The following is a 40,412-nucleotide window of genomic DNA, read 5'->3' on the forward strand; positions in this document are numbered from 1 at the left end:
GACGTACTGGAATTTGTTCGTCTGTTCCGCCGTAAGAACAAACTGCAACGTGAAATCCAGGACGTTGAGAAAAAGATCCGTGACAACCAGAAGCGTGTTCTGCTGCTGGACAACCTGAGCGATTACATCAAGCCAGGTATGAGTGTTGAAGCGATCCAGGGCATCATCGCCAGCATGAAGAGCGACTATGAGGATCGCGTTGATGATTACATCATCAAAAACGCAGAAATTTCTAAAGAACGCCGCGACATTTCTAAAAAGCTGAAAGCGATGGGCGAAATGAAAAACGGCGACGCAAAAGCAGAGTAACAGCCTGTGGCAGTGGGGAACGCCGCGTGTTCCTCACTGCAATTCAACCCCGCCAGTGACCATCTTCAGCAAATGCTGATCGGGCCAGTGTTCCGTCAGTTTTCGTTGTGCGAGTTCCCACTTAATATGGTCAACGTCATGGCGCTGCCTGTCCAGCATCAGTCCGACAACGCTCCCGCTGTGCGCCACATTCAGACCGTATAAATCACATGCTTCCACCAGCGCCAGCAGGGCATCAAAGCCTGGCTTTGGTAACAGTTGTTGGCTGGCGATAGCGCTGAGCGTGGCGGCTTCCCCCATCCGACGAGGGTTTTGCGTTATGCAGGCTTCCTGCACTCTTTCCCATGCCTGCTGCAACATCGCCGCCCCCGCATGCAGACGTTCCAGTCGGGGGATGCGGTGATAATCCGCCGTGCGCAACGTTATTGGACTTTCGAGGACTAAAAGATCAAGCTGTGGCTGCGCTTCACAAGCTATTTGCGTAGAGGCGTCATTGTGATCGAAAAGCGTCAGTTGACGGAAAATGGTGCTGTCGGTGGGTTCAAGCGAAACACACAGATGTGCAAGCGTGGGTTCATCCAGCGTATGCCCCAGATGGTGTGCGGTTGCGACCGCCGTTGCCGCGATATCTGCGGTACTGCTGGCCATCCCTTTGGCGACGGGAATGGTGGAATGCACTGCGATCCGAATCTCCTGGCTCCACTGCGCAGGGTAGCGCCAGTATTCCAGTAGCCGATTGACCATTGCGCGTGAAAGGGGCCGTTCATCCGCAAGGGGAGCGCCCGAGCTTACTTCCACGGTGCTGTACCATTCGACAGGGCAGGAGACCAGTTTCTCACTGCCCAGAATCCAGCCCTGGATAAGTTCTCCGCATGACGCGGGGCATTGCGCAACAGCCACGTTTTCACCTTTCTGGTCAGCAATCCTCGGCGCATAGTGTCACGGCGATTGCGCTATTACCATGATTTTCCGCAAGTTGCAGTCGGGCAAAATCAGGCGGAAACGTCAAATGTGACCTTGTCACTTAACGCAATCCGCATCACATCTTGCGCGATCATAAGCTCTTCATTGGTATTAATGACCGCCACTTTCACCACTGCGTTTTCTGCCTGAATAAACGTAGCGTTGCGCAGGTTTTTTTCCTCATCAATACTCAGCCCCAGGAAATGCAGATTATGGCAGACTGCCGCTCTGGCACGGGCGGAGTTTTCGCCGATTCCACCGGTAAAAATGAGCGCATCCAGACCGCCCATTTGCATGATATAACTGCCGATTGTCGCGCGAATGCGCTCAGCGAATAGCGTAAGCGCAAGCGCCGCCCGGCGATTTCCGCCATCGGCGGCCTGCTCAACGTCGCGGTAATCATGCGAAACGCCGGAAATGCCCAGCAGCCCCGACTCATTGTTTAATAAATAATTAAGCTGCTGGGGCGTTTTCCCTTCACGTTCTGCAATCCAGGGCAGAATGGAGGGATCGATGTCTCCGCTACGGGTTCCCATCATCACGCCTGATTGCGGCGTAAATCCCATTGATGTATTGATGGATTGCCCCCCTTTGATAGCGCAAATGCTGCTGCCATTACCCAGATGGCAGCAAATAACGCGTAAGGCGCTGAGCGGGATGCCCAGTCTTTCAGCTAATGCCGTGCTGACATATTTATGGCTGGTACCGTGAAAACCATAGCGGCGAATACCCAGCTCGGCGTAATAACGCCAGGGCAGAGGGTAAATATAGGCCGACTCGTCCAGCGTCTGATGAAAGGCGGTATCGAATACGGCCACAGAAGGCGTTGAGGGTAACAACTGGCGAAAAATATGAATACCGAGCGCGTTAACCGGGTTATGCAACGGGGCTAGTTCGGCAAGGCGCTCAATTTGAGCGAGCGTTTCATCGGTCACGCGCGCCGAATCCTTAAAGAACTCTCCGCCGTGCGCCACGCGGTGACCCACGCCGTCAATATCCTGTAAGGTATTAATGATGTGGTGACTGAGGAGCTTATCCAGCAGCAGGGTAACGGCTTCGCGGTGATCGGCGATGGGGGCCGTTTCCTGCCATTTTTGCGCGGATGTTTTCATTGTGACTCTGGCGTTCGCCATTCCGATACGTTCGATTAATCCCTGGCAGATCATTTCGCCCTGCGGCATTGCCAGCAACTGGAATTTTAGCGACGAGCTACCGGCGTTAATCGCCATTATTTTGTGAGACATAAGGGTTCCTTAGCACTCAGAAAAACAAACATTTCATCAATCCCGGATTTCATCAGCGCGCTGGTGACAAAAATTTTCTGCGCACCGGCTTGAATCAGCCAGTTCTCCACGCATGAGATACGTGACGAATCCGCCAAATCAGATTTGGTGACGATCCCGATAACGGGTCTGTTCATTGGGCCGGTAAAACCGGGGGAGAAGGGCGACCACGGCGCATCGGCATTAAGAACCAGCGCGATAATGTCGGCTTCACAGGCGCTTGCCAGCAGCGCGCTATACAGACAGCGGTTCTCCAGATATTCGCCTGGCGTATCGATCGTGCCGGGCGACCAGACAATAGCCTGTGTTTTCTGGTAATGAAGCGCTTCGCCGTTCAGACTCTGTGTAAGAGAGGTTTTCCCGCACTGGCTGGGGCCGATTAACATAATGCGTTTCATGGCGTTATGTCCGGGTAATTGGGCAGGCGGTAAAACGCATCATTTCTCCCAATGTTCTGGTCACCTGATTTAACGCATACTCGACGGCTGAGACATCGCCGGTCAGCACGACGGCCCCGGTGAAACGGTCAAGAAAACCAATCTCGACCGCGCCAGATTTGGTGGCGATATCGCAGGCAATAATCGAGGCTTCGCTGGGCGTAATGGTCAGGATCCCAATAGCGGACACCGCATCCGGCAGACCCAGTTTTTTAAAGAGATCTTTACCAGGGTTAGCAATCAGATGCGCCAGCGTTACCTGTTTCCCGGGAACATACTCCTGAATCATGCGTTCCGTTGTCGGTTGCTTTTCCATTATCCCTCCACGATCTGTCGCCACATGGCTTCATGCGGACGGGGGATCACGGCGCGGTAAACCAGCAGTCCTTTTTCGCCTGCGCTTTCACTGGCTACCGTAACGGCGTTGTTGACATCGGAGACATCGCCTGCCACCACCATGTAACATTTTCCGCCAATACCGAACGCCATATGGACACGCACCAGCGTCACGTTGGAGGCTTTAACGGCGCGATCGGCGGCACTGATACAGGCCGCTACGCTCCAGGTTTCCACGATCCCTACGGCCTGACGTTGATCAACGCTGTTCAATCCGCTGACCGCAGGCAGTACGCTGGCATGAATATTCGGCAGCACCAGACTATCCACGAGCATGTCTGCGGCCAGCGATGTACCCGTTTCGATGGCCTGCTGTACCGCACCGACATCGCCGCCCAGCATCAGTAAAAATTTACCCGGACAGATTGTTTTACTGACCAGTAAATTGACGCTGGCGCTTTTCAGCATGGCATCGCCTGCTTCCATTCCTTTAGCGATGCTGGTGAGTTCTAAAATACCTATAGCCTGAGACATGGTTAACCTCTTACAACCGTGATGGCGTGTTCAGTAATGTCGCTGACAATGCCGTCAATACTGGCGTGAACGGGAGCGCCTAACGCGCCAGATGGCATATCGGCGACACACTGTCCACGGACAACGCGTTCACCTTTTTGCACGCAGGGAACGGCGCTGGCGCCAATATGCTGACGCAAGAGCAGCGTCATTTTGTCTGTTGAAGGGGCGACGTCCGTTAACGGCGCGTCGTGATACCAGTCGCTGAGCCCCAGTTTGGTAATCAATCGCTTAACCGGCACCAGCCGATATTTCGCCATTTCATCGGCGGGATTCAGCGGGCCTTCGTAACGAAGGTTTTGCGCCCGTAGCTCACGTTTCAGCATGCGGTTAATGCGCATGGGGGAGATCCCCACCGGGCATGCCACGCTTTCGCAAACGTTGCATTCTGAACACGTCAGCGCGCTAAGCAGGAGTTGCGGTGTCGCGGCCTGTTGATAGTTCACCGCGCGTACCAGCAAATGGGGAGATAATTCATGGCCGATCAAATGCCTGGGGCATAAATCAGTACATAACCGGCATTGCTCGCAAACGGTTCTTGCGACAGACAAAACGGTGCGTTCATCCTGCATTCGCCGCTGAATCAAGGGATGGGTTTTCGGTAACACCAACAGGCCGCCGGTGGTCTTTGTCACCGGTGAATCCAGCGATGTCACCAGGCTTCCCATCATGGGGCCGCCGTTAATCAATCCAGGGTCATCAACGGTGGCGCCGCCTGCAAGCGCTAAGACGTCGCGTAAAGACATACCGACAGGGACGGTGACGGTCAGCGGCCTCGCAACCGCGCCGTTAACGGTAAGAGTGCGGCGCGTTACGGGATACTGTTGTTCTACCGCACGGGCGATATTCAGTACGGTCTGAACATTATTGACCACCACGCCGACGCTCACCGGTAACGCCGCAGGCGGAACGCGTCGGCCTGTCGCCATCCAGATGGTCAGCACTTCGTCCCCGGCCGGGTAGACATCCGGTAAAATATGCAGCCTGATACTGGAAGGTAGCAGGGGGGTTAATGCCTCAATCGCATCGCGGTATTTTTCTTTTAACGCAATAATCCCCTCGCGTGCGCCGGTTGCCTTCATGGCGTACTGCACGCCGCGAATCAGGCGCGCGGGCTGCTGCGCCATTAATTGCTGATCAACCTTGAGCATCGGTTCACATTCAGCAGCATTAACCAAAAAGATCTCAACCTGCGCCTGTAGTTTGATATGGGCGGGGAAACCCGCACCCCCGGCGCCAACCACGCCCGCAGCACGTACTCGATCGCGTATGGTTTGCGCATCATAGCTATCCTGTTCAATGGCGCTGACGGTATTCATGACAACGCCTCAAGAAGTTCCCGGATCGCGCTGGCATCGGCGGTACGCGGGTTGGTTCTTAACGTCACATCAGCCAGCGCCGCCTGAACCATGACCGGGATTCGTTGTGAATACGCCTGTCGTCCCTCTTTAAGCGCCTGGGCGAATGAAGGAATTGCACACTGCGTTTTGAGCTGCTCAATCTGATGAATCAGCGCATTGAGGCATGACGTCTCGTTTGCGCTGGCGGGGCAGAGTTGACAGGCTTTCGCGAGTCTTGCGTATCGTTTTGCCGCCCGAGGATCGTGGGCGTTAAAGCGGATGACCGATGTCAGTAGCAGTGCATTGGCAAGCCCGTGCGGCAGATGAAACTGGCCGCCTAACTGATGGGCAATAGCATGGTTCAGCCCCAGTCCTGCTTGGCTAAACGCCATTCCCGCCAGCGTTGAGGCGTTGTGCATCTTCCCACGGGTAGCCAGACAATCCCCTTTCCTGACCGCAACGGGCAGATACTGAAAGACGATTTGCGCGGCTTTTTCCGCCAGCGCGTCAGTGAAGTCGCTGGCGTGCGGAGACACATATGCTTCAAGCGCGTGCGTCAGGACGTCCATCCCCGTGTTGGCGGTAATATTTGCCGGAACGGTGACAACCAGCGTCGGGTCGAGAATAGCCATATCTGGATACAACGCTTTATTAAATAACGGATATTTAATGCCCTTTTCTGGATCGCTAATGACGCATGCGCTGGTGACTTCGGAACCGGTGCCGCTGGTGGTGGGAATTGCAACACAGGTTTCAATTTCGATGCCGAACTGACGGCTGAACCAGACGATGGCTTTTGCCGCGTCGAGCGCCGATCCCCCGCCAAAGCCGATGACCACATCCGGTCGCAGGGCATGCATTTGCGCAATACCTTGCACTACCGTACCGATGGTAGGGTCCGGGGTGATGTCGCTGAATATGCTGATGCGATTATCCGTTGGAAGGGCGTCGCGCAGCGTATTGATCAGCGGTGATTGCGCCAGAAATCCATCACAGATAATCCAGATATGCCTGTTTGTAAAACGCGTCAGCACATCCAGACTTCCTCTGCCACTGTACAATCGGGTTGGTAGTGAAAACGTATTCATAACGACCTCATTAGCGAATTGAAAAGCCGTTGGTCAGTACGCAGCGACGGGAACGGGCAAATGTGCGTGCCGAGGTTGTCCCTTCGCCGGTCGGGGTGGCGATGGTAAAGGTGGTAAACCCTTCGCCGCCAACGCCGATACCGGCATAGGAAGGGCCGTTTTTCACAAAAATAGAGGTCTGTAAGGTGCGCGCCGCCAGATTCAGGCGAGAGACATTCTGCGAGTGCATAATGGCGGTATGGTGCAGACCTTCTTCAACTTTCAGCGCCAGTGCCAGCGCGCTGTCGAAATTATCGACCTTCACGACGGGTAGCATTGGCATCAACTGTTCGCTGGTTACCCACGGATCGTCGGCACTGACGATACCGATAAGCAAACGCGGCGGTTTTGCGGGAACGGCAATACCGGCGGCTTCCAGCATGGCGGCAGGGCTTTTCCCGACCAGTTTTTTATTCGCGTGACCTTCCGGGAGGCAGACGGCGCGTAATTTATCGATATCCGCAGCGTTTAACAGCAATGCGCCGAAAGCCTGCATTTGCTGGACCAGGCGCTCAGCGACGCTCTCTACGACAATCAGACTTTTTTCTGCGATACAGGGCAGGTTGTAATCGAACGCTGCGCCGTTGATGATATCTTCGGCCGCTTTGACGATATCGGCGGTCTCATCAACGATGCAGGGCGGATTGCCTGCCCCGGCGCCAATGACCTTTTTACCGCTTTTCATTCCCATCGCAACAATGCCGGGGCCGCCAGTAATAGCCAGCACCGCAATATTGGGATGCGCCATCATTTGCTGAGTTGCCTCAAAGGTCGGTTCTGCGACAGTGACGACCAGATTACGGATGCCGCAGCAGCGGAAGGCGATATCTTCGATCATGCCGATCAATTTGAGTGAGACGTTTTTCGCGCCAGGATGCGGGCTGAAATAAACGCTGTTGCCCGCAGCCAGCATACTGATGCTGTTGTTAATAATGGTTTCGGTAGGGTTGGTGCTGGGCGCGACGGAACCAATGACGCCGAACGGTGAATATTCAAACAGCACCATGCCGCCATCGCCGGTGAGGGCCGTGGTTGTCAAATCCTCAATGCCTGGCGTGTTATCCAGCGCGGCTTTGTTTTTAAGGAATTTATCTTCTTTGTTTCCCATCCCCGTTTCCGCTGCGCTCTCCGCCGCCAGCGTGGCAAGATGCGGCGTAAGCTCCTGGCGCAGGGCGCTGATAATGGCGCTGCGCGTTTTGAGCGGACACTGCTGATAACGTAAGAAAGCCTGATGCGCCGCGTCTATCGCTTCGCCGACGGACTGAAAAATACCGTGTCCTTGCGTTTCGGCCTGCGCAGGCGCCAACTGTTCGCTTAAAATATTACGGATGAGGGTTTCCAGTTCAGAAGTATTCATTGATGTGTTCTCACGTTAATTGCCGCAATGGCGGCTTGTGCAATATCCATGTCCTGTTCAACGCTCCCGCCGCTGATGCCAAGACCCCCAATGAGCAGACCATCACGCCATAACGCGAATCCGCCGCCAAAAGTGACGACTTTCCCCTGCATATGGCTTTCCAGACCGTAGAGCGAAGCGCCCGGCTGAACGGCGCAGGCCAGTTCGTGGGTGGCTGTTTTCATGGCGACGGCGGTCCAGGCTTTTTTCGGCGCCAGTTCACTGCTCACCAGCAGAGCGTCCGGCATACGCCAGGTCACGGTTTCGGTGCCGTTGGCATCCACAATGCTGACGACCACAGGAACCTGAAGCGCCTCCGCCCGCGCCACCGCTGAACGAGTTAACTGATGAAGCTCGTGAAAAGAGAGGGCCATAGAGGACTCCTTGACGACAGAGGCCGGGGTTGAGGCCAGGTAGCGCTCAGTGACCTCCCGAATGATGTTGTTCTGATGAGCGTCATGATCTTCGGCGCGCGCCAGCGCATACAAGCAATCAGATAAGCGGTTGATGTAGCGCATCAGGACGTGCCTGACGCTGGCGGTTGCCGACAGCTCGACCAGACGTCTTTCAGCCCGGCGGGCAAGCGTGCGGGCAAAGTGCAGGCGACTCGCGGCTTCGCAACGGCCAGGTAAAATAAAACTGTGTAAAGGCGTAACGCGTCCCATCGCGGTATCAATAGCCGCTTCAAGCGCGGCAATATCTTCCGCGCTGATATAGCGCTGCTCCGGCGACGGCTGCTCGCTTTCGCTGGCGAGTTCGGCGCTAAACCAGAATATCTGCATCTGAATAGATTCGAGCAACGTACGGTGTTGCACGCAGGTTGTGGCGCAAACGCATAAACTCAGCGCTGCATTGAGTTCATCCAGCGTGCCGTAGGTTTCGACGCGTGGATGCGTTTTACTGACCCGTTGGCCGGTAAATAAGGCCGTAGTGCCGGAATCTCCTGTTCGGGTATAAATCGCCATCATCCGCTCCTTAATGAGAAAGCGTGTCTACGATGCCGACAATGGCCAGATCGATGGCCTCGTTCGGGCTGGAAAAAACATGTCTGGCGCTGGAGCCGCTGCTGAGTAAAACCAGTTCACCCACGCCAGCGCCGACGGAATCGACGGCAACCTCATCTCCGGTAATGGGCGGGTCGGGAAGCTCTCCATCGGCACTTACCCGACGTACCAGCAAAAGTTTTTTCCCAACCAGAGAGGGCGATTTTTGCGTGGATACCACCGCGCCTGTGACTCGTGCCAGATGCATGGTTCACTCCTGCTTAATAAGTTGAATATTACGCGCGCTGGCGGCTTCACGGGCCAGAGCGGTGACGACACAGCGACGACGCAGCACCAGTAATTGCCCCGCGAGTAGGGCGACGTCGGCGTAACTCAAAAGAGTGGTCGGATGCAGGCAGATTGTTTGCCCTCGTTCATCGACCAGCCTGATGGGCAGACGCGCCAGCTTTTTCACCGGCAGCGACGGCAACAGGTGATGGTGCAGGGATATCTGTAGACGAATACCTGATGCCAGTGCGTCATGGATTTTCTTCGCTACAGGGTCGTCAGCATCCTGTTCTGCGATATACGTCAGCGAAGGCAGGTCCGCCTGCACAATATGCAGCGCCGCATACTGACAAAACAGCGCGCGGGAATCGGCCTCCCGCAGTTGCGAAATACTGAGCGTGGCTGTGCTTTCCGCCCTATGCTGCAAGCGGGAGATGACCTCCTCAATAATGCGCTGCAACATCTCGCCGTTCATCGCGGTGTAACCAGAGTGGCAAACGTGTCCGGGCTGTCGGCGCCTGCGGCATTGGCTTCGTCTGTGTCGATGTGCATTTCAAGACGCATATTCGCAGAGACGCGAATCGCGACGTTGTCGAAAATCAGCCTGCGCGCATTGCCTTCAATAGCGACAGAAACTTTGTCGCCATGCGCAACGCGAAATATCAACGCATCAAGCGGCGACATATGAATGTGGCGTTGGGCGACAATCACGCCGGATGCGAGATCCAGCTCGGCGAAGGGGCTGACAAGACGAATGCCTGGCGTTCCTTTAAGGTCTCCCGACATGCGCAGCGGCGCAGCGATGCCCAATGTTCTGGCATCGGTGCGGGAAATCTCAACCTGGCTGGTACGGCGAAGGGGGCCGAGCAGGCGCACATTCTTTAGCTGACCTTTAGGGCCAATAAGCGTGACGGTCTGGTCGGCCGCATATTGCCCAGGCTGGAGCAGCGCTTTTTTCTCGCTGATTGGCTGACCAGGGAAAAGCCGGGCATAGTCTTCAGCGCTAAGATGGATATGACGGTTGGAAACACCCAGAGGAATAGGGCGCTCACGCATTTCATCCAGCACTTTGCTGACGGTTGTTTCCAGAAGTTGTTTATCCATTACGCTTTACCTCACTTACCTGAATGCAGGCAGAGTGACCGGGGCTCGCCTTTTTGCCGCTTACAGGCAGGGTCAAGACAGAGATTGCAACTGACCATTCCGGTTTCGGGTTCTGCTTCCGGTACTGACTCTTCTACAACCACGACGTCAGGTTCAGATTCAGGTTCTGTTTCAGGTTCCGGGGCTGGCATGGGCGCGGGCGGAATAACCGTCGCGCGGGAAAGAATCCCCTCCCCAGGCCTGGCGATAACTTTATGGGCGATCAGCCCCTGCTGTTGATCGGCAAAACTGGCACCGGTGATGATGGCGGACTGCACGGAGGCCACATCACCGGTGATTTTGATCACCGTCCAGCCAGAACCGTTGGTTCTCTCAAGCCCCACCAGCGTGATGGAAGCGGCTTTCGCCATGACATCCGCGCAACTGATGGCTAATGCCAGACCACTAACTTCAAGTAATCCCAGTGATTGCTTCACGCTGTGCTCCTTGGTTACGGCCGTTTAGGCTGACTTGGGTAAAATGGCCTCAACGTCGCTGTGCGGACGTGGAATAACGTGGCAAGATTTCACCTCGCCCACGGCGCTTGCTGCGGCGCTTCCCGCATCGACTGCCGCTTTAACCGCGCCAACATCACCGCGAACCATAACGGTGACCAGGCCGGAGCCGATTTTTTCATAGCCCACCAGTTGCACGTTGGCGGACTTCACCATGGCGTCAGCGGCTTCGATAGCGCCGACTAACCCTTTTGTTTCAACCAGTCCCAGTGCGTTGTTCATACTGCGATTCTCCTGTTGCTTAGGTATTCAGATCCCGAAAGGGGATCCCTTTGACTAACCTTGCCGCGTTGTTACCAGCACTTCGCCGGGCATGGCTGTCCTGGTGATACATCAGCGTAAAAAGCGGCGCTGATGCGGGTAAATTCTTGTAATGCACAACCAGCTTTTCTTTGTCGCAGGCTATGCCGACGAGTAGCGGAGACCGACGCGCCGCCTGCCAGGCGCAATGGGTCACGTCACCGTCAGTCTGCGTCTGGATAACAAAGGGGATACCTTCTTCTTCAATACCGAGAAGCACCTCTTTCCAGACCGCGATACCGTCATCGATGGTCGAAATAACGATAGCCGGGGTACTGGCGTTACTGTCCATGCGCGAACTCCTTATGCCAGGAGAGAATCAGCCCGGTCGCGACCGCATTTCTCGGGCCTTCTGTGCCGCGAATGTTTCCGCGACCGGCCACCAGGCGATAGTGCGCCAGCGCATCGGTGACGAGTTGCGGGATCTCGAAATCCAGAGACGATCCGCCAACCAGCACAACAAAAGGAATGTCACGAATGTTGCCGGTCGGGCTGACCTGGCGCAGCGCGCGCAGGGCGTTAGTGACAAAAACCCGTTCTTTGGCGCTGCGGCGAATAGCGCGTACTTTTTCCAGCGCTAAATCGCCGGGTAATGGAACCAGTTCATCAGGCTTCACCACACATACGCGGGCAAATACGGCTGGCGGCAGCGGGGTGGGGAAAAACTGGACGCTGCCATCTTCGTGACGCAGATGAAAAAGGCTTTCCACCTTCGCGAGCGGATACTTTTTAATCTCTTCTGCCAGATAGCGGTCATCCAGACCCAGTTCACGGGCAATAATCATCGTGACCATATCGCCAGCTCCTGCGAGGTGGGTGGCAATGATCTCCCCTTTGGGATTGATGATGGAGGCATCTGTCGAACCTGCGCCCAAATCGAGAATCGCCAGCGGACGCGTGGTGCCGGGAGTCGTCAACGCGCCTAAAATCGCCGCTTCAGCCTCAGCACCGCCAACCTGAACGTCAACACTCAGCTTTTGTTTGATTTCGCGGGCGATCATCGCCATTTGCAGACGGTCGGATTTCACCATTGAGGCGATGCCCACGGCCTGCTCCAGAGAAAATTCGCCTGCCAGCCCGCCGGTAACGCTCACCGGAACGGAAGTATCGACAGCCAGCAAATCCTGAATGAAGATCTCGTTGCTGGGCTTATTGGTCAGTTCCGCCATGGTCTGGCGTACATGTTCCAGCATGCCGCCAATATTGGTGCCGGCTTCGCCGGTCACGTTGTCCAGCTTGCGGCATTCGCCCACCGCTTTCATGATGGCTTCAGCACCGGCGGCAACATCCACACGGAGCGTGCGTCCCTGAGAAAGCAGTTCCAGATTCCCGGCGGGAATGGCGCGTGCTTTGACATCCCCTGATGGCGTTTTCACGACGACGGCGGAGCGATTGCCAATCAGCGCGCGCGCCATAGGGACGATATTTTTAGTTTCTTCGGCATTAAGGCCGAAAACCGTGGCAATACCGTAAGGGTTAGAGAGCGTTTCAATCACTTTCCCTGGTACGGCAACCTCAATAGCGGCCAGCATGCCCAGCGGAATCCGGTCGATATAGAGCACTTCATCGACGATCGGTAAAGGCTGTTCCAGGCGGTTGCTGACCAGGACGCCGTCGTCTTGCTGCAAAATGACGCCGGTGAGTTGATATCCGGCGCGTACGGAGGCGTTAATCATGGTGGCGACATCGGCGAAATCGAACGCCGATGACACGACCAGGATATAAGGCGTATCCGCCGGGCGGGTTAATAACTCTTGCGGCGTAATGGTCACTCCCACACCCAGACCGACCCCGCCTGGGGTTTTAGGGTTATGGCCGATCATTGTGGACTCGGTAATGATGGTTTCCGTGATGGTTTCCATCGCGACATCGCCAATGACCGGTGTGGCTTCGTTGATGCGGATAAGCGAAATATCGCTGACATTGATGCCTGCGTTTTTTGCCGCAAGCGTAAGCGCCTCCTGAATACCAAACACATTTCGTAATGTGCCTTTAATTCCGGTGGTTTCCGCCAGCGCGCTGCCGGTAATGGTCAGCGCGCCGGCCTCATCCAGCCGCGCCAGCGCGACTTCTGTTGATGAGTTGCCAATATCAATGCCAGCTATGTATCGCATCGTATTTCCCTAAAATTAATCGTCACCTTTGAGTTTTTTACGCTCGACGTATAACGTTGCCGCTTCACGCACGAAAGCTGCGCAAATCTTCGCCTGATAGCGATTTTCCAGATCGTCTGCGATAGCCATCAGCTCTTCTTTCGTCGAGCGGTATGGACGCAGAGCGTTGTAGATCTCAAGGATTCGATCGTCCGGTACGGCAGTCAGTTCCGCTGCGCGCTCAAAGTTCATCGCCAGGCGGTCACGTCCGGCATCTCTGGCGATAGCCGCCTGAATGCGCAGCGTATCCGGCGTGATGCGCATATCCTGTGCAGTCACTTTGTCGCTGAGGACGTTTTCCAGCGTGAATTCATCCAGCGTTTTATTGGTGGCGGTTTTTACCCATTCTGGATGTTTATTCGCCAGCGGATAATCCGTCACTTTTGCGGTATGCGTTGATGCGCTTGCTGCGGCCGGAGCAGGTGCGTTGCCCTGCAAGCTGTTCATGCGGCTCAACACGTCCCGAACCATCGATTCAATTGCGTCGGTATTCATGGAGGTATCCTTTGTTAAAGCGCCACGCGCAGTTCCTGCGGGTTTTTGCCCGTCACGACATACTTCGTCTCTTTAATGTGCAGAATGGCGGATTTCGCCTGGTACTTCGGGCGCGCCATTTGGTCATTTAAGGTCGGAACCGGTTGTGGTGACTCACGCTTCGCATAGCGCGCGGCGTTCTTGCCAATCTGACGATACGTTTCCAGCGTCAGCAGCGGCGCCTGAGGGAATAACTCCAGATTGGAGAGCGGCGGCAGCCCTTGCTGATGGATAACGGTAGTGCCTTTTGACTGAATACCGATTGAAATGCCGGAGCCACTGAGGCGGTTGCCTTCAACGGCGACGAACGCCACATCAGAGGATTTAAAGCAGCGGATCACGCGGGCTTTAATGCCTTCTTCTTCAATACCGGCGATCACTTCACGCAGGATATTTTTGTGCGGCAAGCCGACGATATTCACGGTCTGCGACAGGCCAAATGCCGGGCCCACGGCAATGATCACTTCATCCTGCTGCGTACCTTGTCTGGCCTCGCCAATTTCCGTCAGAAAACCGTCGCCTTGCGGCGCTGTGGTTTGCGGCGAAGTTGATGCTGTCGGTGCGCGAAAGGAGACGGGCTTATCGCTGGTTTGCATTTCGGACAGCACGTCTTCGATTATCTGGCGCAGCAGCTTTTCATTAATTTCCATTTTTCACCCCTTAGCCAAGTTCGTTGGGATCGAGTGCGCCAGGGATGTTTTTAATCTCTTCCCAGCGTTCGCCTTGCAGGCGATAACCTGTTGCCGGACCGGCATAATCGTTGACGTCATTCACCGCAGAGAGCACCTGCCCGTCGCCGACGATAATGGCGGAAGTATGCAGATAGTCTCCGGTTAACTTGGCTTTCTGGATGTTGAGCATGTCTTGCGCGACGTCGGTGAAACCGCCTTTTGCAAGGGCTTTCACCACTTCCAGACCGTTACGGTTTTTGTTGATGATCTCTTGCGCGAACTTGATGTCTTCGACGATGTTACGTTCAGGCATATCTTTCGAGCCGTGAGCGTAGGTTGCGGCTTCAACCTCTTCATCGGTAATCGGCGGCAGCCCCATTCCGGCAAACACGGCTTGCAGCGCGCGCGCGGCTTTATTACGGATGGCGATAACGTCTTCTTCGCGAACCGGACGCAGACCACCGTCCACTTTCAGGTCACGCTGGATAACGTTGTAGTCGTCGAAGTCCTCCGCATCTTCGTTTGAACCGGCAAACATGTTGTCGTAGTTCGGTACGGCGGAATAACCCGAGGAGATGAAGTCAGTACCCGGCAGGAACTGCATCAGCAGACGCGCAGTACGACGCATATCGGAGTGGGTGAAGGTCTGGTCGTTACTGGAGGCGCATTCCAGATCCAGCGCGGAGCAGATCAGGTTTTCCGCCAGTACGGCGCGAATGCCTGACGGTACGGCGGAAGGAACGCCGATGCAGCTGACAGAACCGTTCTGTAGACCCTGAACGCCTGCGGCTTTGGTGATATAGATACAGCGGGCTTCCAGATAGAGCATTGATTTGCCTTCAGCATAGCCCATCTGTACTTCGGAACCCGACCCCGAGGTAAAGCGCATTTTCAGGCCGCGAGAGGCATAGGAAGAGGCGAGGAAGCCTTTTGACCAGGGGGTATCGTCGCCATCAGTAAAGACCGGTTCAGTACCATAGACGGAAATGGTTTCGGCGTAGCAGGTGTGGCCCAGCATACCGAGCTTCAGTTCGGTGGCTTCTTCCAGTGAACACTGCGTTAATACGCCTGGGCGACCGACCTGGGAACCCACCAGCAGAGCGATAGCATTGAACGGGGCGTAGCGCGCAACCGCAACCGTTGTCTCTTGCTCATCAAACCCACGCCACGCGCCTTCTGCGGCATCGGCGGCAATCTGAACCGGGTTGTCTTTCACGTTGGTGACATGCGCCTGCTGAGAAGGCGTACGGCGGGCGCGCATTTTTTGCATCGCCATCATCATCTCTACCACGTTCATGTGTGAGACGACTTCAACGATTTTTGCTGGCGTCATCGCCGTGGTGAGCGGAACGATGTCGCTGCGTTTGACGTTTGGATCGCACAGCATATTGGCGAGTTTGACCGAGTCCATCGCCATCACTTCCTCCGCGCGCGCCAGGTTAATACCGTAACGGGCGATAAAGTGGTCGATCAGGTCAAATTCGCTGGCGGCTTTGCCGTCCAGCTCGGTGACCGCGCCGTTAACGATTTTAATCGACGGTTTGGGGTCGTTCGGGCTTTCCATCGCAATGAAGCCTTCTTCGATCCACTCCTTAACGAAGCCGTCCTGATTCACAGGGCGTTTCGCCAGTGCTTCAAATCTTTTCGATCTCATGAATCAGCCTCACGGATATCAGATGTAGGACGGACGATCGTTTTTCGGCGTCGCGCCGAGGGTCGACAGAACGGTTTTGCCGATTTCACGGGCTGAAATAACCGCCTGACGCACCGCGCCGGAATCCCCGGAAATCACCAGAATGGCTTCGTTACTGAAGCTGGTGCCGTGTGCCGGAGAGCTGTAAGCCACGACCTCAACATTGGCGGATTTCAGCGCGGTATCCGCCATCAGCACGCCAACGGAGGCAGGGGCGCCGACAATCACGCCGCAGGCGCGGCCAATTGGCGCGCCAAAGGCTTTTTCAAGCGCATAGCTGGCGCGGGCGGTGTATTGCAGCTCGATATGCCCGGCTTCATTGGCGTATACGTCGCCGAACGTCCGGTCGAGTTCTTTCAGCGCAACTTCAATGCCGCGCTTCACGTCCGAAACATCATTGCCGCCTAAAATAATCAGCGAACCGTGGCCTGCGCCACCTTTGGTATCGCGGGGAAGCTCAATGCTGACCACTTCGGTATTGGTCGCTTTTACTGCTTCATCGGCGGCCATAATGTGCGGGCCTGCGCCAGTTCGCGCGCCAAGGATTCCGATGGAGCGGTAGCGCTTTTCCAGCTTCATCGCTTCCAGTAAGGCACTGTCCACATTTGCGATCACCAGACCGACGGTGTCGCCAATCGCGGTGCCGACAAATTCCGTTAAACTGCAACTTTTCTCTGCCATAGCCGTCTCTCGTATTGGGTGGGTTTCTTCAGGAATGGCCGTTTGTTCTGGCGTTGCCACACGGGCAATTACCTGCGCCATGATCTGTTCCACCAGTTCATTGCTGCTCATTGGCTAATTCCCTTCGGTAAGATTTTTTCTACATCGGTATGAGGGCGTGGAATAACGTGTACGGCTTTCACTTCTCCCACGTTGCGTGCGGCAGCGGCGCCCGCATCGGTTGCCGCTTTTACTGCGCCAACGTCACCGCGAACGATGACCGTTACCAGCCCGGAGCCAATTTTTTCGTAGCCGACTAACATCACATTGGCTGACTTCACCATTGCGTCTGCGGCCTCTATGGCTGCGGTTAAGCCTTTGGTTTCTACCATTCCTAATGCTTCTTGTTGCATAAAGACCTCGCCTGGGTTGTCCCGATGTTGATGACTATAAAAAGAAGCGAGGAAAAAGAATGGCTGACTTTAAAAAGAGAATGAAAAAATAATGGGTGGTCAATAGCACTAAATTGCTGTGATTTTTTATAACTCGTTGAATTTAAAGGTTGACCGTGTTGTTTTTGATATGATTATTTCGTTTTCGCTATTCCATTTTTACATTGTACAGGGTGACAAAATAAATAACTTTTGCTATGCGAAAAATGGAATTGTGATATTTGTTTGAAAACGAATATCTGGTGATCGCAATTTTTTATTATTCCTAATCTGGCATTTTATTCGTTAGAGTACGCTCCATTATTGCCCTGGAGAATAAACAGAGAGCAATATTTTGCTATAGCAACACGATTTTTCGGGGCAGGTTAACGGCAGATTGCCAACAATTTACAGGTGCCGCTTTTTATAGTGATGCTCGTTGTACTCTACTGCCAGTACGGCGTTGTGCTGGTAAAGACACGAACTCTGCTTAGAAGGTGTCATAATGAACGATTCACTAAAAGCACAATGTATTGCCGAGTTTTTGGGCACCGGGCTGTTTTTGTTCTTTGGTATCGGTTGCCTGAGTGCATTAAAGGTTGCGGGTGCGAGTCTGGGGCTATGGGAGATCTGCATCATTTGGGGGCTTGGGATCTCGCTTGCCGTTTATCTCACGGCCGGGATATCGGGCGCGCACCTGAACCCGGCGATTACCATTGCGCTGTGGTTGTTTGCCTGTTTCCCTGGGCGAAAGGTCTTGCCTTATTCCATCGCTCAGGTTGCCGGAGCGTTCGGCGGCGCGCTGTTGGCCTATCTGCTCTACGGTAGCTTATTTACCGAGTTTGAAGCGGCGAACCATATGGTGCGCGGCAGCGTGGAGAGTCTGCAACTTGCCAGTATTTTCAGTACCTACCCGGCAGCCGCGCTGAGCGTATGGCAGGCGGCGCTGGTCGAAGTGGTCATTACCTCGATTCTGATGGGGATGATCATGGCGCTGACCGATGATGGCAATGGGGTTCCTAAAGGGCCGCTGGCGCCTTTGCTTATCGGTATTTTGGTTGCCGTTATCGGGGCGTCTACCGGGCCGCTTACGGGGTTTGCGATGAATCCGGCGCGTGATTTTGGTCCAAAATTATTCGCGTGGTTTGCCGGTTGGGGAGACATTGCCATGACCGGGGGGCGCGATATTCCTTATTTTATTGTGCCGATTATTGCGCCGATTGTCGGAGCTTGCGCCGGAGCTGCGGTTTATCGTTACCTGATTGGTAAAAATTTACCGTGCAATACCTGTAAGCTGGAGGAAAATGGACGTTAACACGACGGGACGTATGTATTTTTGAAACACGTAAAATCATTTCGTGATCTGGTTTCACGAACTGGTCAAAACGTCTCCCACGGATGGGAGACTTTTGTTATTGTCCCTTATACTTTTTTATCACTAATACAGTATGGTGATGATGAAAGGTAAATGTGAAATAAATGTTCTATTTGCAACAATAAATTAACTGAGGGGTTTTATCATGATTTCTGCGAGTGCCCTGAACTCAGAACTCATTAATAAAATCGCACAGGATTTTGCACAAGCCACCAGTCTGGCGGTCGTGGTTGTCAATATTCACGGTGATGAAATTTCTGAGTTATTCAATTTCACGCCTTTTTGTCAGCTAATGCGTCAACATCCTCAACACAGTATTCGTTGCCGTATGAGCGATCGCTGCGGGGGGCTGGAAGCGTCAAAATCAGATCAGCCCTGTATTTATCGTTGCCATGCCGGGCTAACCGATTTCTCCATTCCTTTGGTGATTGCCGGTCATCTGGTGGGGTTTGTGTTATGCGGTCAGGTACGTTTAAGCGATGATGTCGGACTGGTTGATATTCTTAATGTCGATGATCGCTGGCAGGCCGATCCTGAACTGTTGAATGAGTTCCGAAACGTCCCCGAAATGGACTACGCGCGGGTGATAGCCTCTGCGGATCTGCTGAAGCTGATTGTGGAAAATTGCCTTAAAAAACAACTTAATTTTGTTGTTATTAAAGACAATCCGCCGCAAGCGGAACCTGCTCGTTCGCAACGTGGGCCCAATCCCCACGACAGCAAAATGAAGAAAGCGTTACGCTACATTGATGCGCATTTATCGGACGATCTTCGCCTTGAAGATGTCGCTTCTCACGTCTACCTCAGCCCGTACTACTTTAGTAAGTTATTCAAGAAATATCAGGGAATCGGTTTTAATGCCTGGGTAAACCAACAGCGCATGGCCAGCGCCAGAGAGCTGCTTTGTCACAGTGACTGGAGTATCGCCAGCATTGCACGTAATTTAGGCTTTTCTCAAACCAGTTATTTTTGCAAAGTGTTCCGTCAGACCTATCAGATCACGCCACAGGCTTTCCGTCAGCAAATAAATGATAATTCGTCCGCCGAGTCCGCATAAATAGCAATATTTTGCTATTGCCGATTTTTGATATCGTATTGTATGTCAGTCATTATAAAATGAAAAAAACTATAGCAGAGCAATAAATTGTCATAGCGCAACAAAATAATGTTATCTGAAGGATAAACTGAGCCAGTTTTTATTTTTGTGATGAGATACAGTGTCATTATGAATAGGTTTCATTATTCTTTTGCGCAGTGTTTCATTCAAAACAGGCGTCATTACACCATTGCGTTGGCATAATGGCGCGTAACAGGTAATTAAAATTTAATTGTCGTTATGAGCGAGAAAGTGATGCTCATAACATCAGCCGACAGGTTTGGCACATTTGTGTCAGGGAAGGGGGTGAGAATCCCCCGCAGCCCCCGCTGCTGTGATGCTGACGACCCCGTAAGACCACTGATCGCAAGATTGGGAAGGACGGGCGAGGAGGACGCTAAGCCAGAAGACCTGCCTGTCGGTATTTACCAACAACTTCGGTGGGAAGTGGGTTGCTCAGTAGCGTACAGTCGAAAGACTGGGGTAATACGCAGCTAAACAATACCTCTACCACCCTGAACAGGATCAGGGTATGGCGGCAAAGCTTCACGCATTTATTCTCGCAGGGACCGGAAGCGGCTGTGGTAAAACCACCGTCACGCTTGGTCTGCTGAGTCTGCTGAAAAGACGTGGAATGCGTGTTCAGCCATGCAAAGTCGGCCCTGATTATCTCGATACCGGCTGGCATACGGCAGTATGCGGCAGTGCGTCCCGTAACCTCGACAGCTTTATGCTCCCGGAGCCCGTGCTTAACGCGCTGTTTTGTGAACACATGCAGCAGGCGGACGTCGCGGTGATCGAAGGCGTGATGGGACTCTATGACGGCTATGGCACCGACCCGAACTACTGTAGTACGGCGGCGATGGCGAAACAGCTGGGCTGCCCCGTGATTTTGCTGGTGGACGGTAAAGCCGTTTCTACCTCCATTGCCGCAACGGTGATGGGATTTCAGCACTTTGATCCTGACCTCAATATCGCTGGCGTGATTGTTAATCGCGTTAATAGCGAAACTCACTACCAACTCCTGAAAACGGCGATTGAACGCTATTGTTCGCTACCGGTGCTTGGCTATGTTCCCGGAGTGGAAGGCGTGGCGTTGCCGGAGCGTCATCTGGGGCTGATTACCGCGCGTGAGTCCGTCGTTAATCAACAGCCGTGGCAGGATTTTGCCGATACGCTTGAACGAACGCTGGACATTGATGCGCTTCTTTCCCTGAGTCAGCTAACCGCGCTGCCTGCTGGCGAGTGGCCAGCGTTACCCGACCCGCAGGCGGGGAAAGGACTTACCGTTGCCATCGCGGATGACGAAGCGTTTAACTTTTACTATCCCGATAACATCAAACTGCTGGAACGTACTGGCGTAACGATGACGCGTTTCAGTCCACTGCATGACAGCACGCTGCCGGAATGCCAGATGATCTGGCTGGGAGGCGGATACCCCGAGCTACACGCTGCCGCGTTGGCGGCGAACACCCCAATGCTGGCGCAAATGCGCGCCGCCCATCAGCGCGGCGTGGCGATTTACGCAGAGTGCGGCGGGCTGATGTACCTCGGCAGTACCCTGGAGGACGCCAGTGGAGAGATTCATCGGATGGTGGATGTGATTCCGGGGCACAGCAAAATGGGGAAACGGTTGACCCGCTTTGGCTACTGCGAAGCGCAGGCCAGAGAGCAAACGCTGCTGGCGGCGGCAGGCGAAGTGCTGCGTGGACATGAGTTCCACTATTCTGATTTTCTCCCGGAAAACCCGGCGGTGATGGCGTGCCGTAAAGTCCGCGATGGTAAGACATTGCAGGAATGGTCTGGCGGCTGGCAGATGGGAAATACCTTTGCAAGCTACCTTCACGTTCATTTCGCACAACGTCCTGCAATGCTGAACCACTGGCTGGCGGCAGGAAGGGAGGCGCTATGACCGTGCTTGCGTGGTGTATCGCCTGGCTTCTTGATTTCGTTATTGGCGATCCGCAGAACTGGCCGCATCCGGTACGCTGGATTGGCAATTTAATTTCAGCAACTCAACGTGTTGTACGGCGTTACTGCCATAGCGACAGATCGCTGCGCATTGGCGGAGCGGTGATGTGGCTGGTGGTGGTCGGCGTGACGTGGGCGGTTTCCTGGGGCGTGCTGGCGCTGGCGAGCGCGATCCATCCCTGGTTTGGCTGGCTGGTAGAGATCTGGATGATTTTTACCGTGCTGGCTGGCCGCTGTCTTGCGAATGCTGCCCGCGATGTTGAACGCCCGCTGCGGGCGGGCGATTTAGCTGAAAGCCGCGAGAAGCTGTCATGGATTGTCGGACGGGATACCTCACAGTTACAGCCTGAACAGGTTAATCGTGCCGTGGTGGAAACGGTCGCCGAGAACACCGTAGACGGCATCATCGCCCCGCTTTTTTTCCTCTTTTTGGGCGGCGCGCCGCTGGCAATGGCGTACAAAGCCGTAAATACCCTCGATTCAATGGTTGGCTATAAACACGAAAAATATCGCGCCATTGGTATGGTCAGCGCCCGTCTGGATGATATTGCGAACGTTATCCCGGCGCGTCTGAGCTGGCTGCTGCTGAGCATTGCCGCGACGTTGTGTCGTTACGACGGCTATCGCGCCCTGCATATCGGCTGGCGGGATCGCTACAACCACAGCAGTCCTAACTGCGCGTGGTCAGAAGCCTCTGTTGCTGGTGCGCTGGGTATTCGTCTTGGCGGCCCGAATGACTACTTTGGCGAGCGTGTTGAAAAACCCTGGATAGGCGACGCGCAGCGCGGCATTTCAGTAGATGACATTTCCCGAACGATTCGATTGATGTGGGTAGCCTCGACCCTGGCACTGGCGCTGTTTATCGCCGTACGGTGCCTGCTGGTTGGCGCAGCCTGAGGATAACAGACGATGCAATATATTCAGCAGCCCCAGGCGATTGAGGCCAAAAGTTTCGACATCATTGGCGAGATCATTCGCGAGACACGCCCGGAGTATCAGTTTGCCAGCCCGCTTCACGAAGCGATCATCAAGCGAGTGATTCACACCACCGCCGACTTTGACTGGCTGGATATTCTCTGGTTTTCCGATGACGCGCTGGAGCGACTCTGCGCGGCGCTGAGTCGCCCATCCATTATCTATACCGATACCACAATGGCGCTTTCCGGCATCAATAAAACATTGCTGGCGACGTTTGGCGGTGAATGCCGTTGCTATATCAGCGATCCGCGAGTCGTGGCGGAAGCAAAAGCGCAGGGAATTACCCGATCAATGGCGGCGGTGGATATCGCCGTGACGGAAGAGAGTGAAAAGGTGTTTGTGTTCGGCAATGCGCCGACGGCGCTGTTCCGGTTGCTTGAGCATGACGTTGCCGTGAGCGGCGTGGTAGGCGTACCGGTCGGGTTTGTCGGGGCGGCGGAGTCTAAAGATGCGCTGACGAAAAGCGCGTTGCCAGCTATCGCAGCGCTGGGGCGCAAAGGAGGAAGCAACGTCGCCGCCGCGATCGTAAACGCCATGCTCTATTACTTGCAGGGGGCGCGATGAGCGATCAATCCTTCGACGCGCCTGTCTGGCACAACGGCAAAGCGTTGCGAAAAGGGTATACCACCGGATCGTGCGCGACCGCTGCGGCAAAGGTCGCCGCGTTGATGGTGTTACGCCAGCATCTGATTCATCAGGTCTCCATCGTTACGCCGTCCGGGGTGACATTGTGCCTGAACGTCGAGTCGCCGCACATCGAAGGGCGGCAGGCGATTGCCGCGATCCGTAAAGACGGCGGCGATGATGTCGATGCCACGCACGGAATGCTGATTTTTGCCCGCGTAACGCTGAACGATAGCGGCGAGATTACGTTGCAGGGCGGAGAAGGCGTGGGAACCGTGACGCGTAAGGGAATTGGACTGCCGGTGGGCAGCGCGGCGATTAATCGTACTCCGCGCCATACCATTGAGTCTGTAGTACGCGAAGCGATAGGCCCGGCGCGGGGAGCGGATATTGAAATTTTTGCCCCGGAGGGGGAAGAACGGGCGCAGAAAACCTATAACGCGCGCCTCGGTATTCTGGGCGGTATTTCGATCATTGGAACCACCGGCATTGTCACCCCGATGTCGGAGGAGAGCTGGAAACGCTCGCTGTCGCTGGAGCTGGAAATCAAACGCGCCGCCGGTCTGGAACGCGTTGTGCTGGTGCCGGGAAACCACGGCGAGCGTTTTGTGCGCGAACAGATGGGGATCGACACGCAGGTTGTCGTCACCATGAGCAATTTCGTCGGCTACATGATTGAAGAAGCGGTACGTCTGGGATACCGCCATATCGTGTTGATCGGCCATCCCGGTAAGTTGATTAAAATAGCCGCGGGGATTTTCCACACTCACAGCCACATCGCAGATGCCCGCATGGAAACCCTGGTGGCGCATCTGGCGCTGCTTGGCGCGCCGCTTGAGTTACTGACTCGGGTCAGCGACTGCGATACCACCGAAGCGGCAATGGAGCACATTGAAGCATACGGTTTTCAACATATTTACAACCATCTTGCGCAACGCATCTGTATGCGTGTGATGCAGATGCTGCGCTTCACGAAAACGCCACCTACCTGCGACGCCATCATGTTCTCTTTTGATAACCAGATCCTCGGTAGCAATCGCCCGATCGAAGAGATTGTGGAGGAGATGCAATGCTAACGGTAGTGGGCATGGGGCCGGCAGGGCTGCATTTGATGACGCCAGCGGCACGCGAGGCCGTGGCGGATGCCGATGTGTTGGTGGGGGGAAAGCGTCATTTATTGCAGTTTCCTGCGTTCGCTGGCGAACAGTTTGTTCTGGGCGCCAATATTGCGGAATTGCTCAACTGGATTGCCGGGCAGCAGGACAAACGCATCGTGGTGCTGGCGTCCGGCGATCCGCTGTTTTACGGCATCGGGACGCGCATGGTGGCCCATTTTGGCATTGAGCGGGTGCGCATTATTCCCGGTATCAGCGCAGTGCAATATCTGTGCGCGCAATCGGGTATCGATATGAACGATATGTGGCTGACCAGCAGCCACGGTCGCAGCGTCTGTTTTGATGAGCTGGCGCGTCATCGCAAGGTCGCGATGGTGACGGATGCCCGCTGCGGGCCGCGAGAAATTGCGACGCAGTTAATGGCGCGCGACAAGGGGCATCGCTGGATGGTGATAGGCGAAAACCTGGCAATGGAAAACGAGCGGATTCACTGGCTGCGCGTCAGTGAAGTCAATGCCGACTATGACATGAACGCAGTGGTGATCCTTGATGAAAGATGAGCTTTTTCTACGTGGCGAGAACGTGCCTATGACCAAAGAAGCGGTTCGCGCGCTCGCGCTGTCAAAACTTGATTTGCACCGTGCCAGCCATCTGATTGACGTAGGCGCCGGGACCGGGAGTGTGTCGATAGAGGCGGCGTTACAGCACCCTTCGCTGCACGTTACGGCGATTGAACGTAACCCGGCAGCCCTGCGGTTGCTGGATGAAAACCGCCAGCATTTTGCCTGCGGCAATATCGACATTCTGCCGGGTGAAGCGCCGATGACGATGACTGAAAAAGCGGATGCGGTGTTTATGGGCGGGAGCGGCGGCCATCTGACGACGCTGATTGACTGGGCTATGCGGCAATTGCATCCCGGCGGCCGTCTGGTGATGACCTTTATCCTTCAGGAAAACCTGAATACTGCGCTGGAATATCTGACACAGATTGGCATCCATGAGGTGGATTGCCTGCAAGTGCAGGTGTCGTCACTCACTCCCCTCGGCAATGGCCACTATTTCAAACCGAATAATCCTGTTTTTGTTATCGCCTGTCAGAAGGAAGAGAACCATGTCTGAGACATTTGATCCCCGCTGCGTATGGTTTGTCGGCGCAGGTCCGGGCGATCGTGAACTGATCACGCTCAAAGGTTATCGCCTGTTGCAGCAGGCGCAGGTCGTTATTTATGCCGGATCGCTGATTAATACTGAGCTGCTGGACTATTGCCCGCCAGGCGCTGAGTGCCACGACAGCGCCGAACTGCATCTGGAGCAAATTCTGGACCTGATGGAAGCGGGCGTGAAGGCCGGAAAAACGGTCGTACGCCTGCAAACGGGCGATGTGTCGCTGTACGGCTCCGTGCGTGAGCAGGGCGAAGAACTTACCCGGCGCGGCATCGACTGGCAGGTGGTGCCGGGCGTCAGCGCGTTTCTCGGCGCTGCTGCGGAGCTGGGGGTGGAGTATACCGTCCCGGAAGTTTCGCAAAGCCTCATCATTACCCGCCTGGAAGGACGTACTCCGGTGCCGGAACGTGAACAACTGGAGTCCTTCGCCAGCCACCAGACGTCAATGGCGATTTATCTCTCCGTGCAGCGTATTCACCGGGTTGCCGAGCGGCTGATTGAAGGCGGCTATCCGACCACCACGCCGGTGGCGGTTATCTACAAAGCGACCTGGCCGGAAAGCCAGACCGTGCGCGGCACGCTGGCGGATATCGGCGACAAAGTACGTGAGGCGGGTATCCGTAAAACGGCGCTCATTCTGGTCGGGAATTTCCTGGGGGATGAGTATCACTACTCAAAACTCTATGCGGCGGACTTTAGCCATGAATACCGTAAAGCCTGAATCTATAGCCCTGTTTTGTCTGACGCCCGGCGGCGTACAGCTTGCGAAGCGGCTGGCGGCGATGCTGCCGTTAACCTGCTTTACCAGTGAGAAACTGCTGGAAGACGGATTTATGCCCTTCGAAGGCGGATTTGCACAATCGGCCCGCGATGCGTTTGCTAACTATTCGGCGCTGATTTTTATCGGTGCGACCGGCATCGCGGTACGCGTGCTGGCACCGCTGGTAAACGACAAATTCAGCGACCCGGCGGTGGTGGTGATCGACGAACGGGGCCAGCATGTGATCAGCCTGCTCTCTGGTCATGCGGGGGGCGCCAATGCGCTGACCCGCTATCTGGCGGGCATGCTCGGCGCCGATCCGGTTATCACGACGGCGACTGACGTTAACGATATGGCGGCGCTTGATACGCTGGCATTTCAGCTCAATGCCCGGATGACCGATTTCCGCTCGGCGGTAAAAATCGTCAACCAGATGCTGGTCAGCCACCAGCGCGTCGGGCTGTGGTGGGATGAGGAGCTGGCAGACGATGTCAGTCACTGCGATCGACGCGGGTTCATCACCGTGACCGACCTGCATCAACTTCCCGAGCTTGATGCGCTGGTTTGCATCACTTTGCGCAATGAATTGCCAGAAATACCCGTCCGGCACTGGAAACTGGTGCCGCAGCGGGTGGTCGCCGGAATCGGCTGTCGCCGCGACACGCCGTTCCCGCTGCTGGCAGCGCTGTTGGCGCGACAGCTGGAGGCGCAGAAATTTGATCCGCTGGCGTTGAAAGCGATTGGCAGCGTCTCGCTCAAAAAAGATGAGCAGGGATTAATCCAGCTTGCCTCCTGCTGTCGCGTTCCCTTTGAAACCTTTACCGCTGACGCGTTGCGTGAGCATGAACATCGCTTCCCGGCCTCCAGATTTGTGCGGCAAACCGTCGGTGTGGGCAGCGTATCCGGCCCGGCGGCCTGGCTGTTAAGTCACGGAAAACTGTCTGGCGAAACCCTGCGCGAACAGGGCGTCACTATTACTTTGGGAGTTTCACACTGATGTTAAGCGTAATTGGAATTGGCCCTGGCTCGCAGGCAATGATGACGATGGAAGCCGTAGAAGCCTTACAGGCGGCGGAAATTGTCGTTGGCTATAAAACGTACACCCATCTGGTAAAAGCCTTTACCGGCGACAAGCAGGTGATCAAAACCGGAATGTGCAAAGAGATCGAACGCTGTCAGGCGGCGATTGAACTGGCGCAGGCCGGACACAATGTGGCGCTGATCAGCAGCGGCGATGCGGGGATTTATGGCATGGCTGGGCTGGTGCTGGAACTTGTCAGCAAACAGAAGCTGGATGTTGAAGTGCGGCTGATCCCCGGCATGACCGCCAGTATCGCGGCGGCCTCCCTGCTGGGCGCGCCGTTGATGCACGATTTCTGTCATATCAGCCTGAGCGATCTCCTGACGCCGTGGCCGGTCATCGAAAAACGGATTATCGCCGCCGGAGAAGCAGACTTCGTGATCTGTTTCTATAACCCGCGCAGCCGTGGCCGTGAAGGTCATCTGGCGCGTGCTTTTGAACTGCTGTCCGCCAGCAAAAACGCGCAAACGCCGGTTGGCGTGGTGAAGTCGGCCGGGCGTAAAAAGCAGGAAAAATGGCTGACCACGCTCGGCGATATGGATTTTGAGCCTGTCGATATGACCAGCCTGGTGATTGTCGGCAACAAAGCCACTTACGTACAGGATGGTCTGATGATCACGCCGCGAGGTTACGTACTGTGAGTTACGGCGACGTGCTGGTTATGGGCGGCACCAGCGATGCCCGGATGCTGTGTCAGCAACTGGATGCGGCAAAGGTGGCATACACCCTGTCGGTTGCCACGCCGACAGGAAAGCAGCTGGCTGGCGACATTAAAGGTCAGATCCGTTGCGGGCGCCTGGAGCCAGAGGAGATGGTGGCCTGGCTGAAAGCGCACCGCACGCGTTGGGTCATTGATGCGTCGCACCCGTATGCCGAGGTCGTCAGCCGCAACATTATGCACGCCTGTGAAAGTGCGGGGGTGTTGCTGAGCCGCTACCAGCGCCCGGAACAGCTCAGCGAGCTTACGCACCCGCTGTTGCACCATGTCCACACGATTGCTGAGGCCTGCGATGTGGCGCAGCGCTTTGGCGAACGCGTTCTGTTAACGACCGGAAGTAAAGATCTGGCGACCTGGCGAGCCGGGTTGCCGCACAAAAAACTGCTGGCCCGCGTCTTACCTGTTCCTGAGGTCATTCAGCAATGTGCCGACCTGGGATTTGGCGTTGGTGAGATTTTTGCCCTGTGCGGGCCGTTCAGCGCTGAATTTAACGCGGCGTTTTATCGTCAGTGCCAGGCCGATGTCGTGGTGACAAAAGCATCGGGGGCGGAGGGCGGTTATCAGGAAAAAGTTCAACCCTGTCTGGATGCCGGTATCCCCTGCATCGTGATTACCCGCCCGGCAACGCTTGTAACGGGTGATGAGTTACTGGAAAGTCAGGCCGCATTTGCGCAGCGTTTGGCGCGCTGGCTGGCCGCTGCTTAAGGAGTAAGAGATGAAAAAAGCGCTTCTGGTGGTGAGTTTTGGCACCAGCTATCACGACACCTGTGAGAAGAACATTGTGGCCTGCGAACGCGATCTGGCAGCCAGCTGCCCGGATCGCGATCTGTTTCGCGCGTTCACCTCCGGGATGATTATCCGCAAGCTCAAACAGCGTGACGGCATTGAAATCGATACGCCGCTTCAGGCATTGCAGAAGCTTGCTGAACAGGGGTATCAGGATGTGGCGATTCAGTCCCTGCACATTATTAACGGCGACGAATACGAAAAAATTGTGCGTGAAGTTCAGACCCTGCGCCCGTTATTTACCCGTCTTACGCTCGGCGTGCCGCTGTTGAGCAGCCATGCCGATTACGCGCAGCTGATGCAGGCTTTACAGCAGCAGATGCCAACGCTTGGCGCGACGGAGAAAGTGGTGTTTATGGGGCACGGCGCCAGCCACCACGCGTTTGCGGCCTATGCGTGTCTGGACCATATGATGACGGCGCAGCGTTTTCCGGCGCGTGTGGGAGCGGTCGAGAGTTACCCGGAGGTGGATATTCTCATCGGGAGCTTACGTCAGGAAGGCGTAACGGCGGTGCATCTGATGCCGCTGATGCTTGTCGCCGGCGATCATGCCATCAACGATATGGCTTCCGATGAAGAGGACTCCTGGAAAACGCAGTTCAACGCCGCAGGCATCCCGGCGACGCCGTGGCTGAGCGGTCTGGGGGAGAATCCGGCGGTACGCGCCATGTTCGTGGCGCATCTGCAACAGGCGCTGAATACGGCCATGGAGGAAGCGGCATGAGTGGAAAGCTGTATGCGTTAAGCACCGGGCCGGGCGCAGCCGATCTGATCACCGTGCGCGCGGCGCGAATACTTGGCTCGCTCGATATCCTTTACGCTCCGGCAGGGCGCAAAGGCGGCGACAGTCTGGCGCTCTCTATTGTGCGTGAATATCTGGGTGAGCAGACGGAAGTCCGCTGCTGCCACTTTCCAATGAGCGCTGACAGCGCGGAAAAAGAAGCCGTCTGGAATGAGGTAGCCGCAGCGCTGGTTCAGGAAGTGGAGGCGGGTAAACAGGTGGGGTTCATCACCCTCGGCGATGCCATGCTGTTCAGCACCTGGGTCTTTTTACTCCAGCGGATCGGCAACCCGGCGTGGCTGGAAATCGTTCCTGGCGTCACCTCGTTTGCCGCCATTGCCGCCCGCGCAAAAACGCCGCTGGCGATGGAACAACAATCGCTGGCGGTGATCTCCTGCACCGCGGCGGAAGAGACAATTCAGCAGGCGTTAAGGCAGCATGACAGTCTGGTACTGATGAAAGTCTACGGTCGTTTCGCGCGTATTAAAGCATTGCTGCAACAGGAAGGTTTGCTGGAGTGCGCCCTGATGATGGCGGAAGCCACGCTGCCCGGTGAGCAGTGCTGGCGTCACCTGAATGAGGTCAGCGACGAGCAGCCGCTGCCCTATTTTTCGACCATTCTGGTCAACAAACAGTGGGAGTATGCAGAATGAAACTTGAACAACAGCTAAAACAGCTGTCTTTCAGCGGGTTAGCTGCGGCGTTATTGCTGATGGTTGTCCCGGAGCAGGCGTTCGCCATGCATATCATGGAGGGATTCCTGCCGCCGATGTGGGCGTTGGCCTGGTGGGTGCTGTTTTTACCGTGCCTGTGGTACGGACTGGTGCGCCTGCGCCGTATCGTGCAGGAAGATAACAACCAGAAGGTGCTGCTGGCATTGTGCGGGGCGTTTATCTTCGTGCTGTCGGCGCTGAAAATTCCTTCTGTTACAGGCAGTTGCTCGCACCCGACAGGGGTAGGGCTTGCGGTGATTTTATTTGGCCCAGGCGTTGTGGCGATCCTCGGGGCGATTGTGCTGCTGTTTCAGGCGCTGCTGCTGGCGCATGGCGGCCTGACCACGCTGGGTGCGAACGGGATGTCGATGGCGGTTATCGGCCCCGTTGTCGGGTATCTGGTATGGCAAATGGCCTGCCGCGCCGGGCTGCGCCGCGATGTTGGCGTCTTTCTTTGCGCCATGCTGGCGGATCTGGTGACGTACTTCGTGACGTCGGTGCAGCTTGGGGTGGCATTCCCGGACCCGCAGGCTGGGGCAATGGGTTCAGTGATTAAATTTATGGGGATTTTCTGCCTGACGCAGATCCCCATTGCGATCGCGGAGGGGCTGCTGACCGTCATGATTTACGACCAGTTGACCAAACGCCGGTTGATTACCGCACAAGGACATTAAGATGAAAAAGACGCTGATATTGTTAGCTATGGTGATTGCCCTGGTGATCCTGCCGTTTTTTATCGATCATGGCGGTGAGTTCGGTGGCTCTGACGGCGAAGCGGAAAGCCAGATCCAGGTGGTGGCGCCGCACTATGAACCGTGGTTCCAGCCATTGTATGAACCGGCCAGCGGTGAAATTGAAAGTCTGCTGTTTACGCTGCAAGGTTCGCTTGGCGCGGCGGTGATTTTCTATATTCTCGGTTACAGCAAAGGCAGACAGCGCCGTGATGACCGGGCTTGATCGACTCAGCTACCAGAGCCGCTGGCTTCATGTTACGCCGGTGCGTAAGTTTTTGCTCTGGTTGCTGATGATGATTCTGGCCTTTACCCTGCCTCCTTTGGGGCAGGGTATTGAACTGGCGCTCATCGCCGGGCTGAGCTGCTGGCTGCTGCGGATTTCGTTCTGGCGCTGGTGTCGCTGGATGGCGATACCGTTTGGTTTTTTAAGCGTGGGCGTGGTGACGATTTTATTCAGCGTGAGCCGCGATCCTCACTCGTTACTGGCAAGCGTTCCGGTTGGCGATTACTGGCTGGGGGTGACTTCGTCAGGGTTGAATACCGCCAATGAAACCTTCTGGCGCAGCCTGAGCGCACTGGCGGCGACGTTCTGGCTGGTGTTGAATCTGCCGTTTCCGCAACTGATTATTTTGCTTAAGCGCGCGCATGTGCCACGGCTGCTGACCGAGCAGATCCTGCTGACATGGCGCTTTATTTTTATCCTGTTAGATGAAGCGCTGGCCATTCATCGCGCGCAAACGCTGCGTTTTGGCTATCGTAGTTTGCCGAAAGGCTATCGTTCTCTGGCAATGCTGGTGGGTTTGCTGTTTACGCGTGTGCTTATCCGCTATCAGCAAATGACCACCGTGCTTGATATCAAACTGTATCAGGGTGATTTTCACCTGTAAGGATTCGTATGCTTGCCACCTCCGGTCTCTGGTTTCGCTATCAGGATGAGCAGGTGCTCAAGGGGCTAACGCTGGATTTCTCCCCCCATGCGGTTACCGGGCTGGTGGGCGCGAACGGCTGCGGAAAATCGACGCTATTTATGAACCTGAGCGGTTTACTGCGCCCGCAAAAAGGCGAGGTTTTGTGGCAGGGAAAAGCGCTGGATTACAGTAAGCGCGGGCTGCTGGCGCTGCGCCAACAGGTGGCAACCGTTTTTCAGGACCCCGATCAACAAATTTTTTATACCGATATCGACAGCGATATCGCTTTTAGTCTGCGAAATTTAGGCGTGGCTGAGGATGAGATAGCCCGCCGCGTGGACGATGCGTTGACTCTGGTTGATGCGCAGCATTTCCGTCATCAGCCGATCCAGTGTTTAAGTCACGGGCAAAAAAAACGCGTGGCGATTGCGGGCGCGATGGTGTTGCAGGCCCGCTACCTGCTGCTGGATGAACCCACTGCCGGGCTTGATCCTGCCGGGCGCACGCAGATGATCGCGATCATCAAGCGGATTGTGGCACAGGGGAATCATGTGGTTATTTCCAGCCATGATATTGATCTCATTTATGAAGTCAGCGATGCCGTTTACGTGCTGCGCCGTGGCGAGGTACTGGCATACGGTGAGCCGGGGGAGGTGTTTGCACGTACTGAACTGATCGAACAAGCGGGGCTGACGCAACCGTGGCTGGTCAAACTGCATGCGCAACTAGGGTTGCCGCTGTGTAAAACGGAAGAAGAATTTTTTGGGCGTATGCGAGAGAACGCGCTGAAGGAGGCGTCATGACGCAGGCAGTAATGTTGCAGGGAACGGCATCAGATGTAGGTAAAAGCGTGCTGGTGGCGGGGCTGTGCCGCATCTTTTATCAGGATGGCCTGCGCACGGCGCCGTTTAAGTCACAGAATATGGCGCTGAATTCCGGCATCACGCCGGACGGCAAAGAGATGGGACGCGCGCAGATTTTCCAGGCGGAAGCGGCGGGGATTGCGCCGGATGTGCGGATGAATCCGGTCCTGCTAAAACCGACCAGCGATCGGAAAGCGCAGGTGGTGTTGATGGGCAAAGTCGCCACCGATATGGACGCGGTTAGCTACCATGAATATAAGCCGCGTCTGCGTGAGCAGATCCTCACGGTTTACAATAGCCTGGCGCAAGAATATGACGTTCTGGTGCTGGAGGGCGCCGGTAGCCCGGCGGAAATAAACCTGCGTGACCGCGACATCGTCAATATGGGGATGGCGGAAATGGCGCAATGCCCGGTCATTCTGGTGGCGGATATCGATCGCGGCGGCGTTTTTGCCTCTATCTACGGTACGCTGGCGCTGCTGCATGATAGTGAACGCGCCAGAGTGAAAGGGGTGATCATCAATAAGTTTCGCGGCGACGTGACGCTGCTCTACTCCGGCATTGAGCAAATTGAAGCGTTGACCGGCGTGCCGGTTCTGGGCGTGATGCCCTGGCTGGAGGTCGATCTTGAAGATGAGGATGGCGTGGCGCTGCAAAAAGGCAAATACCTGCGTACCGATAAGCGTGATATCGACATTGCCGTTGTTCAGGTGCCGCACATCTCGAATTTCACCGATTTTAACGCGCTGGCGGCGCAGCCGGATGTTCGCGTGCGCTATGTGCGCCATCCTGAAGAACTGGCGGGCGCGGACCTGATAATTCTGCCGGGCAGCAAAAATACGCTTGGCGATCTGGTCTGGCTGCGTGAAAGCGCAATGGCGCATGGCGTGTTGCAGGCGCATCGTCAGGGCGTACCGGTGGCAGGCATCTGTGGCGGCTATCAGATGCTGGGCGACACTATTATTGATGAGGTGGAGTCCGGGCTGGGCACGCTTCCCGGTCTTGGTCTGCTTAATACCGTCACGCACTTCGCGCAGGATAAAACCACCACGCAGGTTGAAGGGCAGATGGCCTCTGCGCTGCCGGGATGGCTGGCGGCGGCGTCTGGCCTGGCGGTGCGCGGGTATGAAATTCATATGGGCGAGACGACACTGAATGCACAATGCCAGCCAGCCATGACGTTACGCAAAGGCGAAAACGCTATCGCTGACGGCGCGGTAACGGACGACGGACTGGTCTTTGGCACCTATCTTCATGGCTTGTTCGACAGCGATGCGTTCACGCGGGCGCTGGTCAATGGCTTGCGCGTGCGTAAGGGGCTGACGCCGCTGGATCACGCCTTCCATTACGCGCAATATAAATCGCAGCAGTTTGATCTGCTGGCGGATGCGATGCGACAACACATCGATATTGAGAAAATTTATACCATCATGCAGCAGCACCGGGAGCCCGTATGATGATTCTGGTGACCGGCGGCGCGCGCAGCGGGAAAAGCCGCCATGCGGAGACGTTAATCGCGGATTCGCCGCAGGTACTGTACATCGCCACGTCGCAGATTTTTGACGAGGAGATGGCGGCGCGAATTCAGCACCATCGGGATGGCAGACCGCCGCACTGGCGGACAGCGGAATGCTGGCGGCATCTTGATGCGCTGATTACGCCAGATAACGCCCCCGAAGAGGCCATTCTGCTGGAGTGTATCACGACCATGGTGACCAATTTATTGTTCGCGATGGGCGGTGATACGGACCCGGACAACTGGGATTACGCGGCGATGGAGCAGGCGATTGAAGACGAAATTCGCACGTTGATCGACGCCTGTCAGCGCTGTCCGGCTCAGGTGGTTCTGGTGACCAATGAGGTGGGTATGGGCATTGTCCCGGAAAATCGTCTGGCGCGACATTTTCGCGACATCGCCGGGCGCGTCAATCAGCGTCTGGCTGCGGCGGCGGATGAGGTCTGGCTGGTGGTATCGGGTATTGGAGTCAAAATTAAATGAGTAAGTTGTTCTGGGCGATGCTCGCTTTTATTTCGCGTTTGCCTGTTCCGACCCGTTGGTCTCAGGGGCTGGATTTTGAGGAGTATTCCCGCGGTATTGTGACATTCCCGCTAATCGGTATGCTGCTGGGCGCGATTGGCGGCCTGGTGTTTGTGGCGCTTCAGTCCTGGTGCGGCATTCCACTGGCGGCCCTGTTTTGCGTTTTGACGCTGGCGCTGCTGACCGGCGGTTTTCACCTCGACGGTCTGGCGGATACCTGTGACGGTATTTTTTCCGCCCGCCGCCGGGAGCGGATGCTGGAAATTATGCGTGACAGCCGCCTGGGCACCCACGGCGGGCTGGCGTTGATTTTTGTCCTGCTGGCGAAAGTGCTGGTGATTAGCGAACTGGCGCTGAGAGGCACGCCGATGCTGGCGGCGCTGGCGATGGCCTGCGCGGCGGGGCGCGGTGTCGCCGTATTGCTGATGTATCGTCATCGCTATGCCCGTGAAGAAGGGCTGGGCAACGTGTTTATCGGCAAAGTTACCGGGCGACAAACCTGCGTTACGCTGGGATTAACCGCTATTCTCGCGGCGATACTCATGCCGGGGATGCGCGGGGTCGCTGCGCTGGTGGTCACTCTGGCGGCAATTTTTATTCTTGGGCAATTATTAAAACGCACGTTGGGTGGGCAAACCGGCGATACGCTGGGTGCGGCGATTGAACTTGGCGAGTTGATCTTCCTGCTGGCTCTGCTGTGAGCCAGCCAACACGATGAGAACCCTTATGCAGACGTTAACCTCTTTACTCCGTGACATTCCCAAACCGGACAGCGACGCAATGGCGCACGCCCGGCAGCACATTGACGGCTTGCTCAAGCCGCCGGGCAGCCTCGGGCGCCTGGAAGCGCTGGCCGTACAGTTAGCGGGGATGCCCGGTCTCAACGGCACTCCGCATGTCGGTAAGAAGGCGATGCTGGTGATGTGCGCCGATCATGGCGTGTGGGATGAAGGGGTTGCGGTCTCGCCGAAAGTTGTCACCGCCATTCAGGCGGCCAACATGACGCAGGGAACAACCGGTGTTTGCGTACTGGCTGCTCAGGCCGGGGCAAAAGTCCATGTGATTGACGTCGGGATTGATGCCGACCCGATCCCCGGCGTGGTGAATATGCGCGTGGCGCGTGGGTGCGGGAATATCGCGACAGGCCCGGCGATGAGCCGCGTTCAGGCCGAAGAACTGCTGCTGGAAGTGATGCGCTACACCCGCGAACTGGCGCAAAGCGGCGTGACGCTGTTTGGCGTTGGCGAACTGGGAATGGCGAATACCACCCCTGCGGCGGCGATTGTGAGTGTACTGACCGGTAGCGATGCCGAAGATGTGGTGGGGATTGGCGCGAATCTTCCGCTCTCCAGAATTGGCAATAAAGTTGAGGTTGTGCGCCGCGCTATTGCGGTGAACCGGCCCGATCCGCGTGATGGCGTTGAGGTGTTGGCGAAGGTGGGCGGTTTTGACCTGGTCGGTATGGCGGGCGTGATGCTGGGCGCCGCATCATGTGGATTGCCGGTTGTGCTGGATGGTTTTCTCTCCTATTCTGCGGCGCTGGCGGCGTGTCAGGTTGCGCCGGAAATTAAACCGTATCTGATTCCGTCGCATTTCTCGGCAGAGAAGGGTGCGCGGATTGCGCTGGAGCACCTGGAGCTGGAGCCGTATCTGCATATGGGAATGCGTCTCGGCGAAGGCAGCGGCGCAGCGCTGGCAATGCCCATCGTTGAAGCCGCCTGCGCAATGTACCGCAACATGGGGCAACTGGCGGCAAGTAATATTGTCCTGCCGGATGGTAAATAAAGATAAGCTGTATCGTTTCCCTTCGGTGGCGCTCATTCGCTGTTAACGTCGGAAAGGCGATAAAAAAGCTATAATTAACCGACATCTGCTGCGATTTGAGGAAAGGGAAATGATGCCTCGTGTGAAATTGTTTTGTTCTTTTATTCTGCTGTTCGCAAGCCAGAGCGCGCTGGCGGTAAGTTATCCACTACCGCCAGAAGGGAGTCGTCTGGTCGGCAACCCGCTGACGATAACCGTCCCGGACAATAATACTCAACCGCTGGAAGCGTTTGCGGCGCAGTATGGACAAGGGCTGAGCAATATGCTCGAAGCGAATCCCGATGTGGATGTCTTTTTGCCGAAGTCCGGTTCGACGTTGGTGGTGCCGCAGCAGCTTATTTTGCCGGATACCGTGCGTGAAGGCATTGTGGTTAACGTGGCGGAAATGCGTCTTTACTACTATCCGAAAGGGGGCGATACCGTTGATGTCCTGCCGATTGGCATTGGCGAGGCGGGGCGAGAAACCCCACGTAACTGGGTGACTGCGGTAGAGCGTAAGCAGGAGGCGCCGAGCTGGACGCCGACGGCAAATACCCGACGTGAATATGCTAAACGAGGCGAAAGTCTGCCCGCGTTTGTCCCCGCCGGGCCGGATAACCCGATGGGGCTGTATGCAATTTATATCGGTAAGCTGTATGCCATTCATGGCACAAATGCGAACTTCGGTATTGGGCTGCGCGTGAGCCAGGGGTGCATCCGGTTGCGTAACGATGATATCAAATACCTGTTTGACAATGTGCCAGTGGGCACTCGCGTGCAGATTATCGATCAACCGCTGAAAACCACCGTCGAAGCGGACGGCAGTCGCTGGATTGAAGTGCATGAGCCGTTATCGCGTAATCGCACTGAATTTGAATCCGACAAAAAAGTACCGCTGCCGATCACGCCGGTGATGCGTACTTTTATGAAGGGCGACGGCGTTGACATTCATCGCGTCAACGAGGCGCTGGAGCGCCGCTCCGGGATGCCGACAAATATCAGCGCGGGTCTGACGGGGTTCTGACGTTTCTCCGCGCAATCTCCAGAAAAGCCTTTACCGCGCCGTTATTGTCGTTCTTTCTGCTGAGCAGCATCAGATTGGCCGATAATTCCGGCGCGTCGAGAGGGCGATAGACCAGGCCGGGAATGGCGATGTGCATCAGCGGCTCAGGCACCAGCGCCAGCCCTTGCCCGGCGGCGGCCAGAGCCAGTACGCTGAGCGTGCTGGAGGTGCAATGGGCGACGTGCGGAACATGACCCAGAATCTCTGTGAGCATCATATAAAGCGGCTCATCCGCACGGTGGGTGTCGTAGAAAATGAGGGGCTCTTCAGCCAGCATATCTACCGTCAAATGGGTTTCACAAGCCAGCGGATGATCGTCGGCGATGGCGACCATCCGGCCCCAGAGGCCTATTTTTTCAGCCGCTAATTCTGGCTGGCGTACGTTATGGTGATCGGGTGTGTAACCAATGTCGAGCTGGCCGCTCAGAATGGCATCCGCTTGTAGCAACGGCGCGATTTCACACACAACCAGTTCCGCATCGGGATAGGCCTGGCGAAAGGCGCGCAGATCTTCTGTCAATTTGCCGCTGAACACCGCGTTGCCAGCAAAGCCGACGCGCACAAGACCCGTTTCTCCGCGCATCGACCGTTGTACTGTCAGACGGGCATGTTCCGCCTGCTCAAGCGTGCGTTGCGCTTCGGTCTGCAACAATTTTCCCGCTTCGGTTAACTCAACTTTCCGGCTGGTACGAATAAACAGCGGGCCGCCTAACTCTTCTTCCAGCGCCTTGATCTGCATGCTCAGCGCGGGAGGAACGATATTGAGTTTTTCGGCGGCGCGGCCAAAGTGTCCTTCTTGTGCAACGGCAAGAAAATAGCGTAAGTGGCGCAGATCCATACGATGGCCTCATCATTCATCTAAACTGAATAATATGTAAGATTTATCTATTGGATTTTAACGTTAATGGCGAGGAAACTGAATCCACTTAACTGGCTGGAGTAAAAATTATGCACAATCACCTGGCGGATCGTCAGCAAATTACCGATCTTCTCACTGGCTGGATGCATCGCGATCTGGGCGAATGGGATCAACTTCGCGGGTTGTTTCACCCGGATGGCACCATTGAGATAACCTGGTTTGAAGGGCTGGCGAGCGATTTTGTTGACGGCTCAATGCGTATGGGGGCTTCTGACATCCGCACCAAACATTTGATTGGCACGCCGGTAGTGACCTTCAATAGCAGCGTCAACCGCGCCATTGTTGAAACCAATGCCATGATCATCGGCGAGAATGTGAAGCTGAATCTGGGGATGGTGACCCATAATCGCTTTTACGATATGGCGGAAAAACGTGATGGCGTGTGGAAACTCTTCAGACGCCAGAGCATTTATGACATGGGGAGTTTTACCTTCCCGCTGGGCGTGGTCGATATTGATCAAAGCGCGGTAGCAAAATACCCGCGAGAATACGCCGCGCTGGCATACCTGCTGGAAAAAAGCGGATTTCCGGTCACGCGTGTATTCGCAACGCGCGGTAGTGCGCTCGAACAGCAGATGAAAACCGAAGGGCAGCGCTGGCTGTCTGAGCCCGTTGTTTAAGCTTCATCAGCGACTGCGATCATCATGATTCTCAAAAGGATAAGAGAGATGCTCACCACTATACCAGGACGAAAATGTATTGCCGTTCTGTTTGCGATGCTAATGTTTCCCGGTGCGGCTTCGGCTGCGCAAACCCTAATCTACAGCGACCATGAACCGCTGGGTGGAATGCGCACTCGTTTTATCAATGACGTATTTTTCCCCGCAATCGAAAAAGAGTCGCATGGTCGCCTGAAGGTAGAGGCGCACTGGGGAGGTGAGCTAAGTGATGGTTATACGGCTCTGGCTCTGGCGGGAAAGGGGGACAAAGCGGATATGGCCGTTGTTGTACCTGAATATGCGGCTAAGGCATTACCATTGCAGCAAATCTTTAAAAGCTTCCCCGTCGGCCCTGCCGGGGAAAAGCAGGTTGCTTTCTTTCGCCGCGTTTATGCGGATATCCCGGATTTTTCGGCAGAACTCAAGAAAGAAAATGTGGTGAATGTTTTCATTGCGACCGGCTATCCGCTGGCTTTTTTTAGCACTACCGCGCTGAGTCATCCTGAAGGGCTTAAGGGGGGAACGTGGCGCTCCGCCAGTTTCTGGCACCAGGGGTTTCTGAAAAATGTCGGCGCTAAAGCCGTGACCATGCCCTGGGGAGATGAAACCTACAAGGCCTTACAAAGCGGAAGTCTCGACGGATTAATGTTGAATGTGGATAGCGGCTATGCGTTAAATGCTCAGCGATTCGCGCCTGATGTGCTGGTTTCGCGGGATCTCTGGCTTGGGCATGTTTACCTGCTGGTGATGAATAAAAACACCTGGGATAACCTTTCCCGCGACGATCGGGCGGCGATTCAACGGGCCGCTGACGTCGCTTATCAATCCCTGGGTTCCGTAATGGATAAAAGTTTCACCACACAAGTCGCCGATCTGGAAAAAAGCGGTGCGACGGTCAGGATTCTGCACTCTGAAGACGTTGCGCAATGGAAAGCCGCCACCCGATACCAGGAGATTCAGTCTGAGTGGGTGAAGGAGCAGGAAAAGAACGGGCTTACCGAGGCGGGAAGGGTGATGAACCAGGTCAGTAGCATTCTGGACGAGATGATGTCTCCGACCCCTTAAGCGAGAAGGCAAAACGTAACGCTCGGGAACGTATTACTACAGTTGCCTGATAAAAGGGCCGAA

The 40,412-nt window shown here is 55.5% G+C and carries 48 protein-coding genes and 1 riboswitch (1 of these 49 running past the window's edge); of the genes, 26 read left to right on the forward strand and 22 right to left on the reverse strand.

Translation table 11 applies throughout. The annotated features are described in order from the left end of the window. Nucleotides 1-309, forward strand: partial view of a DUF496 family protein gene (locus tag OGX80_RS18760; RefSeq protein WP_024130204.1) — the 3' portion only. Its footprint begins 27 nt before the window's first position; only the last 309 of its 336 coding nucleotides appear in the window; the start codon falls outside the window, past its left edge; its stop codon occupies nt 307-309. A 33-nt stretch (nt 310-342) separates the two neighbouring features. Here the strand turns inward: OGX80_RS18760 and OGX80_RS18765 are convergent, their stop codons facing one another. From OGX80_RS18765 to pduA, 21 genes are all read right to left on the reverse strand, one after another. Further along, complete coding sequence (locus tag OGX80_RS18765) at nt 343-1,209, reverse strand: GHMP family kinase ATP-binding protein (RefSeq protein WP_233644096.1); 867 nt, start codon at nt 1,207-1,209, stop codon at nt 343-345. A gap of 92 nt (nt 1,210-1,301) precedes the next feature. Beyond that, complete coding sequence (locus OGX80_RS18770) at nt 1,302-2,516, reverse strand: acetate/propionate family kinase (protein ID WP_115181441.1); 1,215 nt, start codon at nt 2,514-2,516, stop codon at nt 1,302-1,304. Beyond that, on the reverse strand, nt 2,501-2,953 hold the full coding sequence (gene pduV / locus OGX80_RS18775) for a EutP/PduV family microcompartment system protein (protein WP_012131755.1): 453 nt from the start codon (nt 2,951-2,953) through the stop codon (nt 2,501-2,503). Before pduV ends, OGX80_RS18770 begins: the two co-directional genes overlap by 16 nt. A 4-nt stretch (nt 2,954-2,957) precedes the next feature. After that, nucleotides 2,958-3,308 carry a propanediol utilization microcompartment protein PduU gene (gene pduU, locus OGX80_RS18780; RefSeq protein ID WP_047462685.1) on the reverse strand — a complete coding sequence of 117 codons (351 nt, stop codon included), beginning with the start codon at nt 3,306-3,308 and terminating at the stop codon, nt 2,958-2,960. Further along, complete coding sequence (pduT, locus tag OGX80_RS18785; RefSeq protein ID WP_012131757.1) at nt 3,308-3,862, reverse strand: propanediol utilization microcompartment protein PduT; 555 nt, start codon at nt 3,860-3,862, stop codon at nt 3,308-3,310. The genes pduU and pduT overlap by 1 nt, the downstream gene beginning before the upstream one ends. A gap of 2 nt (nt 3,863-3,864) precedes the next feature. Next, nucleotides 3,865-5,220 (reverse strand): 4Fe-4S dicluster domain-containing protein, encoded by a 1,356-nt coding sequence (locus OGX80_RS18790; protein WP_115181442.1) that lies wholly within the window; start codon nt 5,218-5,220, stop codon nt 3,865-3,867. Further along, nucleotides 5,217-6,329, reverse strand: a complete 1,113-nt coding sequence (locus tag OGX80_RS18795) for a 1-propanol dehydrogenase PduQ (RefSeq protein WP_012131759.1) — start codon at nt 6,327-6,329, stop codon at nt 5,217-5,219. Before OGX80_RS18795 ends, OGX80_RS18790 begins: the two co-directional genes overlap by 4 nt. Nucleotides 6,330-6,339: 10 nt before the next feature. Then, nucleotides 6,340-7,725: a CoA-acylating propionaldehyde dehydrogenase PduP gene (pduP, locus tag OGX80_RS18800; RefSeq protein ID WP_012131760.1), complete on the reverse strand. Its 1,386-nt coding sequence runs from the start codon at nt 7,723-7,725 to the stop codon at nt 6,340-6,342. After that, a complete protein-coding gene (gene pduO / locus OGX80_RS18805; protein ID WP_115181443.1) occupies nt 7,722-8,729 on the reverse strand; it encodes a two-domain cob(I)yrinic acid a,c-diamide adenosyltransferase PduO in 1,008 nt (335 codons plus the stop codon). Before pduO ends, pduP begins: the two co-directional genes overlap by 4 nt. 10 nt (nt 8,730-8,739) lie before the next feature. After that, nucleotides 8,740-9,015: a EutN/CcmL family microcompartment protein gene (locus tag OGX80_RS18810; protein ID WP_047462697.1), complete on the reverse strand. Its 276-nt coding sequence runs from the start codon at nt 9,013-9,015 to the stop codon at nt 8,740-8,742. Nucleotides 9,016-9,018: 3 nt separating this feature from the next. Next, the gene (gene pduM / locus OGX80_RS18815; protein ID WP_115181444.1) at nt 9,019-9,510 is read right to left on the reverse strand and encodes a microcompartment protein PduM; all 492 of its coding nucleotides are present in this window, start codon (nt 9,508-9,510) and stop codon (nt 9,019-9,021) included. Then, nucleotides 9,507-10,139, reverse strand: coding sequence for a phosphate propanoyltransferase (locus tag OGX80_RS18820; RefSeq protein ID WP_115181445.1), 633 nt, complete (start codon nt 10,137-10,139; stop codon nt 9,507-9,509). Before OGX80_RS18820 ends, pduM begins: the two co-directional genes overlap by 4 nt. A gap of 11 nt (nt 10,140-10,150) precedes the next feature. Then, complete coding sequence (locus tag OGX80_RS18825) at nt 10,151-10,615, reverse strand: BMC domain-containing protein (protein WP_115181446.1); 465 nt, start codon at nt 10,613-10,615, stop codon at nt 10,151-10,153. Nucleotides 10,616-10,639: 24 nt separating this feature from the next. Then, nucleotides 10,640-10,915, reverse strand: a complete 276-nt coding sequence (gene pduJ, locus OGX80_RS18830; protein ID WP_004853788.1) for a propanediol utilization microcompartment protein PduJ — start codon at nt 10,913-10,915, stop codon at nt 10,640-10,642. 19 nt (nt 10,916-10,934) lie between these two features. Then, nucleotides 10,935-11,285 carry a glycerol dehydratase reactivase beta/small subunit family protein gene (locus OGX80_RS18835; protein ID WP_112001949.1) on the reverse strand — a complete coding sequence of 117 codons (351 nt, stop codon included), beginning with the start codon at nt 11,283-11,285 and terminating at the stop codon, nt 10,935-10,937. Next, nucleotides 11,275-13,107: a diol dehydratase reactivase subunit alpha gene (locus OGX80_RS18840; protein ID WP_012131767.1), complete on the reverse strand. Its 1,833-nt coding sequence runs from the start codon at nt 13,105-13,107 to the stop codon at nt 11,275-11,277. The genes OGX80_RS18835 and OGX80_RS18840 overlap by 11 nt, the downstream gene beginning before the upstream one ends. Nucleotides 13,108-13,122: 15 nt before the next feature. After that, entirely contained in the window at nt 13,123-13,641 is a 519-nt protein-coding gene (gene pduE, locus OGX80_RS18845) for a propanediol dehydratase small subunit PduE (protein ID WP_012131768.1), read from the reverse strand. 14 nt (nt 13,642-13,655) lie between these two features. After that, entirely contained in the window at nt 13,656-14,330 is a 675-nt protein-coding gene (pduD, locus tag OGX80_RS18850) for a propanediol dehydratase medium subunit PduD (RefSeq protein ID WP_047462718.1), read from the reverse strand. Nucleotides 14,331-14,340: 10 nt separating this feature from the next. Then, nucleotides 14,341-16,005, reverse strand: a complete 1,665-nt coding sequence (gene pduC / locus OGX80_RS18855) for a propanediol dehydratase large subunit PduC (protein ID WP_047462720.1) — start codon at nt 16,003-16,005, stop codon at nt 14,341-14,343. An 18-nt stretch (nt 16,006-16,023) separates the two neighbouring features. After that, nucleotides 16,024-16,836, reverse strand: a complete 813-nt coding sequence (gene pduB, locus OGX80_RS18860) for a propanediol utilization microcompartment protein PduB (RefSeq protein WP_012131771.1) — start codon at nt 16,834-16,836, stop codon at nt 16,024-16,026. Further along, nucleotides 16,833-17,117 carry a propanediol utilization microcompartment protein PduA gene (pduA, locus tag OGX80_RS18865; protein ID WP_001183618.1) on the reverse strand — a complete coding sequence of 95 codons (285 nt, stop codon included), beginning with the start codon at nt 17,115-17,117 and terminating at the stop codon, nt 16,833-16,835. The genes pduB and pduA overlap by 4 nt, the downstream gene beginning before the upstream one ends. 523 nt (nt 17,118-17,640) lie before the next feature. On the opposite strand from pduA, the gene pduF reads away from it, so the two are divergent. The 23 genes from pduF to ldtA all read left to right on the forward strand — a co-directional run bounded on the left by pduF (nt 17,641) and on the right by ldtA (nt 37,667). Then, complete coding sequence (pduF, locus tag OGX80_RS18870) at nt 17,641-18,450, forward strand: propanediol diffusion facilitator PduF (RefSeq protein ID WP_012131772.1); 810 nt, start codon at nt 17,641-17,643, stop codon at nt 18,448-18,450. Between the two features lie 205 nt (nt 18,451-18,655). Next, nucleotides 18,656-19,567 (forward strand): transcriptional regulator PocR, encoded by a 912-nt coding sequence (gene pocR / locus OGX80_RS18875; RefSeq protein ID WP_012131773.1) that lies wholly within the window; start codon nt 18,656-18,658, stop codon nt 19,565-19,567. Nucleotides 19,568-19,865: 298 nt separating this feature from the next. Next, a riboswitch (cobalamin riboswitch) is annotated at nt 19,866-20,039 on the forward strand. Between the two features lie 99 nt (nt 20,040-20,138). Continuing rightward, on the forward strand, nt 20,139-21,518 hold the full coding sequence (locus OGX80_RS18880; RefSeq protein ID WP_115181447.1) for a cobyrinic acid a,c-diamide synthase CobB: 1,380 nt from the start codon (nt 20,139-20,141) through the stop codon (nt 21,516-21,518). Continuing rightward, on the forward strand, nt 21,515-22,474 hold the full coding sequence (cbiB, locus tag OGX80_RS18885) for an adenosylcobinamide-phosphate synthase CbiB (RefSeq protein WP_047462732.1): 960 nt from the start codon (nt 21,515-21,517) through the stop codon (nt 22,472-22,474). The genes OGX80_RS18880 and cbiB overlap by 4 nt, the downstream gene beginning before the upstream one ends. Nucleotides 22,475-22,486: 12 nt before the next feature. Then, a complete protein-coding gene (locus OGX80_RS18890) occupies nt 22,487-23,119 on the forward strand; it encodes a cobalt-precorrin-8 methylmutase (RefSeq protein ID WP_012131778.1) in 633 nt (210 codons plus the stop codon). Beyond that, nucleotides 23,116-24,255, forward strand: coding sequence for a cobalt-precorrin-5B (C(1))-methyltransferase CbiD (gene cbiD, locus OGX80_RS18895; RefSeq protein WP_012131779.1), 1,140 nt, complete (start codon nt 23,116-23,118; stop codon nt 24,253-24,255). The genes OGX80_RS18890 and cbiD overlap by 4 nt, the downstream gene beginning before the upstream one ends. Continuing rightward, nucleotides 24,249-24,854 carry a cobalt-precorrin-7 (C(5))-methyltransferase gene (locus tag OGX80_RS18900; protein WP_049011683.1) on the forward strand — a complete coding sequence of 202 codons (606 nt, stop codon included), beginning with the start codon at nt 24,249-24,251 and terminating at the stop codon, nt 24,852-24,854. Before cbiD ends, OGX80_RS18900 begins: the two co-directional genes overlap by 7 nt. Beyond that, nucleotides 24,844-25,413 (forward strand): decarboxylating cobalt-precorrin-6B (C(15))-methyltransferase, encoded by a 570-nt coding sequence (locus OGX80_RS18905; protein WP_047462740.1) that lies wholly within the window; start codon nt 24,844-24,846, stop codon nt 25,411-25,413. The genes OGX80_RS18900 and OGX80_RS18905 overlap by 11 nt, the downstream gene beginning before the upstream one ends. After that, a complete protein-coding gene (locus OGX80_RS18910; RefSeq protein ID WP_012131782.1) occupies nt 25,406-26,179 on the forward strand; it encodes a cobalt-precorrin-4 methyltransferase in 774 nt (257 codons plus the stop codon). The genes OGX80_RS18905 and OGX80_RS18910 overlap by 8 nt, the downstream gene beginning before the upstream one ends. After that, a complete protein-coding gene (gene cbiG, locus OGX80_RS18915; RefSeq protein ID WP_049011682.1) occupies nt 26,160-27,215 on the forward strand; it encodes a cobalt-precorrin 5A hydrolase in 1,056 nt (351 codons plus the stop codon). The genes OGX80_RS18910 and cbiG overlap by 20 nt, the downstream gene beginning before the upstream one ends. After that, nucleotides 27,215-27,940 carry a precorrin-3B C(17)-methyltransferase gene (locus OGX80_RS18920; RefSeq protein WP_012131784.1) on the forward strand — a complete coding sequence of 242 codons (726 nt, stop codon included), beginning with the start codon at nt 27,215-27,217 and terminating at the stop codon, nt 27,938-27,940. The genes cbiG and OGX80_RS18920 overlap by 1 nt, the downstream gene beginning before the upstream one ends. Beyond that, entirely contained in the window at nt 27,937-28,722 is a 786-nt protein-coding gene (locus OGX80_RS18925; RefSeq protein ID WP_115181449.1) for a cobalt-precorrin-6A reductase, read from the forward strand. The genes OGX80_RS18920 and OGX80_RS18925 overlap by 4 nt, the downstream gene beginning before the upstream one ends. Nucleotides 28,723-28,732: 10 nt before the next feature. Further along, nucleotides 28,733-29,527 carry a sirohydrochlorin cobaltochelatase gene (gene cbiK / locus OGX80_RS18930; RefSeq protein ID WP_012131786.1) on the forward strand — a complete coding sequence of 265 codons (795 nt, stop codon included), beginning with the start codon at nt 28,733-28,735 and terminating at the stop codon, nt 29,525-29,527. Continuing rightward, nucleotides 29,524-30,237 carry a cobalt-factor II C(20)-methyltransferase gene (locus OGX80_RS18935; protein ID WP_012131787.1) on the forward strand — a complete coding sequence of 238 codons (714 nt, stop codon included), beginning with the start codon at nt 29,524-29,526 and terminating at the stop codon, nt 30,235-30,237. The genes cbiK and OGX80_RS18935 overlap by 4 nt, the downstream gene beginning before the upstream one ends. Next, a complete protein-coding gene (gene cbiM, locus OGX80_RS18940) occupies nt 30,234-30,971 on the forward strand; it encodes a cobalt ECF transporter S component CbiM (protein ID WP_012131788.1) in 738 nt (245 codons plus the stop codon). Before OGX80_RS18935 ends, cbiM begins: the two co-directional genes overlap by 4 nt. Nucleotide 30,972: 1 nt before the next feature. Then, the gene (locus tag OGX80_RS18945) at nt 30,973-31,254 is read left to right on the forward strand and encodes an energy-coupling factor ABC transporter substrate-binding protein (RefSeq protein ID WP_012131789.1); all 282 of its coding nucleotides are present in this window, start codon (nt 30,973-30,975) and stop codon (nt 31,252-31,254) included. Beyond that, a complete protein-coding gene (locus OGX80_RS18950; RefSeq protein WP_047462753.1) occupies nt 31,241-31,918 on the forward strand; it encodes an energy-coupling factor ABC transporter transmembrane protein in 678 nt (225 codons plus the stop codon). The genes OGX80_RS18945 and OGX80_RS18950 overlap by 14 nt, the downstream gene beginning before the upstream one ends. An 8-nt stretch (nt 31,919-31,926) precedes the next feature. After that, on the forward strand, nt 31,927-32,742 hold the full coding sequence (locus OGX80_RS18955; protein WP_012131791.1) for an energy-coupling factor ABC transporter ATP-binding protein: 816 nt from the start codon (nt 31,927-31,929) through the stop codon (nt 32,740-32,742). Beyond that, nucleotides 32,739-34,259 (forward strand): cobyric acid synthase, encoded by a 1,521-nt coding sequence (locus OGX80_RS18960; RefSeq protein WP_012131792.1) that lies wholly within the window; start codon nt 32,739-32,741, stop codon nt 34,257-34,259. Before OGX80_RS18955 ends, OGX80_RS18960 begins: the two co-directional genes overlap by 4 nt. Further along, nucleotides 34,256-34,801: a bifunctional adenosylcobinamide kinase/adenosylcobinamide-phosphate guanylyltransferase gene (gene cobU, locus OGX80_RS18965; RefSeq protein WP_115181450.1), complete on the forward strand. Its 546-nt coding sequence runs from the start codon at nt 34,256-34,258 to the stop codon at nt 34,799-34,801. Before OGX80_RS18960 ends, cobU begins: the two co-directional genes overlap by 4 nt. Continuing rightward, nucleotides 34,798-35,541 carry an adenosylcobinamide-GDP ribazoletransferase gene (gene cobS, locus OGX80_RS18970; protein WP_058669344.1) on the forward strand — a complete coding sequence of 248 codons (744 nt, stop codon included), beginning with the start codon at nt 34,798-34,800 and terminating at the stop codon, nt 35,539-35,541. The genes cobU and cobS overlap by 4 nt, the downstream gene beginning before the upstream one ends. A gap of 25 nt (nt 35,542-35,566) precedes the next feature. After that, nucleotides 35,567-36,625 carry a nicotinate-nucleotide--dimethylbenzimidazole phosphoribosyltransferase gene (gene cobT / locus OGX80_RS18975; RefSeq protein ID WP_058669343.1) on the forward strand — a complete coding sequence of 353 codons (1,059 nt, stop codon included), beginning with the start codon at nt 35,567-35,569 and terminating at the stop codon, nt 36,623-36,625. 112 nt (nt 36,626-36,737) lie between these two features. Then, on the forward strand, nt 36,738-37,667 hold the full coding sequence (gene ldtA / locus OGX80_RS18980) for a L,D-transpeptidase (protein WP_024130210.1): 930 nt from the start codon (nt 36,738-36,740) through the stop codon (nt 37,665-37,667). On the opposite strand, the gene OGX80_RS18985 is transcribed toward ldtA, so the two are convergent. After that, nucleotides 37,642-38,544 (reverse strand): LysR substrate-binding domain-containing protein, encoded by a 903-nt coding sequence (locus OGX80_RS18985; protein ID WP_049012112.1) that lies wholly within the window; start codon nt 38,542-38,544, stop codon nt 37,642-37,644. The genes ldtA and OGX80_RS18985 overlap by 26 nt on opposite strands. A gap of 110 nt (nt 38,545-38,654) precedes the next feature. On the opposite strand from OGX80_RS18985, the gene OGX80_RS18990 reads away from it, so the two are divergent. Then, nucleotides 38,655-39,245 (forward strand): nuclear transport factor 2 family protein, encoded by a 591-nt coding sequence (locus tag OGX80_RS18990; RefSeq protein ID WP_115181451.1) that lies wholly within the window; start codon nt 38,655-38,657, stop codon nt 39,243-39,245. 48 nt (nt 39,246-39,293) lie between these two features. Then, on the forward strand, nt 39,294-40,349 hold the full coding sequence (dctP, locus tag OGX80_RS18995; RefSeq protein ID WP_181899067.1) for a TRAP transporter substrate-binding protein DctP: 1,056 nt from the start codon (nt 39,294-39,296) through the stop codon (nt 40,347-40,349). Nucleotides 40,350-40,412: the final 63 nt, after the last annotated feature.

This window comes from Citrobacter sp. CK194 (assembly GCF_030333395.1).
Classification (GTDB): Bacteria; Pseudomonadota; Gammaproteobacteria; order Enterobacterales; family Enterobacteriaceae; genus Citrobacter_B; species Citrobacter_B koseri.

What these genes read in the sequence shown, in the direction of transcription:
- OGX80_RS18810 (WP_047462697.1), bottom strand. Translation starts at nt 9,015, where the DNA reads ATGCATCTGGCACGAGTCACAGGCGCGGTGGTATCCACGCAAAAATCG.
- dctP (WP_181899067.1), top strand. Translation starts at nt 39,294, where the DNA reads ATGCTCACCACTATACCAGGACGAAAATGTATTGCCGTTCTGTTTGCG.
- OGX80_RS18990 (WP_115181451.1), top strand. Translation starts at nt 38,655, where the DNA reads ATGCACAATCACCTGGCGGATCGTCAGCAAATTACCGATCTTCTCACT.
- pduB (WP_012131771.1), bottom strand. Translation starts at nt 16,836, where the DNA reads ATGAGCAGCAATGAACTGGTGGAACAGATCATGGCGCAGGTAATTGCC.
- pduM (WP_115181444.1), bottom strand. Translation starts at nt 9,510, where the DNA reads ATGAACGGCGAGATGTTGCAGCGCATTATTGAGGAGGTCATCTCCCGC.
- OGX80_RS18880 (WP_115181447.1), top strand. Translation starts at nt 20,139, where the DNA reads ATGGCGGCAAAGCTTCACGCATTTATTCTCGCAGGGACCGGAAGCGGC.
- cobS (WP_058669344.1), top strand. Translation starts at nt 34,798, where the DNA reads ATGAGTAAGTTGTTCTGGGCGATGCTCGCTTTTATTTCGCGTTTGCCT.
- OGX80_RS18840 (WP_012131767.1), bottom strand. Translation starts at nt 13,107, where the DNA reads ATGCGATACATAGCTGGCATTGATATTGGCAACTCATCAACAGAAGTC.
- pocR (WP_012131773.1), top strand. Translation starts at nt 18,656, where the DNA reads ATGATTTCTGCGAGTGCCCTGAACTCAGAACTCATTAATAAAATCGCA.
- OGX80_RS18770 (WP_115181441.1), bottom strand. Translation starts at nt 2,516, where the DNA reads ATGTCTCACAAAATAATGGCGATTAACGCCGGTAGCTCGTCGCTAAAA.
- cbiK (WP_012131786.1), top strand. Translation starts at nt 28,733, where the DNA reads ATGAAAAAAGCGCTTCTGGTGGTGAGTTTTGGCACCAGCTATCACGAC.
- pduA (WP_001183618.1), bottom strand. Translation starts at nt 17,117, where the DNA reads ATGCAACAAGAAGCATTAGGAATGGTAGAAACCAAAGGCTTAACCGCA.
- OGX80_RS18795 (WP_012131759.1), bottom strand. Translation starts at nt 6,329, where the DNA reads ATGAATACGTTTTCACTACCAACCCGATTGTACAGTGGCAGAGGAAGT.
- pduO (WP_115181443.1), bottom strand. Translation starts at nt 8,729, where the DNA reads ATGGCGATTTATACCCGAACAGGAGATTCCGGCACTACGGCCTTATTT.
- pduT (WP_012131757.1), bottom strand. Translation starts at nt 3,862, where the DNA reads ATGTCTCAGGCTATAGGTATTTTAGAACTCACCAGCATCGCTAAAGGA.
- cobT (WP_058669343.1), top strand. Translation starts at nt 35,567, where the DNA reads ATGCAGACGTTAACCTCTTTACTCCGTGACATTCCCAAACCGGACAGC.
- pduJ (WP_004853788.1), bottom strand. Translation starts at nt 10,915, where the DNA reads ATGAACAACGCACTGGGACTGGTTGAAACAAAAGGGTTAGTCGGCGCT.
- OGX80_RS18935 (WP_012131787.1), top strand. Translation starts at nt 29,524, where the DNA reads ATGAGTGGAAAGCTGTATGCGTTAAGCACCGGGCCGGGCGCAGCCGAT.
- pduP (WP_012131760.1), bottom strand. Translation starts at nt 7,725, where the DNA reads ATGAATACTTCTGAACTGGAAACCCTCATCCGTAATATTTTAAGCGAA.
- OGX80_RS18910 (WP_012131782.1), top strand. Translation starts at nt 25,406, where the DNA reads ATGTCTGAGACATTTGATCCCCGCTGCGTATGGTTTGTCGGCGCAGGT.
- OGX80_RS18945 (WP_012131789.1), top strand. Translation starts at nt 30,973, where the DNA reads ATGAAAAAGACGCTGATATTGTTAGCTATGGTGATTGCCCTGGTGATC.
- pduD (WP_047462718.1), bottom strand. Translation starts at nt 14,330, where the DNA reads ATGGAAATTAATGAAAAGCTGCTGCGCCAGATAATCGAAGACGTGCTG.
- pduU (WP_047462685.1), bottom strand. Translation starts at nt 3,308, where the DNA reads ATGGAAAAGCAACCGACAACGGAACGCATGATTCAGGAGTATGTTCCC.
- OGX80_RS18820 (WP_115181445.1), bottom strand. Translation starts at nt 10,139, where the DNA reads ATGGATAAACAACTTCTGGAAACAACCGTCAGCAAAGTGCTGGATGAA.
- pduE (WP_012131768.1), bottom strand. Translation starts at nt 13,641, where the DNA reads ATGAATACCGACGCAATTGAATCGATGGTTCGGGACGTGTTGAGCCGC.
- pduC (WP_047462720.1), bottom strand. Translation starts at nt 16,005, where the DNA reads ATGAGATCGAAAAGATTTGAAGCACTGGCGAAACGCCCTGTGAATCAG.
- OGX80_RS18955 (WP_012131791.1), top strand. Translation starts at nt 31,927, where the DNA reads ATGCTTGCCACCTCCGGTCTCTGGTTTCGCTATCAGGATGAGCAGGTG.
- OGX80_RS18985 (WP_049012112.1), bottom strand. Translation starts at nt 38,544, where the DNA reads ATGGATCTGCGCCACTTACGCTATTTTCTTGCCGTTGCACAAGAAGGA.
- pduV (WP_012131755.1), bottom strand. Translation starts at nt 2,953, where the DNA reads ATGAAACGCATTATGTTAATCGGCCCCAGCCAGTGCGGGAAAACCTCT.
- cbiD (WP_012131779.1), top strand. Translation starts at nt 23,116, where the DNA reads ATGAGCGATCAATCCTTCGACGCGCCTGTCTGGCACAACGGCAAAGCG.
- cbiM (WP_012131788.1), top strand. Translation starts at nt 30,234, where the DNA reads ATGAAACTTGAACAACAGCTAAAACAGCTGTCTTTCAGCGGGTTAGCT.
- OGX80_RS18890 (WP_012131778.1), top strand. Translation starts at nt 22,487, where the DNA reads ATGCAATATATTCAGCAGCCCCAGGCGATTGAGGCCAAAAGTTTCGAC.
- cbiG (WP_049011682.1), top strand. Translation starts at nt 26,160, where the DNA reads ATGAATACCGTAAAGCCTGAATCTATAGCCCTGTTTTGTCTGACGCCC.
- cobU (WP_115181450.1), top strand. Translation starts at nt 34,256, where the DNA reads ATGATGATTCTGGTGACCGGCGGCGCGCGCAGCGGGAAAAGCCGCCAT.
- OGX80_RS18950 (WP_047462753.1), top strand. Translation starts at nt 31,241, where the DNA reads ATGACCGGGCTTGATCGACTCAGCTACCAGAGCCGCTGGCTTCATGTT.
- OGX80_RS18790 (WP_115181442.1), bottom strand. Translation starts at nt 5,220, where the DNA reads ATGAATACCGTCAGCGCCATTGAACAGGATAGCTATGATGCGCAAACC.
- OGX80_RS18960 (WP_012131792.1), top strand. Translation starts at nt 32,739, where the DNA reads ATGACGCAGGCAGTAATGTTGCAGGGAACGGCATCAGATGTAGGTAAA.
- ldtA (WP_024130210.1), top strand. Translation starts at nt 36,738, where the DNA reads ATGCCTCGTGTGAAATTGTTTTGTTCTTTTATTCTGCTGTTCGCAAGC.
- OGX80_RS18920 (WP_012131784.1), top strand. Translation starts at nt 27,215, where the DNA reads ATGTTAAGCGTAATTGGAATTGGCCCTGGCTCGCAGGCAATGATGACG.
- pduF (WP_012131772.1), top strand. Translation starts at nt 17,641, where the DNA reads ATGAACGATTCACTAAAAGCACAATGTATTGCCGAGTTTTTGGGCACC.
- OGX80_RS18835 (WP_112001949.1), bottom strand. Translation starts at nt 11,285, where the DNA reads ATGGACAGTAACGCCAGTACCCCGGCTATCGTTATTTCGACCATCGAT.
- OGX80_RS18900 (WP_049011683.1), top strand. Translation starts at nt 24,249, where the DNA reads ATGCTAACGGTAGTGGGCATGGGGCCGGCAGGGCTGCATTTGATGACG.
- cbiB (WP_047462732.1), top strand. Translation starts at nt 21,515, where the DNA reads ATGACCGTGCTTGCGTGGTGTATCGCCTGGCTTCTTGATTTCGTTATT.
- OGX80_RS18905 (WP_047462740.1), top strand. Translation starts at nt 24,844, where the DNA reads ATGAAAGATGAGCTTTTTCTACGTGGCGAGAACGTGCCTATGACCAAA.